At 42.2% G+C, this 57,671-nt stretch carries 43 protein-coding genes, 1 tRNA gene, 4 rRNA genes and 1 pseudogene (2 of these 49 running past the window's edge); 30 read left to right on the top strand and 19 right to left on the bottom strand.

The genetic code is table 11. The features are described from left to right. Positions 1-2,641, bottom strand: partial view of a poly-gamma-glutamate biosynthesis protein PgsC/CapC gene (locus GDK41_RS04340; RefSeq protein ID WP_152085260.1) — the 5' portion only. Its footprint begins 464 nt before the window's first position; the window shows 2,641 of its 3,105 coding nt (coding positions 1-2,641); it begins with the start codon at positions 2,639-2,641; its stop codon lies beyond the left edge, outside the window. Then, positions 2,641-4,608 carry a hypothetical protein gene (locus GDK41_RS04345; RefSeq protein WP_152085261.1) on the bottom strand — a complete coding sequence of 656 codons (1,968 nt, stop codon included), beginning with the start codon at positions 4,606-4,608 and terminating at the stop codon, positions 2,641-2,643. Before GDK41_RS04345 ends, GDK41_RS04340 begins: the two co-directional genes overlap by 1 nt. Positions 4,609-5,039: 431 nt before the next feature. Between GDK41_RS04345 and tyrR the strand changes: the two genes are divergently transcribed. Continuing rightward, complete coding sequence (gene tyrR / locus GDK41_RS04350; protein ID WP_152085262.1) at positions 5,040-6,596, top strand: transcriptional regulator TyrR; 1,557 nt, start codon at positions 5,040-5,042, stop codon at positions 6,594-6,596. Between the two features lie 26 nt (positions 6,597-6,622). Here the strand turns inward: tyrR and GDK41_RS04355 are convergent, their stop codons facing one another. Beyond that, entirely contained in the window at positions 6,623-7,102 is a 480-nt protein-coding gene (locus GDK41_RS04355) for a hypothetical protein (protein WP_442960205.1), read from the bottom strand. Between the two features lie 149 nt (positions 7,103-7,251). On the opposite strand from GDK41_RS04355, the gene GDK41_RS04360 reads away from it, so the two are divergent. Next, a complete protein-coding gene (locus tag GDK41_RS04360) occupies positions 7,252-7,782 on the top strand; it encodes a thioesterase family protein (protein WP_152085264.1) in 531 nt (176 codons plus the stop codon). A 58-nt stretch (positions 7,783-7,840) separates the two neighbouring features. On the opposite strand, the gene GDK41_RS04365 is transcribed toward GDK41_RS04360, so the two are convergent. Then, positions 7,841-8,491, bottom strand: coding sequence for an OmpW/AlkL family protein (locus GDK41_RS04365; protein ID WP_152085265.1), 651 nt, complete (start codon positions 8,489-8,491; stop codon positions 7,841-7,843). Between the two features lie 269 nt (positions 8,492-8,760). Between GDK41_RS04365 and dapE the strand changes: the two genes are divergently transcribed. Beyond that, a complete protein-coding gene (gene dapE / locus GDK41_RS04370; RefSeq protein ID WP_152085266.1) occupies positions 8,761-9,936 on the top strand; it encodes a succinyl-diaminopimelate desuccinylase in 1,176 nt (391 codons plus the stop codon). A 188-nt stretch (positions 9,937-10,124) separates the two neighbouring features. Then, positions 10,125-10,571 (top strand): Hsp20 family protein, encoded by a 447-nt coding sequence (locus GDK41_RS04375; RefSeq protein ID WP_152085267.1) that lies wholly within the window; start codon positions 10,125-10,127, stop codon positions 10,569-10,571. A 93-nt stretch (positions 10,572-10,664) separates the two neighbouring features. Here GDK41_RS04375 and GDK41_RS04380 read toward each other — a convergent pair whose 3' ends face one another. The 6 genes from GDK41_RS04380 to GDK41_RS04405 form a co-directional block, all read right to left on the bottom strand. After that, the gene (locus GDK41_RS04380; RefSeq protein WP_152085268.1) at positions 10,665-11,873 is read right to left on the bottom strand and encodes an NAD(P)/FAD-dependent oxidoreductase; all 1,209 of its coding nucleotides are present in this window, start codon (positions 11,871-11,873) and stop codon (positions 10,665-10,667) included. Then, complete coding sequence (locus GDK41_RS04385) at positions 11,860-13,260, bottom strand: FAD/NAD(P)-dependent oxidoreductase (RefSeq protein ID WP_152085269.1); 1,401 nt, start codon at positions 13,258-13,260, stop codon at positions 11,860-11,862. Before GDK41_RS04385 ends, GDK41_RS04380 begins: the two co-directional genes overlap by 14 nt. Next, on the bottom strand, positions 13,257-13,571 hold the full coding sequence (locus GDK41_RS04390; protein WP_152085270.1) for a (2Fe-2S)-binding protein: 315 nt from the start codon (positions 13,569-13,571) through the stop codon (positions 13,257-13,259). Before GDK41_RS04390 ends, GDK41_RS04385 begins: the two co-directional genes overlap by 4 nt. Before the next feature lie 182 nt (positions 13,572-13,753). After that, positions 13,754-14,287 carry a hypothetical protein gene (locus tag GDK41_RS04395; protein ID WP_152085271.1) on the bottom strand — a complete coding sequence of 178 codons (534 nt, stop codon included), beginning with the start codon at positions 14,285-14,287 and terminating at the stop codon, positions 13,754-13,756. Positions 14,288-14,290: 3 nt separating this feature from the next. Beyond that, entirely contained in the window at positions 14,291-15,466 is a 1,176-nt protein-coding gene (locus GDK41_RS04400) for a peptidylprolyl isomerase (protein WP_152085272.1), read from the bottom strand. Then, positions 15,466-16,476 (bottom strand): phospholipase, encoded by a 1,011-nt coding sequence (locus GDK41_RS04405; protein WP_152085273.1) that lies wholly within the window; start codon positions 16,474-16,476, stop codon positions 15,466-15,468. The genes GDK41_RS04400 and GDK41_RS04405 overlap by 1 nt, the downstream gene beginning before the upstream one ends. Before the next feature lie 196 nt (positions 16,477-16,672). Between GDK41_RS04405 and GDK41_RS04410 the strand changes: the two genes are divergently transcribed. Together GDK41_RS04410 and GDK41_RS04415 are read left to right on the top strand one after the other, a co-directional pair. Next, positions 16,673-17,500: a MipA/OmpV family protein gene (locus GDK41_RS04410; RefSeq protein ID WP_232056522.1), complete on the top strand. Its 828-nt coding sequence runs from the start codon at positions 16,673-16,675 to the stop codon at positions 17,498-17,500. Next, complete coding sequence (locus GDK41_RS04415; protein ID WP_152085274.1) at positions 17,490-17,894, top strand: DUF3019 domain-containing protein; 405 nt, start codon at positions 17,490-17,492, stop codon at positions 17,892-17,894. The genes GDK41_RS04410 and GDK41_RS04415 overlap by 11 nt, the downstream gene beginning before the upstream one ends. 256 nt (positions 17,895-18,150) lie before the next feature. On the opposite strand, the gene GDK41_RS04420 is transcribed toward GDK41_RS04415, so the two are convergent. After that, positions 18,151-18,633 (bottom strand): globin domain-containing protein, encoded by a 483-nt coding sequence (locus GDK41_RS04420; RefSeq protein ID WP_152085275.1) that lies wholly within the window; start codon positions 18,631-18,633, stop codon positions 18,151-18,153. A gap of 348 nt (positions 18,634-18,981) precedes the next feature. Here GDK41_RS04420 and GDK41_RS04425 point away from each other — a divergent pair. The 23 genes from GDK41_RS04425 (at position 18,982) to rrf (GDK41_RS04535) (ending at position 47,462) form a co-directional block, all read left to right on the top strand. Continuing rightward, a tRNA-Met gene (locus tag GDK41_RS04425) sits at positions 18,982-19,058 on the top strand. 262 nt (positions 19,059-19,320) lie between these two features. Further along, positions 19,321-19,776, top strand: a complete 456-nt coding sequence (rimP, locus tag GDK41_RS04430) for a ribosome maturation factor RimP (protein WP_152085276.1) — start codon at positions 19,321-19,323, stop codon at positions 19,774-19,776. 40 nt (positions 19,777-19,816) lie between these two features. Beyond that, positions 19,817-21,319 carry a transcription termination factor NusA gene (nusA, locus tag GDK41_RS04435; protein ID WP_152085277.1) on the top strand — a complete coding sequence of 501 codons (1,503 nt, stop codon included), beginning with the start codon at positions 19,817-19,819 and terminating at the stop codon, positions 21,317-21,319. 25 nt (positions 21,320-21,344) lie between these two features. Further along, positions 21,345-23,993 (top strand): translation initiation factor IF-2, encoded by a 2,649-nt coding sequence (infB, locus tag GDK41_RS04440; RefSeq protein ID WP_152085278.1) that lies wholly within the window; start codon positions 21,345-21,347, stop codon positions 23,991-23,993. A gap of 112 nt (positions 23,994-24,105) precedes the next feature. Continuing rightward, positions 24,106-24,528: a 30S ribosome-binding factor RbfA gene (rbfA, locus tag GDK41_RS04445; RefSeq protein ID WP_152085279.1), complete on the top strand. Its 423-nt coding sequence runs from the start codon at positions 24,106-24,108 to the stop codon at positions 24,526-24,528. After that, positions 24,528-25,463 (top strand): tRNA pseudouridine(55) synthase TruB, encoded by a 936-nt coding sequence (truB, locus tag GDK41_RS04450; protein WP_152085280.1) that lies wholly within the window; start codon positions 24,528-24,530, stop codon positions 25,461-25,463. The genes rbfA and truB overlap by 1 nt, the downstream gene beginning before the upstream one ends. A 109-nt stretch (positions 25,464-25,572) precedes the next feature. Beyond that, complete coding sequence (rpsO, locus tag GDK41_RS04455) at positions 25,573-25,842, top strand: 30S ribosomal protein S15 (RefSeq protein WP_010385052.1); 270 nt, start codon at positions 25,573-25,575, stop codon at positions 25,840-25,842. 222 nt (positions 25,843-26,064) lie between these two features. Next, positions 26,065-28,191, top strand: coding sequence for a polyribonucleotide nucleotidyltransferase (gene pnp / locus GDK41_RS04460; protein WP_152085281.1), 2,127 nt, complete (start codon positions 26,065-26,067; stop codon positions 28,189-28,191). Between the two features lie 104 nt (positions 28,192-28,295). Further along, entirely contained in the window at positions 28,296-29,174 is an 879-nt protein-coding gene (gene nlpI / locus GDK41_RS04465) for a lipoprotein NlpI (protein WP_152085282.1), read from the top strand. Positions 29,175-29,202: 28 nt separating this feature from the next. Then, a complete protein-coding gene (locus GDK41_RS04470; RefSeq protein ID WP_152085283.1) occupies positions 29,203-30,339 on the top strand; it encodes a hypothetical protein in 1,137 nt (378 codons plus the stop codon). A 207-nt stretch (positions 30,340-30,546) separates the two neighbouring features. Continuing rightward, positions 30,547-33,339, top strand: coding sequence for a monovalent cation/H+ antiporter subunit A (locus GDK41_RS04475; protein WP_152085284.1), 2,793 nt, complete (start codon positions 30,547-30,549; stop codon positions 33,337-33,339). Continuing rightward, complete coding sequence (locus GDK41_RS04480) at positions 33,339-33,689, top strand: Na+/H+ antiporter subunit C (protein WP_152085285.1); 351 nt, start codon at positions 33,339-33,341, stop codon at positions 33,687-33,689. The genes GDK41_RS04475 and GDK41_RS04480 overlap by 1 nt, the downstream gene beginning before the upstream one ends. Continuing rightward, positions 33,686-35,206, top strand: a complete 1,521-nt coding sequence (locus GDK41_RS04485; protein WP_152085286.1) for a monovalent cation/H+ antiporter subunit D — start codon at positions 33,686-33,688, stop codon at positions 35,204-35,206. Before GDK41_RS04480 ends, GDK41_RS04485 begins: the two co-directional genes overlap by 4 nt. Beyond that, positions 35,206-35,742 (top strand): Na+/H+ antiporter subunit E, encoded by a 537-nt coding sequence (locus GDK41_RS04490; RefSeq protein ID WP_152085287.1) that lies wholly within the window; start codon positions 35,206-35,208, stop codon positions 35,740-35,742. The genes GDK41_RS04485 and GDK41_RS04490 overlap by 1 nt, the downstream gene beginning before the upstream one ends. Continuing rightward, complete coding sequence (locus GDK41_RS04495; protein WP_152085288.1) at positions 35,736-36,005, top strand: K+/H+ antiporter subunit F; 270 nt, start codon at positions 35,736-35,738, stop codon at positions 36,003-36,005. Before GDK41_RS04490 ends, GDK41_RS04495 begins: the two co-directional genes overlap by 7 nt. Positions 36,006-36,013: 8 nt before the next feature. Further along, positions 36,014-36,346, top strand: a complete 333-nt coding sequence (locus GDK41_RS04500) for a Na+/H+ antiporter subunit G (RefSeq protein ID WP_152085289.1) — start codon at positions 36,014-36,016, stop codon at positions 36,344-36,346. Between the two features lie 264 nt (positions 36,347-36,610). Further along, the gene (locus GDK41_RS04505; RefSeq protein ID WP_152085290.1) at positions 36,611-38,713 is read left to right on the top strand and encodes a methyl-accepting chemotaxis protein; all 2,103 of its coding nucleotides are present in this window, start codon (positions 36,611-36,613) and stop codon (positions 38,711-38,713) included. A 119-nt stretch (positions 38,714-38,832) separates the two neighbouring features. Beyond that, positions 38,833-40,755 carry a DNA topoisomerase III gene (locus GDK41_RS04510; protein WP_152085291.1) on the top strand — a complete coding sequence of 641 codons (1,923 nt, stop codon included), beginning with the start codon at positions 38,833-38,835 and terminating at the stop codon, positions 40,753-40,755. Positions 40,756-40,820: 65 nt separating this feature from the next. After that, positions 40,821-41,678: a tetratricopeptide repeat protein gene (locus GDK41_RS04515; protein WP_152085292.1), complete on the top strand. Its 858-nt coding sequence runs from the start codon at positions 40,821-40,823 to the stop codon at positions 41,676-41,678. A gap of 631 nt (positions 41,679-42,309) precedes the next feature. After that, positions 42,310-43,842: ribosomal RNA gene (locus GDK41_RS04520) — 16S ribosomal RNA — on the top strand. 272 nt (positions 43,843-44,114) lie between these two features. Then, positions 44,115-46,999 (top strand): 23S ribosomal RNA (locus GDK41_RS04525). Positions 47,000-47,191: 192 nt separating this feature from the next. Next, positions 47,192-47,306 (top strand): 5S ribosomal RNA (gene rrf / locus GDK41_RS04530). A 41-nt stretch (positions 47,307-47,347) separates the two neighbouring features. Further along, a 5S ribosomal RNA gene (gene rrf, locus GDK41_RS04535) occupies positions 47,348-47,462 on the top strand. Together the 16S, 23S and 5S rRNA genes form the textbook arrangement of a ribosomal RNA operon. A gap of 184 nt (positions 47,463-47,646) precedes the next feature. On the opposite strand, the gene GDK41_RS04540 is transcribed toward rrf (GDK41_RS04535), so the two are convergent. Further along, positions 47,647-48,687, bottom strand: coding sequence for an IS481 family transposase (locus GDK41_RS04540; RefSeq protein WP_152085062.1), 1,041 nt, complete (start codon positions 48,685-48,687; stop codon positions 47,647-47,649). Between the two features lie 112 nt (positions 48,688-48,799). Beyond that, positions 48,800-49,824 (bottom strand): annotated as a pseudogene (locus GDK41_RS04545) (IS630 family transposase). 790 nt (positions 49,825-50,614) lie between these two features. Here GDK41_RS04545 and GDK41_RS04550 point away from each other — a divergent pair. Next, positions 50,615-51,181 (top strand): hypothetical protein, encoded by a 567-nt coding sequence (locus GDK41_RS04550; RefSeq protein ID WP_152085293.1) that lies wholly within the window; start codon positions 50,615-50,617, stop codon positions 51,179-51,181. 138 nt (positions 51,182-51,319) lie between these two features. On the opposite strand, the gene GDK41_RS04555 is transcribed toward GDK41_RS04550, so the two are convergent. The 6 genes from GDK41_RS04555 to GDK41_RS04580 all read right to left on the bottom strand — a co-directional run. Further along, positions 51,320-52,432, bottom strand: a complete 1,113-nt coding sequence (locus tag GDK41_RS04555) for an efflux RND transporter periplasmic adaptor subunit (RefSeq protein WP_232056523.1) — start codon at positions 52,430-52,432, stop codon at positions 51,320-51,322. 10 nt (positions 52,433-52,442) lie between these two features. After that, on the bottom strand, positions 52,443-55,565 hold the full coding sequence (locus GDK41_RS04560; protein WP_152085294.1) for an efflux RND transporter permease subunit: 3,123 nt from the start codon (positions 55,563-55,565) through the stop codon (positions 52,443-52,445). 256 nt (positions 55,566-55,821) lie between these two features. Then, on the bottom strand, positions 55,822-56,610 hold the full coding sequence (locus GDK41_RS04565; RefSeq protein WP_152085295.1) for an NPP1 family protein: 789 nt from the start codon (positions 56,608-56,610) through the stop codon (positions 55,822-55,824). Positions 56,611-56,681: 71 nt separating this feature from the next. Then, positions 56,682-56,858: a YbaM family protein gene (locus tag GDK41_RS04570; RefSeq protein ID WP_152085296.1), complete on the bottom strand. Its 177-nt coding sequence runs from the start codon at positions 56,856-56,858 to the stop codon at positions 56,682-56,684. Beyond that, positions 56,851-57,126: a late competence development ComFB family protein gene (locus GDK41_RS04575; protein WP_152085297.1), complete on the bottom strand. Its 276-nt coding sequence runs from the start codon at positions 57,124-57,126 to the stop codon at positions 56,851-56,853. Before GDK41_RS04575 ends, GDK41_RS04570 begins: the two co-directional genes overlap by 8 nt. A 31-nt stretch (positions 57,127-57,157) precedes the next feature. Next, a protein-coding gene (locus tag GDK41_RS04580) for a histone deacetylase family protein (protein ID WP_152085298.1) crosses the window boundary here: on the bottom strand, positions 57,158-57,671 show its 3' portion. The gene runs 389 nt beyond the window's last position; 514 of the gene's 903 nt are visible here — the last part of the coding sequence; the start codon falls outside the window, past its right edge — the gene reads right to left on this strand; it ends in the stop codon at positions 57,158-57,160.

The following is a 57,671-nucleotide window of genomic DNA, read 5'->3' on the forward strand; positions in this document are numbered from 1 at the left end:
CCAGCCCCCGTGTTTTTGACTGACCGGCCACTCTTTCATAACTTACCCCTAATTGAGAAAGCCCCCGATGCAGACTCATTAGCAACTCCTCGTGGTCGTCACTCGGAGTGGTGTTGGCAAATGAAAGTGCAGTTGGCCGAATTGCTGACGGCGCTCCATGGCTGCGTATTTGTAAATTTAGCACCGGTTTTGCGTAGTAATATCTAAGCAAGCTTTGATGCACAACATTAAATAACGAGGTCGTGTTAGTGGGCTTCATTACATTTGCTTCAGTAGACGCAAGTGGGTGAGCACCAGCTACAAGCAATATTTTGGCATTGGTAGACTTGTACAACGATCCCGCAAATTTTAGTGTTAAGCTTTCAAAAAGAGGTCTGGGTACTTGAATATTTAGTAACTGCGCATTTCCTATTCGAATGATATATAAACCTTGACCTTGTTGGTAATATTGTGTGCCTGCTCTGGGTGAAAGCATTAAAAAGTCATATAACCCATCACTAAAGTGGGTGATTTTATAGCCATGAAAATGGGCTATTTTATTAATATTTGCTAAGCGATTGAATATGTCTTGGTCTAAACTGCGATTTTTTAGTTCATCAGTAAGCCGATAAAGCGGTCTGAGTATCTCAAACTCCCAAAGCGCCGCTTCTTTATGAGATAAGGCAGAAAAGTGCTCACTCCCTTTAGCACTAATGTGAGGTGCAAATTCATCAATGGCCTTATTTAGCGTAAGCTTACGATGTTCGATAGGAAATTGCTGCTCTGAGTTTTGTGTTAGAGAAACTTTTGCAAGTAATTGAGTATAGCTATAATTATTGACGTAAATCTCTAACATACTAAATGTATAGTTCGGGTGGGGTAAATTTGCCTTGTCACTCAAACCAAAAGCAAACTTGTTACAGGCTAATAACGTGCTGAGTTCACTTTGATTAAGAGAGTGAGGAAGTTGATTATATGCCCAGGCTTGACAGTCATTTCTATCGTACCCTGTCGGCAACGTTTTTCTACTGCGTTTGTTTAGTTCTCTGATTTGCAGTACTTCCGTTAATGGCAGTGCTTCTATAAAAGCTTGATAATAGGGGCTCTGTGGAATATTAATGCCACTTTGCAATGAGTTTTTAGCGGTCCCCATTGCTAAAGCGTAACTGTTTAAATGTTCAAAAAGTAGCGTTGCGCTGTCGCTCGCTAATCGCTCATTGGTAGGATAGGGTACTGTAACAATGTGCTGTGCGTGCGGTTGTTTAGTGATGATAAACAACCCCCTAAGAGTGTCTTGTGAGCGGTCATGGATGTATAAGTACCGTGTATCTTGTTGTAATTCAAAACCCAGCTCATTAAATATATTTTGCGCAATTTTAAACTGCTCTTTAGGATTCTCAACAAGTTTAGTAACTGCAGATTTAAAGCGGTTTATATTTAAATTTTGTTGATATTGGCCAATGGTAAATTGTGTTTGACTCGCTGTATAAAGAGCGCCTTTATAATCACTGACCAACGCGGGTATTGATAAATGATCTGGTGAAATGGCCGGGAAATTTTGCGTTTGCTTATTGAATAAACCGGGTACAAACATAATAAGAAAGCCAATTAAGATTGCTAGTGCTCCGCCTAAAATAGAGGTTTGAAAAGTTGCCCGTATAATTAAACCTAGCGCACTTTTTTGATAAATTTTTAGCGCTAATAATGTAGATAGCATATAACCAAAGGCAAAGGTGTCGGTCACTTTAACGGTTGGGTAATAATTTATGAGGAGGTAATTCAGCGATAGCTTATAAATAAAGCCAATGTTGAAGAAAAAGAACAGCAGTCTTGCGCCTTCTAAATTGGCGTTCTTAAGCTTTGTAAAGCGTAATAATGCGCCACCGGCAATCAGTATCACCGCTGTTTCAATAAATGAAGTAAGTAATTTACTCGGTTGGAGTAATTGCAGGGCAAGTAACGCGGGTAGCAAAATGCCATTAAACTCCCACCCATAACGCAAATTAGCCCTTGATGCGATAAATGCTGTTAATACCAGAATAATATACGCTTTAGGCGCAGCAACAATTGAAGATGCAACTGCTTCGTACATAATAGCCAGGTTAGCAATACTAAAATTGGTAAATGGCATAAGGACAAAGCGCACTACAATGTATGTACAAAGTAGTTGTATCACCGTGGTTTTTACGCCGTATTTAAAGCCATGGTTCCACATCACATTGGCAGCTAATGCGATAATAACCAGTCCAAGGCTATGCAAGTCAGAGGCATAGTCGAAGCTGATATCCCACAACTTCAACTCATTCGCAATCATAGGCCAAAACAGGCTGTCCATTATAACCCGTATAAAAATACTCAGTAAAATGATAGCGAAGAAGCGATCTCTACCAAACATTTCAGCATAGCCAAACCTCTCTAGCAGTGTTTGTGCACAAAAGCGCATGAGCCAATAAACTACGATGGCTTCAATTAAAATGACAGCTGCTGAAGTTGGGCTGACAATGAGTAGCGGCACTAAGTAGCCGGGCACAACTAAGCCTGTTAATGGAAAACCAAAACGTAGGTTAAAAAAACAAACAATGGCGATACCAACCCAAACGGTAGTAATAACGGATTGGCCTAACCCGCTGCCATTTGGAAAAAGAGGAAGGACCCAGTCCATTAATGCGCATCCCATTTATCGTCAAGTAAATCTGTGTCGGTATGCTTATTAGAGAGTTGTTCAAATAGCAACTGAGGTATTTGTAGGTCGCTCAGCAGCCCTGTTATATCGATAAATTCAAACAAAATACCTGATATTGAAAAAGGGGTGTCAGATGCACTGTTTTCGGATGTTTTATCGATACTTGATACGCGCAAAACGTAGTGGTGTTCAGATAGGACAACAATCATTTTGAACTCACTTTTATTAAGGGTCAGATAGCGTAACTTTCCTCTCGCCTCAGTGACAGAGAGCTGGCTGACAGCTCTTAATAGTTCAAGTGAATTCATATCAAAAATCAGCAAATTTTGTTGCTGAGATAGTTTCTCAAAGGATTGATTAAGCTGCATGATTTGACCAAACAGGTTAAATACGACACTAGCGGTACTTTGTCTATTAACAATATGTTCAAGAGTCGATAGTTTTTGTTCCATTGCCGCCATTGATGAAGATATTTGCTTACTTAACGGTTCGGCTAAGTTAAAAGTTAAAGCACGGGCAAAAGTTTGTTTGCTGGCATTTTGTTGTGCGGTATACATTCTAAAGTGATACAGCAACTCCCCAATTTGGCTAGCAAAACGCGTAACATTGCGCTTAAATGCGATTTCGTTAAATTCTGAGTCTTGAATAATTGTTAGAGCCCAAAACCCGCGTATATCACCGGCGTACATTAAAGGTGTTATGTATTGTTGTTCATTGGCTGCCAGCGTTTTAAAAAAGGGCCTAGATACTTTAATGACGCCCAGCTCTTTTATTGCATCACTATATGGTGCTCGTTCGTAGTCACGTCGCAGTTCTTTGATATCATCTAATTGGCAATTAATTGCATGGATCTCTTGTAGCCGGTGATCGCCCTCCACACGAGCAAGGAATATACTTTTATCTAGGCTAAGTTGTTGGTTTACAAGCTCTAGAATCGCATCCCATGGTGATGAACTTTCGATAATCGATTTGGGTAAATAGCGGCCAAACATACGTTGCTTGACCTCATCGACGAGCCGAGCTAAATGCTTATCCTCTACCCACTTGCTATGAAAGAAAACCCAGATAAATGCGAGCCATGTATGGATCATTAACTGAGCTATGGGCATTAATAGTCGAAAGTACTGTACTGCTAAAAAACCAATTAATAGCCATAGACCACTGAGAAACAAAGCGAGCTTGAGATTAAAGCTTAGGCTGTATTTTTGATTGATAAACACCAGTATTATGAGTGTGGTTAGTTGAAGCATAATACTGAGATAGTTTGAAAGCTGGTTAACCATCAATTGTTTATCAAGGCTGTGTGCGAGATAAGCATAAAGGTAAACGGGATTAGATACATCGTTTAAATTTGGTGCATTAATATCATCTACATAGTTACTAGCTTGTTGACTTATCAGCACGATTTTATCTTTGATTTGGTTAGAAAATAAATCACCAGAAAGCACTCTACTACTTTTAAATTTCGGTAAGCTAGCAGCTGGCAGGCTGAAATTAATAAGTTGCTCATCAGTAATTTGGAGTTTGAATAGCGCATCTAGCCAATCATGACACTGTATGTTTGTTGGTGTGAATACAATACTCAGCCCTAGCCAATTAGAAATGGGGCTTTGGCAAGCTTGTTCGTTATATCCAACATAGTAAAAGCCATCATTTGTGGTAGCCTCAATGGAGGCATCGTGAGCAAAAGTGACAATCGCTTTGGGCTGTAATTGAGCGATACGCTTAATTAGCTTTTGGTGCTCAATGCTTAGCTGTTCGCTCTCAATCAGTACAATATTACTTTGCTGATTATTATTTTGTTGATTAAATGCAGTGTAAGTTATTGCATTAAGAGGCTGGAGCATACCAAAGTATTGTAACGCGAGAGCCATAGACGCTAAGAAAACCAGCAGCCAAAAGGCTGTGCTTTTCTGAATGGTTTTAAGTTGCTGAATGGCTGACACACACTACCTCATTTTTACTGTTATTGTGATAAAGGTAATTCCATCGTCAAAGTAGAGAGTCTATTTTGATTGTAATTTATTCTAACTTTACTCTAAGTGTAGAATAAAAAGTCAAAAAAATCATAGTGCTAAAAGGAAATTTAAATCATTATTTGTGAGTGCAATCAGATTAAGTATTAACTTGTAAGCAAGTGCTAACACCTATGTGGTAGCAATGAGTGATAGGCGGTGATTTGTTCTGGAGCTGCTCATGAAGTCAGGCAGGTTAGCCTGGTTAAAACTCAGTCTTATTTATTAATAATCTTTAAATGAACAGCTTTTTTACTGATTAAATCGGCTGATTTGTGCAAAATAGTTTACATTATTCTAGTCCAGTGGCTATTCTTAGAGTATGATCCCACTAAGTTGTGCTACCCCCTTTTGAGGAACAAATGCGTCTTGAAATTCATTGTGCAGACCGAATTGGTATTGCCCAAGAAATACTGAATATACTGGTTAGTTACCAAGTTGATTTAAAAGGCATTGAAGTTGACTCGGTCAATTGTCGAATGTATGTCAGCTTTCCGCCTATTGAATTTGAACAATTTCAAAAAATAATGCCCGAAATTAGGTTAATCGATGGTGTTGAAGACGTAAGGACAACGGCATTTTTGCCCTCAGAAAGAGAACATAACGAACTTTATACTCTATTGAGTGCCTTGCCTGATGGCGTGATATCGATCGATGCTAAAGGATGGGTTCGCCACTGCAATGATGCTGCGAGTAAAGATTTGAATCAACCAGAGTCAGAAATTATTGGTGCGAATATTAATAATTTACTAAAGGGTTTTAATTTTACTCGTTGGTTAGAGGGGAAAGAAGTTTTAGGCCAAACAACTCGCGTTGAAGTGGCTGGTGAAGACTACATCGCTGATATTCTGCCAATTTCTGTGCCACAAGGAAATGAACAAGATGTGCTTGCTGGAGCTGTAATCAATATTAAATCGCAAAGTCGACTAGGGCAACAGGTCAGTGCATTTCGTCGTTATGGTCAAGAAAGTTTTGCGACAATCCATAATCAAAGCACCGCGATGCGACGTGTGGTAAGAGAAGCTCGCAAAATGGCACAGCTAGAAGCGCCTATTTTGATCACCGGTGAAACAGGAACCGGCAAAGAGCTATTGGCTAGAGCATGTCATTATGCATCCAATCGTTCTTTAAAACCTTTTATTGCTTTGTCTTGTGCTTCTTTACCGGACGATGTTGCTGAATCTGAGTTATTCGGCTATGCGGGCTATGAGGAAAATTCAGCACCAAAACGAGGTGTGTTGGAGCAAGCAGATGGCGGTACTGTCTTTTTAGACGAAGTCGGTGAAATGTCTAAACAACTGCAAACTAAGCTGCTTCGATTTTTACAAGATGGCACATTCCGTAAAGTCGGTGATGAGAACGAAGTAAAAGTTAATGTGCGTATTGTTGCAGCGACCCAAAAAGATTTACCTGCAATGGTTCAAGAAGGCAGCTTTAGAGAAGATTTATACTATCGCATAAATGTATTAACCCTTGAAATCGCTCCCTTAAGAGATAGAAAAGCAGATATTGGTCCGTTGGCTGAGCACTTCATTCAAAAGTACGCGCAACAAAATGGACAGCCCGCACCTAAGTTATCACTGGAATGCTTGGAGTTTTTAGAGCAATACCCATGGCCGGGAAATGTTCGTCAGTTAGAAAACTCAATTTATAGAGCCGTTTCTTTACTAGACGACCAAGAGTTGCGTACAGAGCATATGCAACTCCCTACTTTTACCCATGATCTGGGCTATTTAGAGTCGGATTTTGAAGGGTCTTTAGAGCAAGCGGTGAAGCGCTTTGAGGCGACGCTTTTGAGAAAGCTATATCCCGCTTACCCAAGCTCTAGGCAACTTGCCAAACGTTTAGGGCTGAGCCATACCGCAGTGGCCAATAAGTTAAGAGAGTATGGTATCAACCGTAAAACGGTAAAGGTATAACGTGTAAATACTGCAAGATATGGGTATCAGTTTTTGATGCCCATATCTTTTGTTACACCGTCGAGTTTTATATTGTCGATACCATCTTCAGTAAATGATACTTCAATGCTTATATTTGGTCGCGCCAAAAAGTAATCAACTTTATTAAATGTCAGCAAGTAACCACCTATTACATTGTCGTTAAAGTCTTGCTTTCTGAGCCAGATTTTGTATTTGCCTAATTGCCACTCAAATCCTTCAATAAACCCTTTATTAAATTCTTGCACCCAAATTTTGCTCTCGTCTTTGCTTAGCGTGATGGCGATTGAATATGATTCTGGCAGCTCAGACATCTCGTAGCTTTTGTCTCCGATACGAAACTTTTGCGTACTTGCTTGCCAGCCAAAACCGAATTTGAACTCTTTTTCTACGCCAGTTGGGTAGCGTAAAGTGCCTTCTCCAGGCAAGTCAAAATCTGCAAAACTAGCGTTTGCAAACAGGAGACAAAAACAACCTAAAAAAGGCATTAAGTTATATGTGTTTTTCATTGCTATCAATTCGTTAGACTTTAATTTGAAGCCTAGTTGAGTGCGTATTAGATGGCAAGTATTTGTTGTTCATTTGATGTTCTATTGTTAGACTCAAAACTAATTGCAAACTGGTTGGACCAATTAAAATGAATTTGTACTTTCGACTACTATTGCTGTTTTGGAAAATCAAAAAGAATAAGCAATATCAATCACTTTTAGAATCTGTGACATGCGATTTTAAAGTATTGCCAAGTGACTGTGATGTTAATTTACACTTAACTAATTCGCGATACTTGGCTTTTATGGATTTGGCTAGGACATGGATGACAGAACGTATTGGGTTGTTTAAAGCCGTCATGAAAAGACGTTGGTTTCCAATTGTTAATGCTACAGCGATCACCTATATCCGCGATATAAAGCCTTTTGAATCATTTACTGTGTCTACTCGCTTGGTTGGGTGGGATCACAAGTATTTTTATATCGAGCAAAAATTTCATTCAGCTCGAGGTTTGCATGCAATCGCTTATGTACGAGGCGTATTTCGAAAAAAGGGCGGTATAGTAAGCGTAGAAGAGATGCTTGAGGTGGCAGGGTTTGATGGGCCTAACCCGACGTTACCTGCTGAGATACAGCATTGGAAAGCCATGTTGGAAGAAAAAAAGAATAGTAATTTATAAAAAAGGCCGCTCGGTTAGAGCGGCCTTTAAGGCTGAGTAAAGTAACTGTATTAAAAAATTAGAACTTATATTTAACACCGAACATTGCCACAATAGGGTCTAGTTCAACATCAGATGTAAGTGCCTTCGCACCGTTTGCATATACAGTAGCATCGGTGTTGATATCCATTTTTGAAATCATACCGTGAAGACCCCACTTGTCGCTCAAGTCGTAGTTAAAACCAACTTGCAACGCAACGCCAAACGAGCTGTCTAAATCTACTTTTACATCATTAGTGCCAAGCGTTGTGCGCAGGGCCTGAGTCGCTTCTTCGTCAAAAAATACCGTGTAATTTAAACCTGCACCAACAAATGGGCGAAACGCGGCATCAGCACCAAAAAAGTGGTATTGCGCTAGTAATGTTGGTGGTAAGTGTTTAACTTTAGCGATCTCCGCGCCTTGTAGGCCACCCGCGCCATTAACGGTATGTGAGAATGGCGTTGCAGCGATAAGTTCAAAAGTAATGTTTTCTGAATATTGGTAGTCAAACGTTAGGCCTAACTGAGTATCAGAGTCTGCAACTAATCCCAGTGCTTTATTTTGATCAATATGAGACGCTGTGTTACTCGGGTTTACGTTAATTGCACCAACGTTGACGCTAAACTGTGCTTGTGCAAAAGGTGCAGCTACGAGTAAAGCAGAAATTAAGGCTGTGCTAAGTGTTTTCATTGTCATCTCCTGAACCTATACGAGGTATATCTTTTTGTTGGGTTCATAATAAGAGCAACCAGAATTAAAAAGCTGTTCTAGATCAATATTTATCATTGGATGTTTCAGAAATTTTTGAAAGTTTGATTTAGATTAAGTTTTAATACTTAAAAAGGTCGCTTTTTCGTATGTAGGTGATAGCTGTCATAAACATGACGCATAGCCGCCATGAAATCGCAATATCTAATCGCTGTAATTAACAATCATGTTTAAGTACAGAGCTTATAATTATGGCGCAACACTTAGCGAGTATCGCAGACTTTCCTTTAACCACTGTAGAGAAGCTACAAAAACTTATTCAAGCACCTTCAATTACTCCTGAAGACGCTGGTACATTGAGCTGGCTTGCGACTCGATTGCATGAACTAGGCTTTGAGATTTTACTATTAGAAGAAACTCAAGGGGTTAGAAATTTAGTAGCAAGGCGCTGCTTTACACACGGACCTCATTTTGCTTTTGCTGGCCATGTCGATGTGGTTCCAGCGACAAGTAAAGGGTGGTTGGCATCGCCTTTTAGCGGCGATATTATCGATGGCTGTATTATTGGCCGTGGTGCTGCAGACATGAAAGGCGATATTGCAGCAATGCTCAGCGCAACCGAGCAGTTATGTGCTCTTGATATGGAGGCAAAGGGCACATTCTACTGGCTGCTTACCTCTGATGAGGAAGGTGAAGCAGAGTTCGGCTCAAAGCGAATTGCAGGCTTTTTGGATGAACAAGACATTAAGCTGGATGCCTGTTTAGTTGGCGAGCCTACGTCAGATAAAAATGTTGGTGATACGATTAAAAATGGCCGACGTGGCGCACTTTCTGGACGTTTGCAAGTCAATGGTAAAGCAGGTCACGTTGCTTATCCCGATAATACTATTAACGCTGCACATATAGCTGGAGAAATCGTCTCTGCGCTGACGCAGTTAGTATGGTGGAAAGATGAACCAGGCTCTAAAACACATTTACAAGTGACAGGGATCACGGTACCTAATATTGTAGATAATTTAGTGCCGAGTGAATGTGAAATCACCTTTAATGTGCGTTATAGCCACGCTTATCGTAGTGATGATGTATGCGAGCTAATTGGGTCGGTTTTAGAAAAGTGGCAATCTAACTTGCAGTGTGTTTGGGAAAGGCCTTGTGAGCCTTATTACACGGGTGCAAAAAAACAGAACTGTTTTTTATCTTTGACTGAGAAAGCTATCTATCAAGCAATTGGGCAATATCCGTCGTTGAGTACTTCTGGTGGAACATCAGATGGACGCTTCTTTGCTTCACCTCACACCCAAGTGATTGAATGTGGTGTTCGTAATCATACTATTCATCAGGTCAATGAGCATGTCTCTATTGCCGATCTGCATGTGATTGAAAAGATCTACTTTAATGTTTTAAAAGAGTTTTTTAAAAAAGATTGATTGGTCAGCTAAAAAATTTGTTATTTTTTACTTGAAAACAAATTTAGTGGCCATAGATATAAAAGTGAAGACGCCGTAATGGGTCTTCATTATAAATAACAAATTGATTTTAAAATAATTAAAATAGCTTATGACTGGTTCTAGAAGAAGAGTCTGTAGCTAATATCGCTTAAATTGAGGATATCATTATGCGCACAGTAGACCTATCTCCACTATATCGTTCATTTATTGGTTTTGATCACCTAGCATCTTTAATGGATGCAGCCGCAAGAACAGATAAACAACCTAGCTTTCCGCCTTATAATATCGAGCTGTTGGATCAAGATAAGTACCAAATTACCATGGCAGTCGCTGGTTTTAGTGAGCAAGAGCTCAGTATTGAGTCTGAAAACAATACATTAAAAGTATCAGGCATCAAAGCTGAAAAAAGCGCCCAGTCGCAGCGAAAGTTTATTCATCAGGGCATTGCAGAGCGCAGCTTTGAGCGCAAGTTTCAATTAGGTGATCACGTTAAAGTGATTGGTGCTGAATTAGAGCATGGCTTATTGGTGATTAATCTCGAACGAGAGATCCCAGAAGCGTTAAAGCCACGAAAAATTGCAATTGGAACTGGAAAAGTGCTTGAGAGTAAGTAAGTTAAAACAGATTTCCCTGACTGTTGTTAACGACTAATTTTGCAGCAATGCCGCTTAGTGAGCGGCATTGCTGCTTTTATACATACAGTAATTTTAAGAGTAAAAGCGCTCTACACTAAAGGGAGCAAGGTCGAGTGACGTTGGTTTACCCATTACAAGCTCTGTTATTAGTTTGCCGGTAATGGCCGATGTTAAAATGCCAGTGCGAAAATGGCCGCAGGCATTTAGGTAACCTTCAATACCTGGGGTTTTTCCCAATACTGGCAGTTCGTCAGGCGTACCAGGGCGAAGTCCTGCCCAACAGCGTTTTATATTACTTTGTTTGAGTATCGGTAGGCATTTAGTTGCGCCTTGAGATAGTTCGGTAATTTTATCTAGACTGTTAGTCGTATCAAAGCCTTTTTCTTCTGTGGATGAGCCAATTAGAATTTCTCCGTTGTCTTTTTGCGCAACATAGCAATCACTAGTGCTAATACAGCCTCTTAAGACTTTTGGTAAACGCTCTGATAAAACGATTTGGCCCTTAACCGGATAAACTGGCATTTCCTTGTCGGTAGCCTTTTGGAACAACTCATTTGCCCATGCGCCTGTTGCGTTGATAAGCGTGTTACAGTGGTAGGTATCATCGGCAGTTTGCACACCAACTACTCGATTACCATCGCGTAGTACTTCATCGATTTGTGTATTGAGTATAAGCTGTACTCCATTTTGTCGAGCACCTTCCAGATAGGCGTCAACCAAACGGTATGGGTTTACTTGGTGATCGCAAGTAAAATCAATGGCACCAATAGCATCTTCAGTAATATAAGGTTCTTCGGCTTTGAGCTCTTCTTCGCTTAGCCACCTTACCTGATCAGATAAATGTGGAATACCACTTAAAATTTGATCTGCATAGACTTTATCATCTTGGTTATACATCACAAATTTCAGTCCGGTGCGCTCAAATTTAAAATCAACACCATGTTTGTTTAGCAGTTCTTTATGTAGCTCTGGGTACATATTGTTGGAGGTTAAAGCAAATTCAAAAAAGCAATCTGGAAGTTGATGTGGTCGCATTACTGGCACATCTTTGCCTTTTGCTTCACTTTGCAATTTTGATAAGGTTTTGAAAAATATAACACCACAGCCAAGGCCCACAGACTCACCAATTGCCCAAAGTCCCCCTGCGGATGCTCGAGAGGCATTGCCGGGTTTTTTGATGTCAATAAGTGCGATGGTTAGGTCGGTATCGCGGCTAAGAAAATAGGCACAGGCGGCACCAATGGCGCCGCCGCCGGCGATGATTACATCATAGTGCTTCATGGGTATCCTCCAGCAGGGTAAATGGAATGGGGTCAAGCGGGAATCGAGGTTTGACAGTACCAATGTTATCTATAAAACCGGCGTGGTGAAGGCGGTCGATAGCGTAACTTGTACATGTTTTTCCTTGGCAGTCGCCCATGCCGATACGAGTTCTCATTTTTAAACTAGTGATGTCTTTTGCACCTTGTTCGATTGCCTGATCAATTTGACCGCGAGTAGCCTGCTCACAACGACAAACAACGGTATCCTCTTTAGGTAGCTCAAGAAGTCCAAATTGCCTTGCGCTGAAACGGTCAAAGCCACAGCGAAATCGTTTTATTCGCTCAAGCTTTCTATGAACTTTCCCTGCCAGTTGTTCAGCTTCTTTAGGTGATATTTTATTGCGTTTTTGAGCAATATGAATTGCTGCAATTTGCCCTTCAAAAATGGCCGCATCGGCACCTAGTAAGCCATTTGCATCGCCAACGATATACGTGTTTTCTAAGCTACTTTTTTGCCATTGATCTAACGTTGGCACGTAGCCGCAGACTTGGCTGTATTGATGTTTGGCACCTAGCAACATTGCAAGTTGGCTACGAGAAACAAACCCATAGCCTACGCCGATTGCGTCAACATCAATCGTTTTTGTGTGTTTTAAGTTTGCTTGCCAACACTCGTTGTATGGCGCAACAGCCATGCGTTGCAACGTTTCATTGCCTTGGGCCTGAACGATACCCCAGCCATAATAAAAAGGGATATCATGCTTTTTGAGGTAGGCCATCATACTCAGACCTGAGAGTGTTAACTTCGGCTTATTAAGTAAGGCAATAGCTTCTTTTGCCAACTTATTAAATTGACTCGCCTCGTAGACACCGGCAACGTCTACGCCCGCTTTATGTAGCTGGCAGGCAACAAGGGGCAGTAGTGGCCCTGTTCCAACTAAAGCCATGCGGGTGCCAGGTTTAACTAAGCCACTTTTTATTTGCAGTTGTACGCCGCCTAAAAGCATTACGCCGGGAAGTTGCCAACCAGGAAATGGCACACTACGTTCGTGACAGCCTGTTGCGAGTATTAATTCCTGATATTCAATGCTAGAGAGGGTATTCTCCTTGTTAAGTAGCAGTTTGTTTTGCCCTTCAGGACCTAGCACACGTGTTTGAGTGAGGAATTCAATATGGTGTTGTTGTGCACTATAGCGTGTTCTGAGCGCGTCCATTGCACGTTTTAAATTGTCGTCTAAATGAGGTAAGTCGTCGCTATCTCTTAGCGGACCACGATAAATCACGCCTCCTATTTTCGATGCTTCTTCAACAACCACGCTATTAATCCCAAGTTTACCTAGCTGAGCGGCGGCAGCAGTACCAGAGGGGCCAGCCCCGACAATTACAACCGGATGGGGTGTTGTCATTTTATTCCCTCCTCACAAAAGCGGTTGCTCAGTGTTTCAACAGTCATATTGGGCTGCACTAGGGTTTGACATGCTCGCTGTTTAAATTGATCATTAACTTTAACTTGGCAACAGTGGCAGACACCCATACCACAATAAGCGCCACAGTGGCGGTGATGATCATTGTTCATAATACGTTTATGGTCAGTAGCGAGTAACACCGATAGCAACGTTTCTCCAGCTGCTGCTCTTACTTGCTGATTATTGATGGTGATATTAAACGATGCGCCAAGAATAGGGGTTATATCCTTTGTTCGCTTTAAACTTTTCATACTTTCCTCGAATAATTTATTGCTTAATTTGATCCTTGGGTGAATAAAACACCCTCAAGGCAGGAGGTTATAGGGTAAGAAAAGCTAAAACAAACAATATACTTACAATTGGTTTACTTTGTTGGGTTTTATTGATCTAGATCGTTAAAATGACTTTTGAATGATACCTGACCCCGACATTGTTACTTTGTATTGGCCAGCTCTTGTTCTAGCTTTTCGCTCATCTGCATAATTCCATTTACTTTACTTTCAGCAAACTTAAGTTCTTCTTCACTGATCCCTTGCTCGCGGCCACGCTCTATCAGTGCCTGTAGGCGTTTAACTTTATCTTTTGCGGCAATAATGAACGCTTGTTTTAGTTCTCTTTCTTGTTGATCACCATAGGCTTGGTAGCTTTCGTAATCACTGAGATCTCCTTGATAAGACGTTGAGGTTGTGTGCTTACCGATGGGTGGAATGTATACATCATCGATTTGCTGGGGGCTCGCTGCTGGTATTGTTGTACTAGTGGAGTTAGGTTCAACTGCGCTTTGTTGTTTTTCAGGGGGGCTGTTAGTCGTTTTTAGAGCCTCGGGTGGCTGTGTAATCGCATGCTGATGATACGGCGTTTTCTCTTTTCCACTTGTGAGGCTTGATTTTGACTCACTGTGTAAAAGTTGTGTGCTCAAAAGTATCAACGTAGCACTGATTAAGAGTAAGATATATTTAATTTTCATAGTTTATATTTTGCTTTTCAACCAGTTAGTTTTTAATTCATGATAGGCTGCTTTCGCCATCGCGTCGGTTAGAGCAAGTCTTGCTTGGTATTTTACCGTTTCACTATCTTTATCGTAGTATTCATAAAAGCGTCGTGTTGTTTGTGCCACAAACCATAAGCCATTAGGTGAGCGAATGGGTTTTGACAATTGGTTAGTTGGCAAACTAAACACAACCTGTTGCGTCCAAGCGTTGTGCTTTTGACGTTGTACCAGCCCCTTTTCATTTGCAAATAGGTCAACTTGCTTAAAATGAAGCAGCGCCTGGTTAAAATCATGGTCAGACGCATATTTATGGAATTGCTCAGCCTTTACCTTGTCTTTGAACAATGCGCCACTTGCCTGAACTTTTTGTATGTATTTAAAGTTGTGCTTATTGTTCTCATAAAAACGGTGTATCGCTTGTTCTTCTATACGTATTTGTATGGCCTCTAAATAGTCACTACGCTCGCCGTGCAAGCTATGCGCAACGCCAAAATAGGTTAGCATCACTGGCCGCAGCAGCTCTGCTTTAGCTATTTCTTTTAGCTTTTTGCTAGATAGGTTTTGTGCAGTTAGCTTGTCTGTAAGTTTGTGTATGATTAGGTTAAACCGACGGTGCTGGCCAATAAGTGTCTTAAATAGCGCTATGTCACCTTGGTGTAGCTTATAGCGGTTTTGCATAGATTGCTCAGCCATTAATGTCGCCAGAGTGAGCGGTCCGCTAACGAGGTGACTTAAGTTGATAGTTTCCAACTTTTTTAGCTGCGCTTGTGTATAGGTATTGTTGCTAGGGTAGCTGGGTAAATGTGTTGTTAGCCATTTTGAAGAATAGGAACGCCATGCATTAGTATCTAGCTCTGGAATGCTTGGCAAAGTAAATTGGCTAGTAAGTAATGATAAAGTGTATCTTCTTGCATGATAATCACTACTAAAACCTACGGGCGATTGTTTGGTAAGAACTTTAGGGATACGTTGTTTGGCTTGGTCTAATAAAAAGGCATTTTCGAGTAAACGAGATTCGGTTTGTACCAGTGTAATAGCTGGGTTTTTCTTTTTAAGCAATTGCTGCACGAGTTTGACCTCTGCGCTATTAAACAGCGCCTGAGCAAAAGTAGGCAAGCAGATAAAGCTTGCCAAAAAGAGTAGTAAAACACGCATTAACGGGCCACCATTGCGTGATTTAGTAAGTGTACGACCATTGCGATGGCATGTGGGATCACAAGCTTTGCGGTATTTAAACGGTCGTAGTGATCTTTTGAATTAAGTACGATGCCTCCTTGAGCGTAAGATAATGCACCACCTTGGGTTAACAGCGGGCGAATATCTTGGCTGTTAGTTGCTATAGGAGCAAAGCTATTTAATGCTTCACGAACGAGTTGGGTATTGTTCAGGTTTTCTCTATCGTAATAATCTTTTACCCAAGACTCCCAGCTTGAGTGGTTTAAGTCTGAAGTCGTCCAAGTGTGGTGAGGTTGTAAAAGATCGGTGGTATGAAACACAAAGCCAAGAATTTGTGGGTTACCACTTTGAAGATATTTTTGATACCAATATTGGCCGAGATTATCGATAGGTTGAAATGGCATTTCTTCAAAGTCATCATACATATTATAAGTAGAGTGACTATCAATGCGGTAATTCGCTTCGGTGATCCCATAGCTGTTATATTTTGTGTCGTCGGCTTTAAACCAACCTGTTTCGCCGCCACGGCCATCATCAAGATAATCTCCTTTTAACCACGTGGACGCAATAGAGTCGACGGTGCCCCAAACGGTCAGTTTTTCCCAGTTGTAGCCACCAAAATCGTTACCATGCACATCAGCTCCTTGCGTGTGGTTTTGAAAGTGCCAGTAACTCGTATACTTTACTATGCTTTGTGCTGCCCCCCAAAGTGGCGCTTGAACACAATCACCTGTAATGGCACCGCAAAAAAAAGTGTCTTCAAAATCATCTACATCATAGGCCGCTTGGCCTAACAATTGTGCTAGGGCTGTCACACTCATGTTGTTAGTTTGGGCATACTGAACAAGTTTTTGGTACTCGGTAGAAGCGGGATTTTGAGCCATATAGTTAACAGCATCTATGACAATTCGCTTATGGGTTTCTTGACTAAACGCGTGTGTATTAAGCGATGCGACACAGAGCAACGAGCAGAGAATTATTTTTTTCATTTTTTATCCTATGGGTAAAGTAATCACTCTAGTTTGAGCTGCAGTATTTCACACCTAAAATGTTACTTTTTGATTTCACTTGAGTTAATTTTTAGATTTTTAACGTGGAAGCAATATGTGATTGTTGGTCGTGCTCTGGTCAGGTATGATTAGGTAATAAATTCGGCACAAATATAAATTAGAACAAGAATGCCTAATGATGATAAATAATATAAAAATACTGTTAACTGCTCTGTTGCTGTGTATACCGATACATGCGAATGCTCAATCTGAGCCTGACGATAGTGATGAGCTTTTTTGGCAGCTTAGTGTCGGTGCCTATTGGGTGGATTATTCTTTACCTGAATTGAAAGGGGCTGATTCTGACTTTAGTGGCGTTAACATTCTAGCTGATGCTCGTATTGAGTATAAAAACTTTTACTTGCGGGTTAAGTCTGGAGATTTTTTTGGTGGTGCTGATATTGGCTATCAAGTCTGGAATGATGGCGAGCAGGGCGTTGACCTTATCTATGGTCATTATCAAATAGGGTTTTCACAAACCGGCTATATGACGGATGATAATGTCGTACCGGAGCTAGAGGGAATTAAAACGCGTCACCAAGATCAATCATTTGGTTTAGCATATTACAGAACTTTCGATCAGTATGAAGCTGTATTTGAAGTCGTATATGACGCATTTGGTGGCAGTAATGGTTGGGTGATGCATGCTGAAGCAACACGAACGTTTGAACTGAGAAACTGGGATCTTTGGCTTAATTTTGGTGCTAATTATTATTCAGGCAACTTTATTGACTATTTTTATGGGATTGATGTCGACGAGCAATCATCATATTTGCCTGCATATGAAGTTAATGGTGCGTCTTCAGTTTTTGTTCAGACCCAAGCTAACTACCCGATTGCTGTCGACTGGGTATTTAGTACAGGAGCATCAGTGTTAATTGGCTCCTCTAACGTTACAAACAGTCCTTTAATAGGCTCACGCTATGCAACTGCTGTTTTTGCTGGAGTGAAATATGTATTTTAAAGCCATGTCAGCAAAGTATTTGCTAGGAGCAACTTTAGGATTAGCGGTGTCAGGTTTGTCTGCCGAGGAACAAGTATCGAGCCAAATCTTACAAGCAACGCCAAACAAGTGTGTCGCACTAAACCAAGGAAGAACTTGCTATGCCGATGTGAAGTTTAAAGTAAATACCCCCGCGGTTGGTGATTACTGTATACGCCAGAGTCAATCAAAAAAAATCTTACAATGTTGGGCTAATACACGTGCTTTTGTATTTACCCTTAATTTTGGCTCTGCAGAAAGCTTGAGTTATGAGTTAATATCTCAAGTTGATAGAGACGTACTCGCAGTGACGACAATTGAGGTAAATTGGGTGCACAAGGTTCAGGTGAAAAAACGCCGTTGGCGTCTTTTCTAGTGCGTAGGTGTATCTCTTATTAGCTATTGTCACAGCCTATTGTAGAACAAAAAAACTAATATAGAGATGAACGCCGCGACTAGGCTAGGCTTAGCTCCACAGTTAGATTAAGAAGGGTTGCTTACCCCCCAAATTTAAACAGCATATTGAATGGCAAACAATGCCGCTACGCGACGTTTAGCCATTCAATATATCAAATCTGGCGGTTATCAAATGAGTGCTAATTTTAAACAAAAACAGTGTAGCTATTGCTGAGTCATCTGATCGTCAACGTTAGTTGCTGTTTGTTAGCTCTAAACTGTTCAAGACATACGACGTTACTAGAGTGAAACAGTACATTTTTGATTATGTTTGCAAAAATATGTAAAGCCTTGCGCCACGCATTACGCATTGCAAGCGTGAACTGAGCACCTAGATGCAGCTGCAGTGTTGCTATCATTGCGTTACATATAATACTGATGTCGCTCTCGCTGGGTTTTAATAGTGTAAGATTGCGCGCATGTATACCAATAAACTGGGCAAGTTGCTCCTGTTGGGGCAATAGGTAAAGTGCTTCTTGTATAAATTTGCTTACCCTATGTTCTATGGTGATCAGTTGCTCATTGTTGTTTGGCAACTGTAATTGCATTTCATACCTATTGAACTGGCTTCTCAAACTCACACAAAAACAATGAAAGTTTGGCTGCAGCATAGAAAAAGATTGGGTCAATAACTGATATTGATATGGAGAAATACTCATAATCGCCTCACTGTCGATTAAGAGCGCATCCGTTTGCTCGAACTAAATTAAACCAAACAAAACTACATAATTTGTTATTGGCAGCCAGAGGCAGCCTGATAAATTCAGTATAGTGGGTATCAAAGAAGATGCGAGAAGTTCGATTAAAATTGTGAGAAAAAATTGAAAGGTGTAAGAAATATCTCACGTTAAATAAATGTAACTTTATCTGGGCTGAATGTAAATAAAGACTTTTTGTGAGTATTCTCATGCTTCGCGGTCATGGAATTATTTCAGTCTATGGTTGCTTATTAATGGAACTGTCCTTATAATACAGCCCATATTTTGCAGTGCTTGCACTGCCATTGGCGCGGGATGGAGCAGCCTGGTAGCTCGTCGGGCTCATAACCCGAAGGTCGTCGGTTCAAATCCGGCTCCCGCAACCAATCCTAGAGTAGTTTGCTACTCTTGAATGGTTTCGCGCATTCTTTGTAATGCGCGTTTTGCGTTTAAGCATCAGCTTATTTAGCTGCAGTCTTACGCAACCAAGCAAGGCCTTTGGCCACACAGTTTTGCTTTAGGTGTGACGCCCCGCTTGGTTCGGGGCGTTGTCGTATCTGCAGCTTAGGTTTCTGACCCAAAGCTTTGGTATGAAACATCTAAGTTATTGGGGCTATAGCCCTTTTTTTGTTTGTATGGAGGAATTTTGTGACAAAACTCGAGCAAGAATTGACAGCAATGTTAAACCCCGCGGTGGAAGCTCTAGGGTTTGAATTATTGGGTCTTGAGTTTGTGCAAGCAGGTCGTCACTCTACGTTACGCGTTTACATTGAGCATGAAAATGGTATCACTGTAGATAATTGTGCAGATGTTAGTCGACAAGTAAGTGCAATTTTAGATGTCGAAGACCCCATTACAAATGAATATGATTTAGAAGTGTCTTCTCCAGGTGTTGATAGACCGCTTTTTAAGCCAGCACATTATGAGAAGGCGCAAGGAGAAGAAGTACGTGTTCGTACTAAGCTTCCACAAGACGGTCGCCGTAACTTTAAGGGAGACCTAGTTGCTGTAAGTGGTGACATGATCACAGTGAGCGCAGATGGTGTTGAGCATTTAATTATGCTGAGTAACATTGAGCGTGCGAACATTATCGCAAAGTTTTAGATAGTAAGTGCGAAGGACAAGGGCAAGCGAGGCATTACCTATGGCAAAAGAGATATTATTGGTGGCAGAAGCCGTTTCCAATGAGAAGGCAGTCCCAAGAGAAAAGATTTTTGAAGCATTAGAGTTCGCACTAGCGACTGCAACAAAGAAAAAGCATACTGGCGAAATTGAAGTTCGCGTATCAATTGACCGCAAGACTGGTGAATATGATACTTTCCGCCGTTGGAAAGTTGTTGAGCCACAAGAAGATGGTTCACTGGAAAACCCGTATGCTGAAATTACCATTGAAGCGGCTCAAGTAGATGAGCCTGAGCTCCAATTAGGTGATTTTGTTGAGGAACAAATTGAGTCAATTAAATTTGACCGAATTACAACACAGATGGCGAAGCAAGTCATCGTCCAAAAAGTGCGTGAAGCTGAGCGTGCATTGGTTGTTGAAGCATATAAAGACCAACAAGGTGAGTTAGTAACTGGGGTTGTTAAAAAAGCAACTCGTGATGCGATAGTTATTGACCTTGGCAATAATGCAGAAGCTGTTATTTACCGCGAAGATATGTTGCCACGCGAAAGTTTCCGTCCAGGAGATCGTGTTCGTGGTTTATTATACGAAGTAAAACCTGAAGCGCGTGGAGCACAATTATTTGTTACTCGTTCTAAGCCTGAAATGTTGATGGAACTATTTCGTATCGAAGTGCCTGAGATTGGCGAAGAAATGATTGAGTTGCGCGGTGCGGCTCGTGATCCGGGCTCTCGAGCTAAAATTGCGGTTAAGTCAAATGATAAACGTATAGACCCTGTCGGTGCTTGTGTGGGCATGCGCGGTGCGCGTGTTCAAGCTGTATCTACCGAGTTGGGTGGCGAGCGTGTTGATATCGTTTTATACGATGATAATCCAGCTCAGTTCGTCATTAACGCAATGGCACCGGCTGAAGTTGCATCAATTGTAATGGATGAAGATTCACGTTCAATGGATATCGCTGTTGAAGCGGATAATCTAGCGCAAGCCATTGGCCGTAATGGTCAAAATATTCGTCTTGCTAGCCAGCTAACAGGCTGGGAGTTGAATGTTATGACGGTTGAAGACATGGAAGCAAAGAATGCTGAAGAGTCTGACAAGTTAGTTAACCTATTCACAGAAAATCTAGACATCGATGATGATTTTGCAACGTTGCTAATCAACGAAGGCTTCTCAACTTTAGAAGAAGTTGCTTATGTGCCAGTTGCAGAATTTTTAGAAATTGATGGGCTGGATGAAGACACGGTTGAAGAGCTACGTAACCGTGCGAAAGACGCATTAACGACTAAAGCACTTAAGACTGAAGAGAGTCTTGAAGGTGCCGAGCCTGCTGAAGATTTATTAGCTTTAGAAGGTCTAGAGCGTCATCTTGCATTTGTTATGGCTAGTAAGGGCGTTGTAACGCTTGAAGACTTAGCTGAGCAAGGCATTGACGAGCTAGTAGAAATTACAGAATTATCAGAGCAAGAAGCTGGGCAGTTGATTATGGCTGCGCGAAATATTTGTTGGTTTGGTGAAGACGCATAATATATTAACGGAGGTAACACACACTATGGCAGAAGTGAGCATTGAGAAACTAGCCGAGACTATTGATACAACTGTTGATAAATTACTGCAGCAGTTGAATGATGCAGGGATCACCAAAGGCAAAGATGATAGCGTAACTGAATCTGAGAAAGCACAGCTACTTGACCATCTAAGCAAGCAGCATGGTGGTAAAGGCGCTGAAGGTCCAGAGCGTATGACGTTACAGCGTAAGAGCAAAAGCACGTTGAGTGTAAAAGGCTCTACAGGTAAAGAGAAGTCAGTCTCTGTTGAAGTGCGCAAAAAGCGTACATATGTTAAAAAGAGCGCGATTGATCAGCAAAAAGAGCAAGAGCGTTTAGCGGCAGAAGAAGCTGCACGTAAAGAAGCTGAGTTAAAAGCGCAACAAGAAGCGCAGCAAAGAGCTAAAGAAGAAGCTGAGCGTAAGGCAAAAGAAGAAGCTGAACGTAAAGCCAAAGAAGAAGCTAAGCGTAAAGCTGAGGCTGAGCGCAAAGCGAACGGACAGCAGGACAAAAAAGTGGATAGTGCACAAGTTGAAAAAGACCGCCTAGAAGCTGAGCGTCTGCAAAAAGAAGCAGAAGAGGCAGCATTGAGAAAAGCTGAAGAAGAAGCGAAGCGCCAAGCTGAAGAGGCGCGTAAACTAGCTGAAGAAAATGAAGCTCGTTGGAAAAAAGAAGAAGAGGAACGTCGTCGTCGTGAAGAAACGGCTGACCACCATTTGACGACGTCAACTTACGCTCGTGAAGCGGAAGATGAGTCAGATGCGCGTGAAGAGAAAAGCGCTCGTCGCAAGAAAAAGAAAAAAGGCCCTGCGAAAGTAGAAGCTCCGGTTAGGGGTCGTAAAGGTAAACTTAAAGCACCAACGTCACTACAGCATGGCTTCCAAAAGCCAGTTACTGATGTAAAACAAGAAGTACGCATTAGTGAAACAATCACTGTTGCTGAGCTTGCGTCTCGTATGGCGGTTAAAGGTGCTGAAGTTGTTAAGACTATGATGAAAATGGGCGATATGGTTACTATTAACCAAGTTATTGACCAAGAAACAGCTCAGTTAGTGGCAGAAGAAATGGGCCACAAGGTTATTCTGGTAAAAGAAAACGAGCTTGAAGAGCAAGTATTAAGTGACCGCGCAGAAGTTGACTCTACGGAATCTCGCGCACCAGTAGTAACTGTAATGGGTCACGTTGACCATGGTAAAACATCGACACTTGACTATATTCGTAGTGCAAAAGTTGCTTCAGGCGAAGCGGGTGGGATTACTCAGCATATCGGTGCATATCATGTTGAAACTGAAGGTGGCATGATCACTTTCTTAGATACTCCGGGACACGCAGCGTTTACTTCAATGCGTGCGCGTGGTGCAAAAGCGACAGATATCGTAATTCTTGTTGTTGCAGCAGATGATGGCGTAATGCCACAAACTAAAGAAGCGGTACAACACGCTAAAGCGGCTGGCGTACCTCTTATTGTTGCTGTTAACAAAATGGATAAAGAAGGTGCGGATCCTGACCGTGTTAAAAACGAGTTGGCGCAGCTTGATGTGATTCCTGAAGAATGGGGCGGTGACGTCCAGTTTGTACATATTTCAGCAAAAGCGGGTACTGGTGTTGATGAGTTACTAGAAGCCGTACTGATGCAGGCAGAGTTACTAGAGTTAACCGCACCTACTAAAGGTATGGCTGCGGGTGTGGTGATTGAATCACGTCTTGATAAAGGTCGTGGCCCAGTGGCTACCGTACTTGTTCAGTCTGGTCAGTTAAGTCAAGGCGACATCGTTCTTTGTGGTTTAGAGTACGGTCGAGTTCGTGCGATGCGCGATGAAAACGGTAAAGACATTAAAACTGCGGGCCCATCAATTCCTGTTGAGATCTTAGGCCTATCAGGTGTACCAGCAGCAGGTGATGAAGCGACTGTTGTAAAAGATGAGCGTAAAGCACGTGAAGTTGCTTTATATCGTCAAGGCAAATACCGTGATGTTAAGCTTGCTCGTCAGCAAAAAGCGAAACTTGAGAACATGTTCAGCAACATGACTGAAGGTAATGTGTCTGAAGTAAACGTTGTACTTAAAGCTGACGTACAAGGCTCTATTGAAGCAATTGCAGATTCACTGACTAAGCTTTCAACAGATGAAGTTAAAGTGAAGATTGTAGGCTCAGGTGTTGGTGGTATTACAGAAACTGACGCAACTTTAGCTGCAGCATCTAATGCGATTATTGTTGGCTTTAACGTACGTGCAGATGCATCTGCTCGTAAAGTGATTGAAGCTGAAAACTTAGACCTACGTTATTACAGCGTTATCTATAGCTTGATTGAAGAAGTGAAACAGGCGATGTCTGGTATGCTTGCACCTGAATTCAAGCAAGAGATCATTGGCCTTGCCGAAGTGCGTGATGTATTTAAATCACCAAAAATCGGTGCGATTGCCGGCTGTATGGTTACGGAAGGTATTGTTAAACGTAGTGCGCCTATCCGCGTACTTCGTGACAACGTCGTTATCTACGAAGGTGAACTAGAATCACTACGTCGCTTTAAAGATGATGTACAAGAAGTACGTAATGGTATGGAATGTGGTATCGGCGTTAAGAACTACAATGATGTTAAAGTTGGCGACCAAATCGAGGTATTCGAAACGGTTGAAGTACAACGTACTTTATAATCCGACTTCATAAAGAGTGGTTAAAATGGGGGCATTAGCCCCCATTTTGTCTATTGTGTAGAAATAAAACTTGTTTATATTTTTCAATAAGTTAATTTTATAAGTGGTGAAAATGAGAGAATTTTCTCGCACAGACAGAGTGGCTCAGCAAATTCAAAAAGAAATTGCAGTCATTCTACAACGTGAAATTAAAGACCCCCGTTTGGGCTTTGTAACGGTGTCGGCTGTGGAAGTGTCTAGAGATCTGTCGTATGCAAAAATCTTTATTACGGTTTTAAATACCACAGATGAGGATAAGACTAAGCAAAGTGTTGCTATTTTAAATGATGCAACGGGCTATATCCGCTCCGTATTAGGCAAGCGTATTCGTGCCCGCATTATGCCTGAGTTGCGCTTTGTAGTAGATAACTCGTTGCTCGAAGGTATGCGTATTTCAAACTTGGTTGACTCCGTGATCCGAGAAGACAACCAAAAGCGTGGCCCTGAATCATCAGAGGATGCTTCAGAGGATCCATCTGGAGATGAGCAAAAGTAATGGCTAGACGTTCAAAAGGCCGTCCAGTCGATGGTATTGTGCTGCTGCACAAGCCACAAGGGATCTCGTCAAATAAGGCGTTGCAACAAGCAAAAGGTATATATTTTGCACAAAAAGCTGGGCATACCGGCGCGCTTGACCCACTGGCCACTGGTATGTTGCCAATTTGTTTTGGGGAAGCGACCAAGTTTACCCAGTTTTTGTTAGACACGGATAAAACTTACGTTGTCCGTGCCAAACTAGGCGAGCGCACAACGACTTCTGACTCAGACGGTGAAGTAGTTGAAACCAGAGAAGTCTCTATCGACAGGGATACATTACAACACGCGGTCAACAGCTTTTTAGGTGAATCTGATCAGTATCCTTCGATGTATTCGGCGTTAAAATATCAAGGTCAGCCTTTATATAAGTATGCGCGTGAAGGCATTGAAGTACCGCGCAAATGCCGGAAAATTAACGTTTATAGCCTAACGCTTGACGAATATGATGCGCAAAATGAAGAAATTCAAATGACGGCACATGTGTCAAAAGGCACCTATATCCGTACAATCGTTGATGATCTTGGCGAGAAGCTTGGTTGTGGTGCGCACGTTATTATGTTGCACCGCTCAAAGGTTGGCCATTACCCAAGTGAAAAAATGGTGACAATAGAGCAGCTTGAAGAAAAGCTTCAGCAAGCAAAGTCAGAAGGTGTTGAGCCATCAACATATTTGGATGAGCTGCTGTTGCCAATGGATACCGCTTTAGTGGATTTACCTATTGTGGAGATATCACAAGAGCAAGGCAAGGCATTCAGTCATGGTCAGGTTGTGGTATGTGGTGAAGTACCAGACGGTATTATCAAGGTGGTGGCTGATGGTCAGTTTATTGGCATTGGTGAGCGTAACGCTGATGGCCATTTAAAGGCTAAACGGGCTTTATCGAGTAATCAATAAGTTTTAGTGGCGTTGAATAGGACTTGCTGGTACAATTCGCGCCTCTTACTCGCTTTGGCTGAATTAGTGATCGGCTAAAGCACAATTTAAATTCTATTTTGGAGTTATTATGTCACTAAGCAATCAAGAAAAAGCAGAAATCGTAGCAAAATTCGCACGTGCTGAAGGCGACACTGGTTCACCAGAAGTTCAAGTTGCACTTTTAACTGCTGACATCAACAAGTTACAAGGTCACTTTGCTAACCACAAGCATGACTTCCACTCACGTCGTGGTCTTCTTCGCAAAGTTAGCCAACGTCGTAACTTACTTGATTACCTTAAAGGTAAGAGCGTTGAGCGTTACTCAGCACTAATCAAAGAGCTTGGCCTACGTCGCTAATCATTTGATTACTTGTTGGCTTTTTAGTCAACATCAAAAAAGGGGCTTAATCGCCCCTTTTTTTGTGGCTTATGTCCAAGTATACTAAGTTACTTCGACATAGGGTCGAAATTGCGCCGACATCATTTGCCAATTGTAGTGCTTAAGTGGATTGATGAGTCTACTTAAGACTGTAATTGGTAGTTGTTGGCGTTTATATTTGTTTTATTGAAGGAAATATTTGTGCAAGCAATTATTAAAGAATTTCAACTAGGTCAACATACAGTGACTCTAGAAACAGGTGCTATCGCACGTCAAGCAGACGGCGCAGTACTAGCAAGCATTGGCGATACTTCAGTTTTAGTAACTGTTGTAGGTAAGCGTGATGCTCAACCAGGTCAAGATTTCTTCCCATTAACGGTTAACTACCAAGAGCGTATGTACGCTGCAGGTCGTATTCCGGGTGGTTTCTTAAAGCGTGAAGGTCGTCCAAACGACGGTGAAACACTGATTGCGCGTCTTATTGACCGTCCTATTCGTCCTTTATTCCCAGATGGTTTCGTAAACGAAGTACAAGTTATCGCCACCGTGGTTTCAGTTAACCCTGAAATTCAGCCAGACATGGTTGCTATGATTGGTACTTCTGCGGCGTTAGCTATTTCAGGTATTCCATTTAATGGTCCAATTGGCGCAGCACGCGTAGGTTATATCGATGGTCAGTACGTACTTAACCCAACGCTAAAAGAGCTTGAAGAAAGTAAGCTTGACCTAGTTGTAGCGGGTACAGAAAACGCGGTATTAATGGTTGAGTCAGAAGCAGACATTCTATCTGAAGAAGAAATGCTAGGTGCGGTTGTATACGGTCACGAGCAATCTCAAGCTATTATCAAAGCGATAACTGAGTTTAAGGCTGAGGCCGGTAAACCAACTTGGGACTGGGCAGCGCCTGAGAAGAATGTTTCATTAGCAGACAAAATTGCTGAATTGGCATCTGAAAAAGTAGGTGAAGCTTACCGTATTACTGATAAAGTAGCGCGTAAGGAAGCTCTAACGGTTGCTAAAGAAGCGGTTGTTGCGGCTTTAACGGCTGAGCTTGCTGAAGGCGAAGAGTTAGATACGCAAGAAGTTTCAAAACTGTTTGGTTCATTAGAGAAGAAAATTGTTCGCGGCCGTATTATTGCGGGTGAGAAGCGTATCGATGGTCGTGAACCTGATATGGTTCGTGCGCTAGACGTAATGACAGGTGTGTTACCTCGTACTCACGGCTCAGCTATTTTCACACGTGGTGAGACTCAGGCGTTAGTAACAGCGACGCTAGGTACTGAGCGTGACTCACAGCTGATTGATGACTTAACTGGTACCCATAAAAACCACTTCATGTTGAACTACAACTTCCCTCCGTTCTGCGTAGGTGAAACTGGTTTCATCGGTTCTCCAAAGCGTCGTGAGATCGGTCACGGCAACTTAGCTAAGCGTGGTGTTCAAGCGGTATTACCAACCCTTGAAGAATTCCCATACTCAGTACGTGTCGTGTCTGAAATCACAGAATCAAATGGTTCATCTTCAATGGCATCAGTATGTGGTTCATCACTTGCGCTAATGAACGCTGGTGTACCAATCAAGGCATCTGTTGCTGGTATCGCGATGGGTCTTGTTAAAGAAGATGAAAACTTCGTTGTCCTATCAGATATTTTAGGTGATGAAGATCACTTAGGCGACATGGACTTTAAAGTTGCTGGTACGAGTGCGGGTGTTACAGCCCTTCAGATGGACATTAAGATCGAAGGTATCAACAAAGAGATCATGCAAATCGCACTTAAACAAGCTAAAGCAGCGCGTTTGCACATTCTATCTGTAATGGATGAAGCGATTTCAGCACCTTCTGAAGAGTTATCTGAGTTTGCACCTCGTATTTACACGATGAGCATTCCACCGAAGAAAATCGCAGAAGTTATCGGTAAAGGTGGCGCAACTATTCGTCAGCTAACTGAAGAAACTGGCACGACGATTGAAATTGAAGACGACGGTACTATCAAGATTGCTGCAACTGACGGCATGAGTGCTAAAGATGCTATCTCACGCATCGAGGCATTAACTGCTGAGCTTGAAGTTGGCACTATTTACAACGGTAAAGTTGTACGTATCGTTGACTTTGGTGCATTCGTAAACGTGTTACCAGGCAAAGATGGTCTTGTTCACATTTCTCAGATCAGTGCAGAGCGCGTTAACAACGTGACAGACCACTTATCTGTAGGACAAGAAGTAAAAGTAAAAGTACTTGAAGTTGACCGTCAAGGACGTGTACGTTTGAGTATTAAAGAAGCACAAGAGCAACCTGCAGACAAAGCGCCTGAAGCGCCAGCAGAGTAACCTTGTGTAAATAACTAAGTTAGTAACGAAAAGGGGCTGTATGGCCCCTTTTTTTGTGTTTTAATGGCCGTAACTGTGCAAGTTATGCAACTACTAGGAAGGATATGAAGTTAACATCCCTATTTATTTTACCGCTTGTGCTCTTAGGATTGACTGGCTGCCAAACGAGTCCTAGCAACAGTACTCAGCACGTTGTGAATGTGCCATTAAGTGTGCCTTTGGCCGCTAATTTTAGAAATGAAATTGCAATAGCGCGTTATTCTGAACTATTAAATGCCAGTGATTTACAAACAGAGCAAAAAGCGCAGTTATATTATAACCGAGGTATGTTATACGATAGCTTAGGCTTGAGCACACTAGCTCGCATTGATTTCAATCGTGCCGTGAAGATGAAACCTGATCTTGCTGAGGTGTATAACTTTTTGGGGATCCATCACACACTTTCCCAAGAATACGGACAAGCTTATGAGATGTTCGATACTGTATTGGAGCTGGATGAACAGCATGAATATGCTTATTTAAACCGAGGTATAGCGCTTTATTATGGTGAGCGCCCCCGTTTAGCAACTCAGGATTTAACTGCCTTTTTAGCGCGTTCACCTCAAGATGCTTATCGTGTGATGTGGCTATATCTAGCTCAAGTTCAGGTGAACCCAGAACAAGCGTTTGTGCAGCTAAAAGAAAACAGCAGTGCTTTGGATAAAGAGGAGTGGGCCAGTCAGCTAGTGCAACTCTATCTAGGGGAAATGAGCGAAGCGCAGTTCTTAGCGCAACTGGGGGAGGGAATTTCCAACCAGCAAGAGTATGCACAAAGGTTATGTGAAGCATACTTTTACCTTGCAAAGCGCTATCAGGCACGAGGTGAGACACAAGTTGCTATCGATTTTTTCAAGCTGGTGTTAGCAACCAATGTATATGAATTTGTTGAGCACAAATATGCGCGCTTAGAACTGGACTTACTCGCGACTGATGAGCCTGGTTAAAAACCTAGTAATACTAAGTTTATTGCTGATGGTGGTAAAAAGTCACCATCAACCTTATGCTCATGCTTCACTCGAGCAAAATGCGCTACTACTCCAAACTCCACAAGTTTATTATCAACTAGAGTCTCAGATCGAGTTATCAGCGCTTCCGGTTCATGTTATAAAAGCCCTTTTGGCATTAGATGTAAATGAGGTTAAGTTCGAATGGGCTATCCGGCTCGCGCAGCAATCGCGCTTTAAAGCGAGCAGATTGTACTGGTTGAAATACTATAATAAAGCGACAGCGCAGCAGCGTGAGCGTTTGAAAAAAGTATTTGTTGAACAGGAGGCTTTTAGCGAGCTCGAAAGGCTAAAAAACCAGTTTACATTAAAAGAGCCGTTGTATACGTTATTAGCCAGTGAACATGGCGCTCTCCCCTCTATGCTATCTCATCGTTCTCTAGCAACGTGGAACTTACCTATTTTATCTTCTCCTCAGTCTTTTTCTGAGCAATGTAAAAATAGCATTTTGTTGGTAAGTGATCATTATCGAGGAATGAAAAAACTAAATGCATTAAAAGCGCAGTATCTTAAAAAGCCAGAGCCCCAAGCCTATAGCTATTGTTTCACCGAGGTTTTTTATATTGGTAATATTATGATGTGTAAAGGTGAGCAGAACCAGTTTGCAAAGTGCAATGCTGAGTATTTTATAGCGCAATATGAAGGCTTTTTGGACAATATTGATTACCTTATTATGATGACTAAAAGTGGCCTTGCTAATGTAAGTAACGGCATGATGACGTTGACCTCGAGCAGTGATTATCAGGTATTTTTGCATGAACTAATGCATTTTAGTGGCTTTGAAGATGAGTATGCAGTTGCACCGAGCAAAGCTCGTTGGTTATGCAGTATTGCAGGTCAACATGCACCTAACCTAGTTGTTTCAAAACATTCACCAGAACAGGGGTGGTACAAAAGTAATACTTGTAAAAATGGGGCTTTACAAGCCTTCAAGCCAAGTAAAAACTGGAGCATTATGCAGTTTCAAGAGCGCCCCTTATCGCATAAATATCGACAACTTTGGCAAAATGCTATTAACTCAAAGCGTTACCAGTTACCAACATTTTCAAGTTGGAAAACTAGTTTAAAGAAAGCTGCGTTGAACGAGCGTGCAAGCGAGATATGAATTTAATCTGAATTGTTTGTTAAAGTTGTCTAAAATGACATCAGCTAGTCTGTATAACTATAGACAACTCAAACACTAATGCAGTATAACTGGGAAAGTTTTGTGTGCTCAAAGCATGTAATTTAGAATCACTAAAACATTGTTAGAGTACGCTCATGCTCAGTGTATGTCGTGCGCTTACGACGCTGAAACAAAAAGGTTTAATCTATGACTTTGCTTTGGATACCCTTGCTATCCTTTATCGGCAGTATTTTTTCTTCACTATTGGGTAAGTTATCACGCAATAAATCAACTGCGTTGACCTTAATTGCCCCATTTGCTGCGCTGATTTTGGCCATACATTTATCTCCGGCAGTGTTTGCAGGGGATACATTAAGAGAGAGTACTACCTGGATCCCGCTTTTGGGAATTGAAATAGCCTTTCGTTTAGATGGGCTCGCGTTGCTGTTTGTGTTTATGATACTGGGTATTGGCATACTCGTTATCTTTTATGCTCGCTATTATTTAAGCGAGAAAGATTCAATGCCTAAACTTTACTCCTACTTGATGCTATTTATGACGGCAATGCTCGGTATTGTTATGTCGAATAATGTCTTGCAACTATGGGTGTTTTGGGAACTGACCAGTATTAGTTCATTTCTACTTATTAGCTATTGGGGCCATAAATCTGAGGCGCGAAAAGGTGCTCGTATGGCTTTAGCCGTCACAGGTGGTGGTGGTTTAGCGCTATTAGCCGGTTTATTAATGCTAGGTAATGTGGTTGGCAGTTATGACCTAGACGTAATCCTACAGAGCAAAGCTTTGATCCAGGCACACGCTCTGTACGAAGTAATTTTAGTGTTGATTTTGTTGGGAGCGTTTACAAAGTCAGCTCAATTTCCATTTCATTTTTGGCTCCCTCACGCGATGGCGGCCCCCACTCCTGTAAGTGCTTATTTACACTCAGCCACAATGGTAAAGGCGGGGATATTCTTACTTGCACGTTTTTATCCCGCGTTAGCTGGCACCGATTTGTGGTTCGTGATGGTTGGTTTAACCGGCTTAACAACATTGTTGTTTGCAGCTTATGTTGCGTTGTTTAAACATGATCTTAAAGGGCTTCTAGCTTATTCAACCATTAGTCATCTAGGCTTAATCACGTTATTGCTTGGGCTTGATACTGAGCTTGCCACTGTGGCCGCTATTTTTCATATTATCAATCACGCTACATTTAAAGCATCGCTATTCATGGCGACGGGTATAATTGATCATGAAACTGGCACCAGAGATATGCGAAAGCTAAACGGTATGTGGCGTTTTATGCCTTATACCGCAACTCTTGCAATGGTTGCTGCTGCGGCAATGGCAGGAGTACCATTACTAAATGGGTTCTTATCAAAAGAAATGTTTTTTGCTGAAACATTATATCAGCAGTTATTAGGTTCTATGTCTTGGTTGATCCCGGTACTGGCGACAGTTGCGGGGGCATTTTCAGTGGCCTACTCAGCTCGCTTTATTCATGATGTGTTTTTCAATGGCGATCCGATTGGATTACCAAGAGAGCCGCATGAGCCACCAAGATACATGCGAGTTCCAATCGAAATCCTGGTAGCAATTTGTTTGTTAGTAGGGATGTTTCCAGATTTAATCATAGACGGGATACTGAATGTGGCATCTGCGGCAGTACTGGGGTCGTCGCCACCTGATTTTAAAATATCGATATGGCATGGCTTTAATTTACCACTGCTTATGAGCGGCATTGCAGTGTGTGGCGGCCTATTTATTTACACGCAACGTCGTTATTTGTTCCAGTTCCAGGCTTCATTGCCGCCATTTAATGCTAAAAAAGTATTTGATAACAGTGTTTATGGCATTGTGAAGTGGAGTCAGCGCAAAGTTACGGCGATAGAGAATGGCTCCTTGCAACGCTATCTCATGCTAATGTTTGTTGTTGTATTGATCAGTGCCGGTTGGCCACTGTTTGAAATGGCGCAATTAGTAGGAGGTAAAAAACCAACAGAGATCGACATTCATAATGGAATCGGCGCTGTGTTATTGATGATTGGCGCGATCGGCACAGTTATCTGGCACCATGTGCGTATGGTCTCACTATTGATGGTTTCGGTTGTTGGACTTATGGTATCCGTTGCCTTTACGCGTTTCTCAGCACCTGACTTAGCGCTAACTCAGCTTACAGTTGAAGTGGTCACCATCATTTTACTCATGCTGGCGTTATTTTTCTTACCGCAAAGAACGCCAAAAGAGTCGAGTTCTATTCGAGTTCTTCGTGATATTGGTATTTCCTCTGCTATTGGTGTAGTTGTGGGTAGTATCTGCTACGCAATGATAACGAGACCATTAGACTCAATTTCAGAGTTCTTTGTTGCTAATGCAAAGGTTGGGGGAGGCGGCACCAATGTGGTTAACGTTATTTTGGTTGATTTTCGTGGTTTTGATACGCTAGGAGAAATCACTGTATTGGGTATTGCTGCCTTAGGCATTTATAAGTTACTCATTAATTTACCATTATTTATGCCTGCAAGTGACAGTGAAGGTCGGCCTTGGGCCAAAGAGCGTTATCCATTACTGCTCGCTAGTATTTCTCAAAGTTTGCTACCACTTGCGTTACTGGTATCGTTTTATATTTTCTTACGCGGACATAACCTGCCCGGTGGTGGTTTTATCGCGGGCCTCATTACCGCAATCGCCTTTATCTTGCAGTATATTGCGCATGGCTCTCACTGGATAGCCGAGCGCTTAACAATTAATTATCGCAAAATCATTGCTTCAGGCATTGCTATAGCGCTACTCACAGGCGTCGGAAGCTGGGTATTTGAACGGCCATTTTTAACGTCATGGTTTGACTATTTTGACATCCCACTGGTGGGTAAGATAGAACTGGCAAGTGCATTGGTATTTGATTTAGGTGTTTATATTACCGTTGTAGGAGCCACCTTAATGATATTAGCGAGTTTGGGTAAAGTAACCGCAGATGCGCCAAAAGAAGAGGTAAACTTTTAATGGAATTACTATATGCATCTTGTGTTGGGCTATTAGTGACTTGTGGCGTGTTTTTAATTTTACGCGCGCGCACCTTTCCCGTGGTGCTTGGTTTAACCATGTTATCTTATGCGGTTAACCTATTTTTATTCTCCTCAGGGCGTTTAGCGTTAAACAAAGCTGCCGTACTTGGCTATTCAAGTGAATACGCAGATCCATTGCCTCAGGCATTAGTACTTACTGCGATAGTGATTGGGTTTGCGATGACTGCATTTGTAGTGATATTAGCTATACGCGGTCGAGCTGACTTAGGTAACGACCATGTGAATGGGCAAGAAACAATAAGAAACGACAAAAAGGGTAAAGCATGATCCAGCATTTGACTTCTTTACCAATTCTTCTGCCAATGTTAGCAGGGGTTATTTTACTCATGCCTCCATGTGGTAAGAGCTTGCCGATCAGAAGAGTTGCGTCTGTAATTTTTTCATCCATTACCTTAATCGCATCGCTTGCCTTATTGGCAAACGTTAAGTCCAATGGAACGCAAGTTTATGCTATAGGCGACTGGTCAGCGCCATTTGGTATTGTAATGGTCGCTGATCCACTATCAGTATTACTCGTGAGTCTTACTGCATTTTTGGGATTAGCTTGTGCACTTTACGCCTGTGCGGGTGATGATGCTAAAGGGGCATTTTTTCACCCATTGTTGCACTTTTTGATTTTAGGTGTAAATGGTGCCTTTTTAACAGGGGATATGTTTAACCTCTTTGTATTTTTTGAAGTGCTATTGATAGCGTCATACTCATTATTAATGCACGGTGGTGATAAGCATAATACGCGTGCAGCTTTGCAATACGTTATTATGAACTTAGTAGGGTCGGCAATTTTCTTGATTGCATTAGGCACTCTGTATGGCGTGCTAGGAACACTTAACATGGCTGATATGGCAAATAAAGTGACGACCTTGCAAGGTGATGACATATATTTAGCAAAGATAGGTGGATTATTATTACTGGTTGTGTTTGCTCTAAAAGGGGCACTGTTACCACTACATTTATGGTTACCTAATACATATGCGACCGCGATGCCTGTTGTTGCCGCATTATTTGCCATCATGACTAAGGTGGGCGTTTATTCAATGATGCGCGTCTATACTTTAGTGTTTGGAGAACATGCTGGTGAGTTAAGTTTAATGGCTCAAGGTTGGCTCTGGTGGCTTGCCATAGCAACAATTATAGCTGGCTCAATTGGGGTGTTAGCAAGTCAAGATTTACGTAAGCTTACTGCTAACTTAGTGATTGTATCGGTAGGTACACTGGTCGCTCTTGTGGCCGTGCAATCAATTCAAGCAAGTGCCGCGGCGATATATTATCTCGTTCATTCGACCTTGGTAAGTGCTGCGTTATTTTTATTAGCTGATCTTATTGCACGGCAAAGGGGAAAAGTGAGTGATAGGATCACAGCTGGGCGGCCTGTTGCTCAACCGCTTTTATTAGGCGGGGGCTTTTTAGTTGCTGCTGTTACAGTTATCGGCATGCCGCCATTGTCTGGCTTTGTTGCTAAAATATGGCTACTGCGGGCAACTTTTGAAACTGAGCACGCTCTGGTGTTTTGGCCTGTATACCTACTCGCAAGCTTAGCTGTTCTGTTGTCTGTTTCAAAAACGGGTAGTACGCTGTTTTGGCACCACACAACCGCCAAAACCGCTGATGTATCAGAGCAAAATTTAGCACACCCAGCACAGTACTGCGCTTTAATCATGTTGTTACTTGCGTCGCCTGTGATGGTTGTGTTTGCCGGGCCTCTCAGTGAATATGCTTTAATGACCGCAACTGAGTTGCACAATTTCGCAAACAACCTCAGTGTAATTCTAGAAGGAGGACAGTAATGCGGTTAGATGCTCGTTTTGCTTGGCTACCTACGCCATTTAGAAGCCTTTTGCTATTTTGTGTTTGGCTGTTGCTCAATAATAGTTTGTCTGCGGGACATATTCTGCTTGGACTTATATTGGCGATTGTGATCCCGTTAGCTACTCAACCATTTCGCACGAAACAACCACTCATATTAAAACCTGGTCTCGCTGTGCGGCATTTATTTTTGGTTTTATACGACATTATTACCGCGAACGTTCAAGTGGCTTTATTAATATTAGGCCCTACTAAAAGGCTAAACCCTGGTTTTATAAAAGTACCTTTAGACTTGTCGCATAGTATGCCCATCACTATCTTAGCCAGTACAGTTTCTTTGACGCCCGGAACTGTAAGTGCTGAGGTTTATCCGTGGAGAGAATCTTTACCTGATGGAGACAAGCCAGAAAAACGTTACTTACTGATACACGTACTCAACCTAGAAGATGAAGCTCAGCTAATTAAAACCATAAAACAACGATATGAAGCACCGCTTAAGGAGATTTTTGAATGTTAGAGACAGTAATTCTCATTGTATTTGCAATGATTGGTCTGTCATTGATGCTCAACCTATGGCGTTTAGTCGTGGGTCCATCGGTGCCTGATCGTATTTTGGCTCTTGATACCATGTACATTAATAGTATCGCCTTGATCATTCTATATGGAATGAGTATGGGAACAGGGTTATATTTCGAAGCAGCGCTGCTGATCGCAATGTTAGGTTTTGTAAGTACAGTTGCGGTATGTAAATACTTACTACGTGGCGATATCATTGAGTAGGAGGCTGTATGTCTGAATGGGTAATTTCAATATTATTATTAATTGGTGGTTTTTTTGTACTCGTAGGGTCTATTGGCTTGGTAAAAATGCCAGATTTTTTTATGCGTTTACATGGGCCCACTAAGGCAACTACTCTGGGTATGGCCAGCTTGTTGACTGCGGCTATGATTTACTTTAGTCAATTACAAGATGGGATCAGTGCTAAAGAGATACTTATTTCAATTTTCCTGCTTTTGACCGCGCCAATCAGTGGTTACATGCTCATCAAGTCTGCTATTCATCACAAACTAAAAAGTATTGAGCGTACTTCTGGAAAAGATAACATTGAAGATGATGTTTAACATTGCAAAGTAGAATAAAAAGGCACAACAACAAGTCGTGCCTTTTTTGCTTTTATCGAAAGCACACGGTTGAACATTCGCTATCTTTATGTTGTGCTGTCTAATATATACAATCAGCGTGTTGTTTAATAAGCAGATGCTATTCAAGCTAGGTAAGGGTGATCTTGCATTATCTGAGGCAAATGTTTTGCTATGACAAACTTGCCCTGTTCTACCTAGAGCATTTAGATCAAGCTGTTTGTTTTCATTTTTACAAGGAAACTCATGAATCATACATCTATAAAAAGCAAGCTACTTGTGTTTGTCGGTGTTTTAGTTACCACGTTGGTCATGCTGCTTACACTATATATGTGGCTAAATTTAGGTGCCCAAAATGAAAAGCAAAATAGACAAGTGCAACGTGCAATATATGATGAGGCGCAACGAAGTTTAACTGCTCAAGGTAACTTTTATGCTCAGCGTATCGCAGGCTTTGTTAATGAAGCATACCGAGTGCCTTATACATTTGCGGGGGTTTTAAACGATAGCGCACAATCTCAGCCTCTGCCGCGTGAAGTTGTGCAAAAAGCAGTTGCTGGTGCTTTGAAGCAAAACCAATTTGTTTCTTCTATGTATGCCCAGTTTGAGGCAAATGGATATGATAACCTAGATAACCAGTACAGTACTGGAGCAAGTCATTCAGTCGCCAAAGATGGAACTTTAGAGATTTACTTTACCCGAGATTCTGCTGGTGTTACCCAACAAACAGTAGCTTCAGCTGCAGATAAGTATTTGGACTCTAGAAACGAGTTTGGGCTGAGAGAAGCTGAATGGTATTTATGCGCACGTGATAAAAATTCGCCCTGCATCATGGAGCCATACTTATATGATGGGACGTTAATGACTTCATTAACAGTACCAGTGCAAGCGAGTGGACGGTTTGTGGGTTTGGTTGGTGTAGATGTTAACCTGCCGATTTTCCAGCAGCAAGTAGAAGAGCTATCAGGCTCTCTTTATCAAGGTGCGGCTAAGGTAACACTGCTTAGTGAATTGGGTCTCGTTGTTGGTGCTAGCCACTATGATAAGTTAGCAAGACCACTCAAAGAGTCAATGCCACAGGCGCGTGCTCAAAAACTAATGGGACTGCACAATTCTGAAGATCCTATTGAAATTGGCGATGATATAGCAGTAGCCGTTCCAATTAAGATTAAGTTGGCAAATACTACTTGGTCATTGTTAATAGAAGTGCCAAAGGAAGTGGTACTTGAGCGTGCAACGTCTTTGGCTACTGAGCTTGAAGAATCAGCTGACTCGCTGAGTCAAACTATGTTAGTGGTTGGTGTTATCATTGCGGCTATCGGTATTTTAGTCGCAATGATATTAATCAATACAATTATTAAACCGTTGACACATATTCAGCAGCGAATAGAAAACCTAGCAAGTAGTGAGGGCGATTTAACTCATGAGCTAGAGGTTAGTCGTCACGGTGAGTTGATAGCGTTGGCGAATGGGTTTAACTCATTTACCTACAAGCTTCGTAATATGATTGATGATCTTAAAAAACTTGCGGAGCAATCTTATCAACAGTCATTTGAAACGACCGAGTTGGCCATAAATATTAAAAACAAAGTGGCAAACCAACATAATGAGATTGATAGCGTTGTGGCAGCCATCAATGAGCTAAGTGCAACTGCATCCGAAGTTGCCCGCTCCTCAGAACAAGCTGCGCAAAGCGTTAACGAAGCTGCTAATCAAGTACAAATGAGTGAGTCTAGTATTGTAAAAACCACAGAGACGGTACAGGCAATGGCGTCTCAAGTGTCAGATGCAAAGCACGCAATCACAAAAGTAGTAGAGCGAAGCGCAGATATCTCACAGATATTAGACGTGATCAGAGCAATCGCTGAGCAGACTAATTTACTGGCACTTAATGCTGCCATTGAAGCTGCAAGAGCCGGAGAGCAAGGTCGTGGTTTCGCAGTGGTTGCTGATGAGGTAAGAGCGTTGGCTTCTAAGACACATGACTCAACTAATGACATTAGTAAGTTGATAGATAACTTAACGCATGAAGTTCATCAATCAGAGAACATTATAGAGAGTTCAGTTGCTCAAGGTGAACAAGCTGTCTCTTATTGTAAGGAGTCTGCAGATGCGATGGGAAGCATGGTAGCGATGTTGTCGAATATCTCAAATGAAGTAACTCAAATAGCAACAGCGGCAGAGGAGCAAAGTGTTGTAACTGAAGAAATTAATACTAACACAACAGGGATTGCTGATGCTGCAGTGGAGCTTTCGCAATTAGCAGATCAAGTAGAACAGGCTGCGAGTAAGATGACCCAAATTGTTGAGCAAAAGCATACGCAATTAAATCTTCTCAAAACCAGATAAATCAGACACTGCGTGCCTATGAGAGACGCAGTGCCGTTGTGCTTATACATACTGGCATTATTGAACGGTATAATTTATGATAACTGTTTATTCATACAGTTATTGGGCTCGATTTATCCATGAAACTTTATATCGCTGAAAAACCTTCTTTGGGTAGGGCAATTGCAGATGCTTTACCCAAGCCACACAAAAAGCAAGACGGCTTTATCGAGGTAGGTGATGGCAGTATTGTTTCTTGGTGTATAGGACATTTACTGGAGCAAGCCGAACCAGAAGATTATGATCCGAAATATAAAAAATGGCAGTTTCAAGACCTACCAATTGTGCCTGATACTTGGCAATTCAAAGCAAAGACTAAAACTAAAAAGCAACTTGGTGTACTCAAAAAGTTAATTAAACGTGCAAGCACGATTGTTCACGCTGGCGACCCCGACAGAGAAGGGCAGTTGCTCGTCGATGAAGTACTCCAGCATGTTGGTTTAACAAACGCACAAAAACAGAACGTCCAGAGATTATTAATAAGTGACCTTAACGTGAACGCGGTAAAGCGTGCCATGACAGGAATACAGTCTAATCAGTCATTTGTACCTTTGAGTGTGTCAGCTCTTGCTAGAGCGAGAGCTGATTGGTTGTATGGTATGAATCTCACCCGGGCATATACGTTAGCAGGACAAAAAACAGGCTATCAAGGTGTGTTATCGGTGGGAAGAGTGCAAACGCCAGTATTAGGGCTTGTGGTTAAAAGAGACAAAGAAATAGCAGGGTTTATCTCAAAGCCTTTTTACGAAGTCTCGGCGCATCTAATCACTGACAAGAATGAGCCTCTAATGGCTAAGTGGCAACCTAGTGACGCTTGCAGCCCATATATGGATGATGAAAAGCGGGTGTTAGTTAAAGGGCTGGCTGAAAATGTAGCTTCAAGAATAACAGGGCAGCCAGCTGAAGTTGTTAAATTAACTAAAAAACCAAAAAAACAGTTTGCGCCTCTACCTTATAATTTGTCTGCGCTGCAAATAGATGCGAATAAACGTTTTGGTATGTCGGCAAAGCAGGTGCTAGACGTATGCCAAAGTCTTTACGAAAAACATAAGTTGATCACTTATCCACGCTCTGATAATCGTTATTTGCCAAGCGCGCATTATCACGAAAAAGAACAAGTACTATCGGCTGTGGAAAATAATCAGGGATGTGAAAAAAACCAACTGAATAATGCTGATTTGTCGATTAAGTCTAAATGTTGGAACGATAATAAAGTTGCTGCACATCATGCGATAATCCCGACGAGTAAAAAATTAAAATCGGCTCAACTTGGACACAACGAGCAACAGGTTTATCAACTCATTTGTACAATGTATCTTGCCCAGTTTTACCCAGCATATACTTATAATGAAACGGTGGCTGAAATTTTGATTTCTGGCGGGCTGTTTATTGCTAAAGCTAAACAAGTAACCAATGAAGGGTTTAAAACATTGTTTGGAAGGAAAAGGCTAAGTGATGAGCAAGAGTCCGTTTTTTTGCCCCCCTTAGCTGAAGGTCAGCCATTACTTTGCCAGGATGCACAAGTACAAGAAAAGCATACACAGCCACCTCAATACTACACCGATGCGTCATTGCTGGCAGCGATGACAGGTATCAGCAGATATGTAAAAGACGTACAAATAAAAAAAATTCTAAAAGAGACTGACGGATTAGGAACAGAAGCAACCCGCGCAGGGATCATTGAATTGCTTTTTAAGCGTGGCTTTTTAAAGCGTGAAGGTAAACTAATAAAAAGCAGTGATATTGGGCAAGCGATGATTAATATGCTACCCGAAGCCTTGACCTTACCTGATAGAACCGCATTATGGGAATCGCATTTAGCCAAAATAGCGAATAAAGAGTGTAACTATCAAAACTTTATGGAGCCACTTATTGTTCAAATTGGAGAAGTTATCTCAACAGCGAACATAACACAAGGTATCAGTTTCAAAGGGCTCTCAAAGCCACGAAACAAACCTCGTTTCAAAAAACGTAGGAAAAATATCACGAAGACACAAAATTGAACTTGTAATTAGTGTCTTTGCCTCAATATAAAACTAAAACCAGCAAACAGATATTTAAGCAGAGTATGAGTAACCAAATTCAATTAACGAGCGAAAACATACAGCAAGTGCTCGCAGAGCAGAACCAAGATAAACTAATTTTGCTTACTTTTTTTAGTGCGCAAAATCCTGACTGCATGGCGCAAGCAGATATACTGAAAAGTTTAGCTTCTAGCTATGAGTCGCATATTTTGGTAGCAACTGTAGATTGTGATATGCAGCAAGCTCTAGCGTCGCAACTCGCTCAGCAAATAGGTTTGCAAGCATTGCCAACCCTAGTCTTACTCAAAAATGGTGCGCCGGTTGATATGTTGCCAGGCGCTCAAAGTGAAGATGATATAAAAAAGGCGTTAGCTGAGCACTTACCAAAGCCAGAAATATTGCTTCTAGATCAAGCTAAACAAGCGCTTGCAGATGAAGATTTGAACACAGCGTTTGCTTTTGCAAAGCAAGCATATGATATCGATGCTAATAACACGCGAGTCAAGCTCGTATTGGCCAATATATGTATTCAGATCCAAAAGTTGGATGATGCACAAGCCCTCTTAGACTCAGTAACAGAGACAGAGCAAGATGCATATTTCCAAAATCTACATGCAAAGTTAGAACAAGCAAAGCAGGCTCAAGAGTCTCCAGAAATAAAAATGCTTAGTGCAGCGTTAGAATCAGAACCAGAAAATGATGATATAAAACTGAAGTTGGCAAATGTGCTTGCAGAGGCAGGCAAGAAAGAAGAAGCGCTAGCGCTTTTGTTGAGTATTCTGAAAAGAGATATGAACTTCATGTCTGCTAAGCAGGACTTTTTAGAAATAATATCGTCACTGCCAAGTGGTGATACTTTAGCTGTTTCTTACAGACGGAAACTATACAGTCTTCTGTACTAATCAAAATATGTAAAAGTACACTCAAATGATAGCAGTGTACTTTTTTCAAAAATAATTTGCATCTTGGTATATTTCAACAATACTTAATTCCCCGCTGGATAAAAGTCATACAAAAGAAACTTTGTAGATACTATTAAACGTTCATTTTTAGGTGCTTTTGTGTGTTTCTTATCCGAAGTGTGTTTTTTTTTCAAGTTTTAGTAAAAAAACGCTTGCGGAAATATTTTGGCTGCCTATAATGCGCACCCACTGACACGGAGCGCTGAGCAACTTAAGCAAAGCAACAACGGGTTAGAGTCGAGTAAAACTTAATTTTAAAACTTAAAATTAAGTGTTGACAAAAAAATGGGAATGCTTAGAATGCACACCCCTCGAGACGCTAAAGTGTTTCGAAACGTTCTTTAAAAATATGAAGCAATCATCTGTGTGGGCACTCGTACAGATTGAGTTCTAACAGCAGAACTACCTCGGTAGGGACGCAAACAAATTTAGAGTCTCAATTGAACTGAGTGACCAACGGAAACAAGTTTACTTGTTTCAACACAGTCAATTCGATTTCTTAGGAAATCAAAATCAGAATTCAATGAGCACGAAACTTAGTTCCATTGCGAACGCGTTTCAAAAAAACTTTTAATTGAAGAGTTTGATCATGGCTCAGATTGAACGCTGGCGGCAGGCCTAACACATGCAAGTCGAGCGGTAACATTTCTAGCTTGCTAGAAGATGACGAGCGGCGGACGGGTGAGTAATGCTTGGGAACATGCCTTGAGGTGGGGGACAACCGTTGGAAACGACGGCTAATACCGCATGATGTCTACGGACCAAAGGGGGCTTCGGCTCTCGCCTTTAGATTGGCCCAAGTGGGATTAGCTAGTTGGTGAGGTAATGGCTCACCAAGGCGACGATCCCTAGCTGGTTTGAGAGGATGATCAGCCACACTGGAACTGAGACACGGTCCAGACTCCTACGGGAGGCAGCAGTGGGGAATATTGCACAATGGGCGCAAGCCTGATGCAGCCATGCCGCGTGTGTGAAGAAGGCCTTCGGGTTGTAAAGCACTTTCAGTCAGGAGGAAAGGTTAGTAGTTAATACCTGCTAGCTGTGACGTTACTGACAGAAGAAGCACCGGCTAACTCCGTGCCAGCAGCCGCGGTAATACGGAGGGTGCGAGCGTTAATCGGAATTACTGGGCGTAAAGCGTACGCAGGCGGTTTGTTAAGCGAGATGTGAAAGCCCCGGGCTTAACCTGGGAACTGCATTTCGAACTGGCAAACTAGAGTGTGATAGAGGGTGGTAGAATTTCAGGTGTAGCGGTGAAATGCGTAGAGATCTGAAGGAATACCGATGGCGAAGGCAGCCACCTGGGTCAACACTGACGCTCATGTACGAAAGCGTGGGGAGCAAACAGGATTAGATACCCTGGTAGTCCACGCCGTAAACGATGTCTACTAGAAGCTGGGGTCCTCGGACAACTTTTTCAAAGCTAACGCATTAAGTAGACCGCCTGGGGAGTACGGCCGCAAGGTTAAAACTCAAATGAATTGACGGGGGCCCGCACAAGCGGTGGAGCATGTGGTTTAATTCGATGCAACGCGAAGAACCTTACCTACACTTGACATACAGAGAACTTTCCAGAGATGGATTGGTGCCTTCGGGAACTCTGATACAGGTGCTGCATGGCTGTCGTCAGCTCGTGTTGTGAGATGTTGGGTTAAGTCCCGCAACGAGCGCAACCCCTATCCTTAGTTGCCAGCGATTCGGTCGGGAACTCTAAGGAGACTGCCGGTGATAAACCGGAGGAAGGTGGGGACGACGTCAAGTCATCATGGCCCTTACGTGTAGGGCTACACACGTGCTACAATGGCGTATACAGAGTGCTGCGAACTTGCGAGAGTAAGCGAATCACTTAAAGTACGTCGTAGTCCGGATTGGAGTCTGCAACTCGACTCCATGAAGTCGGAATCGCTAGTAATCGCGGATCAGAATGCCGCGGTGAATACGTTCCCGGGCCTTGTACACACCGCCCGTCACACCATGGGAGTGGGTTGCTCCAGAAGTGGATAGTCTAACCTTCGGGAGGACGTTCACCACGGAGTGATTCATGACTGGGGTGAAGTCGTAACAAGGTAGCCCTAGGGGAACCTGGGGCTGGATCACCTCCTTATACGATTTAGAACTTATTTGTTCGAAGTGTCCACACAGATGATTGTTAGTTGGTAAGGTAACTTACTGATTAATATTGCTCTTTAAAAATTTGGAAAAGCTGATAATTAAATTCTTATAGATATTCGTATCTATAAAGAGTTTTCAAAAGTAAAACAATGCCAATTAATCATTCATTTGATTAGTTAGCATCTACTTTAGTATTCAATATTAACTTCTGGCGAAGTTGAAATCAGTCTTTGATTATCAACCTAAAACTATTTTGGGTTGTATGGTTAAGTGACTAAGCGTACACGGTGGATGCCTTGGCAGTTGGAGGCGATGAAGGACGTACTAACTTGCGATAAGCCTAGTTGAGCCAGTAAGAGGCGCTTGAGACTAGGATTTCCGAATGGGGAAACCCGGCCCTTTGGGTCATCATGCAGTGAATACATAGCTGTATGAAGCGAACGCGGAGAACTGAAACATCTAAGTACCCGTAGGAAAAGAAATCAACCGAGATTCCGAAAGTAGCGGCGAGCGAAATCGGACCAGCCCTTAAGCTTTAGTGTAGTTAGTGGAACATTCTGGAAAGTTTGACGACACAGGGTGATAGTCCCGTACACAAAAACTTATCTAAAGTGAAATCGAGTAGGTCGGAGCACGTGAAACTTTGACTGAATATGGGGGGACCATCCTCCAAGGCTAAATACTCCCAACTGACCGATAGTGAACCAGTACCGTGAGGGAAAGGCGAAAAGAACCCCTGTGAGGGGAGTGAAATAGAACCTGAAACCGTGTACGTACAAGCAGTAGGAGCCCACTTGTTGGGTGACTGCGTACCTTTTGTATAATGGGTCAGCGACTTATATTTTGTAGCGAGGTTAACCGTATAGGGTAGCCGTAGCGAAAGCGAGTCTTAACTGGGCGCTTAGTTGCAAGGTATAGACCCGAAACCCGGTGATCTAGCCATGGGCAGGTTGAAGGTTGAGTAACATCAACTGGAGGACCGAACCCACTAACGTTGAAAAGTTAGGGGATGACCTGTGGCTAGGAGTGAAAGGCTAATCAAACCGGGAGATAGCTGGTTCTCCCCGAAATCTATTTAGGTAGAGCCTCGGACGAATACTTACGGGGGTAGAGCACTGTTAAGGCTAGGGGGTCATCCCGACTTACCAACCCTTTGCAAACTCCGAATACCGTAAAGTAATATCCGGGAGACACACGGCGGGTGCTAACGTCCGTCGTGAAGAGGGAAACAACCCAGACCGCCAGCTAAGGTCCCAAAGTGTATGTTAAGTGGGAAACGATGTGGGAAGGCTAAAACAGCTAGGAGGTTGGCTTAGAAGCAGCCACCCTTTAAAGAAAGCGTAATAGCTCACTAGTCGAGTCGGCCTGCGCGGAAGATGTAACGGGGCTAAACATACCACCGAAGCTGCGGCTGCGAACTTTGTTCGCGGGGTAGGGGAGCGTTCTGTAAGCGGTTGAAGGTGTACCGGGAGGTATGCTGGACGTATCAGAAGTGCGAATGCTGACATGAGTAACGATAATGCGGGTGAAAAACCCGCACGCCGGAAGACCAAGGGTTCCTATCCCATGTTAATCAGGGTAGGGTAAGTCGACCCCTAAGGCGAGGCTGAAGAGCGTAGTCGATGGGAAACGGGTTAATATTCCCGTACTTGGAATAATTGCGATGGGGGGACGGAGCAGGCTAAGTAAGCATGGCGTTGGTTGTCCATGTGAAAGTGTGTAGGCTGGCGACTTAGGAAAATCCGGGTTGCTAAGGCTGAGACACGAGACGAGCCACTACGGTGGTGAAGTTACTGATGCCCTACTTCCAGGAAAAGCCTCTAAGCTTCAGATTATTTCGAATCGTACCCCAAACCGACACAGGTGGTCAGGTAGAGAATACTAAGGCGCTTGAGAGAACTCGGGTGAAGGAACTAGGCAAAATCGTACCGTAACTTCGGGAGAAGGTACGCTGACATTAGGTGAAGAGCTTCGCGCTTGGAGCTGAAGTCAGCCGCAGTGACCAGGTGGCTGGGACTGTTTATTAAAAACACAGCACTGTGCAAAATCGTAAGATGACGTATACGGTGTGACACCTGCCCGGTGCCGGAAGGTTAATTGATGGGGTTAGACTTAGGTCGAAGCTCTTGATCGAAGCCCCGGTAAACGGCGGCCGTAACTATAACGGTCCTAAGGTAGCGAAATTCCTTGTCGGGTAAGTTCCGACCTGCACGAATGGTGTAACCATGGCCACGCTGTCTCCACCCGAGACTCAGTGAAATTGAAATCGCAGTGAAGATGCTGTGTACCCGCGGCTAGACGGAAAGACCCCGTGAACCTTTACTACAGCTTGGCACTGAACATTGACCCTACATGTGTAGGATAGGTGGGAGGCTTTGAAGCACAGACGCTAGTTTGTGTGGAGCCGACCTTGAAATACCACCCTTGTAGTGTTGATGTTCTAACTTAGGTCCCTTATCGGGATTGAGGACAGTGCCTGGTGGGTAGTTTGACTGGGGCGGTCTCCTCCCAAAGAGTAACGGAGGAGCACGAAGGTTGGCTAAGTACGGTCGGACATCGTACGGTTAGTGTAATGGTAGAAGCCAGCTTAACTGCGAGACAGACACGTCGAGCAGGTACGAAAGTAGGTCATAGTGATCCGGTGGTTCTGAATGGAAGGGCCATCGCTCAACGGATAAAAGGTACTCCGGGGATAACAGGCTGATACCGCCCAAGAGTTCATATCGACGGCGGTGTTTGGCACCTCGATGTCGGCTCATCACATCCTGGGGCTGAAGTCGGTCCCAAGGGTATGGCTGTTCGCCATTTAAAGTGGTACGCGAGCTGGGTTTAGAACGTCGTGAGACAGTTCGGTCCCTATCTGCCGTGGGCGTTTGAGAATTGAGAGGGGCTGCTCCTAGTACGAGAGGACCGGAGTGGACGAACCGCTGGTGTTCGGGTTGTGATGCCAATTGCATTGCCCGGTAGCTACGTTCGGAATCGATAACCGCTGAAAGCATCTAAGCGGGAAGCGAGCCTCGAGATGAGTTCTCACTTTAACTTTAAGTTAACTGAAGGGCCGTTGAAGACTACAACGTTGATAGGCTGGGTGTGGAAGCATGGTGACATGTTAAGCTAACCAGTACTAATTACCCGTGAGGCTTAACCATACAACGCCAAAGTGGTTTTACACGTTAGAAGTTAGTATTACTAAAGTAGTGTTTTACGAATTATCATAATTTTCCGAATTTTAGAATTAAACAAGGTGAGCGACTAAGCGGTATCGCGAAATCAATTCACCTTGCGCAAATGGAATGCTCGTGCGATGCACGATGTCATTAAACATTTGCACTAAGAATTTGCTTGGTGAACATAGCGTTTTGGAACCACCTGACCCCATGCCGAACTCAGAAGTGAAACGAAACAGCGTCGATGATAGTGTGGCAGCTGCCATGTGAAAGTAGAACATCGCCAAGCACCTAATTTTATAATATAAGAATAAAAAATAGCAGAATTTGCTTGATGACCATAGCGTTTTGGAACCACCTGACCCCATGCCGAACTCAGAAGTGAAACGAAACAGCGTCGATGATAGTGTGGCAGCTGCCATGTGAAAGTAGAACATCGTCAAGCACCAAACATAATGTAGCCCGACTTATAAAAGTCGGGCTTTTTTATGTGTAAAAGACTATGGTATGCCTGATGGCGCGTGCGAAAACTGCGAAAGTATGATTTTTTACACCAATTGTATTAATTAATTTGTACTAGCTCAGACTTGATCTGACAGTTACCCGTTTTTCAATCGGTGACTGTCAGTTTAGATTTGAGCTAAATTCTTCTCAGCCCAAATCGATTTTCCATCAAGCAATGTTTCAAATGGCGTTCTGCCACAACACATTTTTCCCTGATGAGTTCGCTCATTATTGTAATAAGCCATCCATTCGTCCAGATCTTTTTGAAGTTCCTCTAGCGAACCGTAAAGCTTTTTACGGAACGTAACCTGATAGAACTCGTTAAGTATCGTCTTGTGGAATCGCTCGCAGATACCATTGGTTTGAGGCGACATTGCCTTAGTTTTCGTATGGTCGATATCATTAATTGCCAGATAGAGCTGATAATCATGGTGCTCTACCTTACCGCAATATTCGGTGCCTCGGTCAGTCAAAATGCGTAACATTGGCAACTCGTGTTGCTCGAAGTAAGGCAGAACCTTGTCATTGAGTATGTCAGCCGCAGTAATTGGTGTTTTGGTCGTATACAGCTTTGCGAAGGCTACTTTGCTGTAGGTATCGACAAACGTCTGTTGGTAGATACGCCCAACACCCTTGAGATTGCCAACATAGAAGGTATCTTGTGAGCCTAGGTAACCCGGATGTGCTGTTTCAATTTCACCGCAAGCTTCGTCATCGCTTTTCTTTTTCTCAAGCGCAGCGATTTGGCTATCGGTGAGGATAATACCTTCGTCAGCAACTTTACCTTCTAGAGCTTTTAAGCGTTTCTTGAAGTTCTCTAAATCGTGGCGTAACCAGATTGAGCGAACGCCACTGCCTGAAACAAAGACGCCTTGTTTACGCAACTCATTGCTAGTTCTGTGCTGGCCATGAGCTGGGTAATCGATAGCGTATTGAACCACTGCGTTCTCAGTAACTTCATCTACACGGTTTTTAATGTTTGGCGATCTACGACTTTTATCAATTAACGCATCCAAGCCACCGTCCTCTACTAGCTCTTGGTATCGATAAAATGTATCTCTTGAAACGCCCATGACTTTACAGGCTTTTGAAACGTTACCTAGTTCTTCTGCAAGATTAAGTAATCCAGTTTTGTGTTTTATAATTGGGTTGTTAGTATGCAACATGAGAGTTACCACCTTTTAGGTTGTTTTGATTAAAAGATTCGACACCTTTATCAAAACGGGTAACTCTCAATTTTTCAAATCGAAATGTCAGATCAAGTCGAGACTAATTCAATTAATTGACCAATTCAATCCACTCTCTGGAACACACCGACTTTACCCGCTCAATATTCGAGATAAACGTATTCCATGCCACGGATATCTGCTCCACAATATCGTCATAGCCTTTAAAAACCTTGTTTGAAAGGCTATGTTGCCTCAGCCATACTTGCTCTATCGGATTTAGCTCCGGCGAATACGGCGGCAGCTTGATAAGGGTGACATTGTTAAAGGATGAGGCCGTATCCTGTGTATGCCAGCGAACACCATCAATAATAACCACCCCATGTCGTCCCGCCTCCGTTGCATCGCTGATCTGTTTCAAGAGTTGTCTCATGGCAGCTTTGTTCACAAACGGACTAATGAATGCCTCCGTTTTTCCATTCCCGGGCACACCGCACCGAACAAATAGCCATACTCAAACTGTTGTTGCTTAACTACCCTCGGCCTGCTGCCTTTAGTAGCCCATATTCTGGTTGTCTGGTTTTGTTGCCCAAATCGTGCTTCATCCTGAAACCAGACATCAACTCGTTCAAGTGGTAGGTGACTTGGGGTGTGAAGGATCGTTTCCCGCTGAAAGTTTTTTAAAAGCGTCTTGCGCCTCAGGAGATTGCTTTGGGTGTTGCGAGCGACTGGTTATCCAGCTAAACCCCAGTGAATGCATGATGCGATAGACATTTCTCAATTCGTAATCGACCTGCAAGGTATCGCGAATATAGCAGCGTACATCCTCTGCGATTAGGCGACCTCCGTCAGGTTTCACTGCGTTATCTAGGATGAACTTCTGAGTTGTTTTTGTTGGTTTGCACAAAGCTGATGGGTTCTGCCTGGTCTGGGCTTATCTTGCAAACCGTCAAGGCCATATGCAAGGTAGTTGGAGACCCAAGCATTAACACTGTCTCTAGCAGCACCGAGGTTCATTGCAATCTGGGTGCGGGTTTGACCTCGTTTGAAATGGAACAAAGCTAAATATCGGGTTCTTAATTGCCCACGGGAGTCTTCCTCTATTGTATGCTGCAACCCTGTGAGGTTTACATAGATAGGAGGTATGTTTGCCAATTTATCGTTGTTTCCAAGCTACCGAGCCGCACATTCAGAACATATTGCCACTGCTTTATATTAACCCAAATACAGTTTTTAGCAAAAACCCAATACGGTTGAGCATAAACTTCTTTAGTGGTTGGCTAGTAGCCATTTTCACTAACTCTCATAACTGTTTGGTTCATTTCCAGTTGATGCCTATTTTCCCAATAGAGAAACAACTCTAATCAGGTGATGCTAATCTATTTCGCCATTACATATTTTTCATTAGCTAACTTGTAAAAATTTTAACAAGCTAAGCGTGTCTGATACATAATAAATTCCGAAGCTTTACGCGGCCACCCATAGCTCTAGGTGCTTGTAGCGTCAAGGTTTATTAAAAAATGTATTTCAATAGTTGCAATTAATAGGGGGTTTCGCTTAGTCTAAATATGAATTATTTCATATTTTAAGCTATTCAAATAAGTAAAAAAAATGTTTATTGTCTCACAGTTATTTTACATTTTTTAAGTTAGAGACTAGCTTTATTTATGTAGCGCTTGGGGTTGTATGAATGCTTTGGTTTTGCATTTAGAGAGTAGCGTTATGTTCTTGGTTGTTAAAAATTGATAAATGGAGTAAGTTAATGTGTAACAAAATGAAAAATAAAAGAGAGCTTCCTCAAGACGTGCTAGAACACGTAGTAGGGGGCAGTGGGGGAGGTGGTGCAAATGGCATTGAGCCACCGAGAAAGAATAATAATCCAACTCCATATTAGGAAAGGTACAAGGTTGTTTTAAAAGGATATTTGATGAATGAAGTTTTAATCCATATTGGATGGATATTAATCTTAATGAAAGTTTTAGCGATCTTGCTATTTGTTTGGCTCGCGAATGACCCTCTTAGGTCGCTTATTTTTGGGCGGCCTAAGAATATACCTAAAATTGAGTTTGAGCACTCATTTTTTATTTATATCTGTGTCGCTTTATTTTTTAATGTGTCAGGCACTTTTATTGGTGATTTAATTCTTGGTTTGGGCATGGGGGTGCAAGCAACGCGACAAGTTTTTTATATTTATTTCAGTATCCATGAAGCTTTGTTCATGGTAACCGTTCTGCACTGGCACAATTTAAAACGATGTGAGTTTGCTCGTATCACCACGTACGGATTTTATATTTCAGCAACGATAATGATGCTTTTTTTATTTAGGTACGTAGACAGAGTAATTTTTGATACTGATATTCTTAGAGGTATCTATAGCCAAGTCGTCGCTTTATCGAATTTATTTATAACTCTAATATTCATCTCTTACCCTGCTCATCGCCTGCATCAGCTCGTTGTTGAAAAATTTTTGAATAATAAAAGGATAAATGAGTAAATTTGCTCTGAAGAGTGATAAGTGTTTAGTTTGCGTTTATTAGTTCGGTATGGCTAAAAGGCTTAACTCCAGCATGAAAAATGAGCGAGGCCCACTGTTGTGAACCTGCTCATTGGGCTAGTAATCAGTATCAAATCATTAAGATGCGTTTATTCTTTTTTGCATTTGCACATCGACCTCTTGTCCCGTAGACAGCCGCTCTGCACCTCTAACAGCAATTGTGTCTCCCACTGATATCGCGCCTTCGTTCAATGGTTTTATTGCCACAAGTTTGCCTTGGCCTTTGCCAACCGAAACAGGAATTTGCTCAGCTTTATTATCTTTATTTATTCGTACAATATGTACCCCTTGCTTTCGTAATATAAGGGCATCGCGATCTACAAGTAATTCCGCTCTATTGCTTGTTAAGGGAACTATCACATCAACTAGTTGTCCAGCAGCCCAGCTATGATTACTTTGCTTGGGTAGCGTAGCTCTGACTTCAAATGATTGTGAACGTGGATCTGTTGTAGGGATCACGGCAGTTACCGTAGTATTGGCTGTGAGCTTATTTCCTATACTCCCTGCTGAAATTGGTAGATTCATACCATTAGTTATGTACTTTAGGTACTTAACTGGAATAAACAGCCTTGCTTCAAGGTTGTTTATATCAATAAGGCTCAATAGCTCATCAGATCTATTCACATCTTTGCCTGAACGGCTATAACGCTCACTTACAACACCTGCAAAAGGTGCTTTTAATATAGAGCGATTGAGCTTGTCAGCAATGACTTTGAGCTCAATCTGTGCAAGTGCAATGTCTGACTTAGCTAGATCATGTTGCTGTTGAACTTTATCCACTTGACTTGCCGCTGCACTACTTGTTTTTGCCAACTGTTTGAGTCGCTCTAGTTCTTGTTTTTGGAATCGTAAATTAATTTTTGCTCTGTTTAGCATTTCTTGTTGCCTAGCTTGCTCAAGCTCAAGCGGCAGTGTATCCATTCTAGCTAATACTTCACCTTTGGATACAACTTTACCAGGTTCAGCCACATAGGTAAGTAACCCGCCAACAGCAGCTGTTAGTTTTACATCTTGCTTTCCGTAAAGTGTACCATGCACAGAAAGTTCACTATTAAGAGGGGCATTTGTTAATGTCTCGACAGTAACTGGCACTTTAGAATAAGCCAAGGGGGCAAAAGTAATGTTTAGCGCAAGTAACAAAGTACTTATTCTAACTGGGTGCGAATTAAACATTTTTCTGAATAACAACATAATAATTCTCTTACTGGTTGGCGACTAAATTTAACGCAGGTTTGTTTGCGTCTGAAGATGGTGTTGCTTTTGGTGGGCGCTGTTTACCGAGTTGTAAAAGGCTTGGCATTAACACGAGAGTAAAGATTGCGCTGATGGCCATACCTCCAACAATAACAGTAGCAAGCCCACGATATATTTCAGAGCCCACTCCGGGCATAAGCATAAGAGGCAACATACCAAATAAACTGGTCAGCGTACTAAGGTATACAGGTCGAGCGCGCATGAGGACAGCTTGTTTTACGGCCAAAGCTCGTGTCATACCTTGTTGTTCACAGTATCTCGTTTGGTCGACAAGTAAAATCGCATTGTTCACTACTAAGCCGAGTAAAATGATAAACCCTATCATTGTTAGCAAGTCTAGCGACTGAAACGTAAAGAGGTTTAATATATATAGCGCCAGCACTCCGCCAGCAATAGCGAGCGGCATTACTAGTAGCACCAAGAAGCTGTCTTTTGCCGATTTAAATAATGCAGTCATCAGCAAGAATAGTATAAACAGAGCAAGCGCAAAATTAATCGTCATCTCCTCAATTGCTGAGTTCATTTTTTGGGCATTCCCTCCTAAAATAACGCTAGAGCTAGAAGGAATACCTTGGCGAATTTTAGGCATGACATGTTCAGCGAGCAACGTTTGCGCTTGTTGAAGACTCATATTGGCTGGGGGAGTAACTACAACAGATACGGTACGCTTGCCATTTACGCGACGTAATTGAGTAGGCCCGACAGTGCGTTCAATGTCAGCAAGTTCTCCTAGGGTTTGAATACCAGAGTTGGGAGTAACCAACGGCAATGCATTTAGCTCTTCAGGTGTTTGCCATGCGTTTGCTCTTAGAATGACATTCATACGTTCGTTACCATTGAAATATTCATTGATGAACAGCCCTCCAGTAAATGCTTGTACGGCTTGAGCAACATCATTGCGTGTTAACCCTGCTTGTGTAATGCGTCTATCATTTGGATTTAACCTAAGTTCTGGCTCAGCCATATCTAAGCTTGGTTGTGGTTGTGCAGTAGCTTCTGGTAAGACTTTTTTCACTTCATCTAAAGCTATTTTGGCTCCAGCTATTAAATCATCCATATTTGGACCAGTAAGGTCGATGTTAATCGCCCTGCCATCACCTCCGTTTGATACTTGGATCATCGAGCCTCTGAATAGAAATACTTGTGTATCAGGTAAGTCTTGAAATATTTCCTCTCTGGCTACTTTCATTAGCTCTTCAACTCGTTGTGGATCGTCAGAGTAAATAAAACCACCCGCATTTGCGCCAAATACGTAAAAGTTGAAATCTTTTATCTTTGGTGTTTTCTCCCCATTGTAGTAGGGCATTAAACGCTCTTTAACGCGCAGAGCAATTTCTTCTTCCATATAGCTTATGTTGGCTCCCGGGGGAGAGTTTAAGCTATAGAAGAAACCGTCAGTTGGTGCTCTGGGCATAAAATCTGTTTGTGGCAGTAGTGTGAGTGTTACAAGTAGTGAACTGCCTAATAAAGAGGAAACCCATATTACTTGTTTTGTGCGGCTGTTCGTTAATGACATGACTAACTTGGTTAGCTTTGTCCAATAAGCTTTATACGGGTCTTCAGAGTTTTTTGGCTCAGGAAGATATGTGTTTGCAATCGGTATAATAGTCAGAGCACAGATTAAAGAAGCTATGACCGCAATAGATAGCGTAAGTGCCAGATCTGAGAACAACTGTCCTTCAATACCAGCCATGAACATAATGGGTAAGAAAATTGCGACACTTGTTGCTGTTGAAGCGAATAACGCGCCTGCTACCTGAGTTGCACCTTTTAATGCTGCTTTGCTACTTGCAAGGCCTTCGCTCTTAAGCCGAGCTATATTTTCTTGTACAATAATCGCTGCATCGAGCACTAATCCAACGGCAAATGCAAGCCCCGCCAACGAAACAACATTAAGGCTACGCTCGAAAATATTTAAAGCTAAAAAGGCCACCATTAGCGATACAGGGATTGTTGCCGCGATAACTAAAGTCGCACGCATTCCCCTAAAAAACAGCCATAAAATACCACAAGCCATCAGTACACCGAGTCCTAGGTTACTTTTTACCAGCTGCAACGCATTACGGATGTGAACTGATGCATCATAACTTAGCTCAATTGCTAAGCCTGCTTCTTTTAAGATGCCGTTATTGAGTTCATGTATTGCTTGATTTAAGCCGTCAAGTACCGCAACAGTATTTGAATCATTACTACGCGAGATAGTGATGTAGTATGCTGGTTTGCCGTTACGTAATGTCATAGAGCGTCTATCAGTAACGGTATCAGTAACGGTAGCAATATCTCCTAAATAAATCGGGCGTGATCCTGAATAGCCGACACGCATTTGAGTAAGGCTGTCAACATCATACTTTCCTGTAAATCTAACTGTGTACTGACGCCGCCCTACGTCTGCTAAGCCGCCTGAAACATCAGTAGAGTTTGAAATGGTGCGTCTTATTTGTCCTAAGCTAATGCCAAGAGCTGCTGCCTTGTGTGGATCGAAGGTAACACGAAGCTCCCTTTGACGTTGACTATTAAGGTTTACACGCGACACACCTGGAATTTTTGCCAATCTTGGCTCAATAAAATCTTCGATTTGCTTTTGGTAGTTCGCCATATCGAATTTTTCACTGTCGACATTCAGGGGCACAACCAATAAGCTTGCTGCTGTTGGTCCTCCAGAGCCCGGTCCTCCTCCGCCTCCAGCCGTTACAATGGGGTCAGTTGCATCTAAGGGCAATGGAGGAGCTTGATTTAAGCTGGTTAAGACATCAAGCATTGCTTGTTGCATATCAGCGTCAACAGCAAAAGTTAAAGAAATAAAACCGTTACCTTGGTTGATATTGGTATTTACTTCCAAGGCTCCTGGGGTGTTCTTGACTGCATTTTCAAGTGGCTCAATGATCATTGATTCAATTTCTTCGGGGGCAGCTTGCCGCCAACCTGAAAATATAGTGATCTGTGGTTGTTCAATATCTGGTGTTAACTGTATCGGAAGTTTAAAAATGCTGATAACCCCAAACAGCATAATTAACGTTAAGATCACTAATACACTCGCGGGATTTTTTAGCGAACTGCGTGTTAGGTTCATGACTGTATCCAATTTTAGTCTATATCGCTCTAGTATTAAGCAAATTGAAACAATCTGCTAGCGTAGAAATATTCGCAAGTTCGGTAGTTAGCGACAAATGGCCGCAAATTTGAGATAAATCGCCGAATGGCAACAATTTGTAACGAATTAGGATAATTTGCAATATTCTTTGAAGCACAATTTACATTTTTAAAGCCCTACTAAAGGGCTTTTACAGCGGTGCAGTGCAGCTTTTAGGGCTGCACAAATAGTTTAGTTATGGCTGAGTGTCTACTTCATCAAAAGTAGGGTAGTTGGATGGTTTGAAGCGATTGATATTATACAAAAAGCGATTATCTTTTACTGGCAAGGTCGCTGAGCCATAGTCAAATTGATTTAATCGCTCTCTTAAAACTTGGTTGCTCAGACCATCTCCTTGCATTTCAAACCAACTAATGATCTTAGGTGTTACAAATCGATTGTAACTATTTTCGGCGATCTCTTGCGTTTTGGCGAAACGCAGGGCGTGGGTTAATAATCCATCCTTGTGATATACAATCTTTAAATGTCCATTTTCAAACGGTAGTTCTGATGCTTCCTTTGTATATAAGTCTCCATGCGCGCTATAACTTCCATGGGTAACTATGCCATCATGTGTCCATATTGCAGCATATTCCCAGTCATGACGGTGCCCTCCACCTAAATAAGGGAAAATCTGATCTTTTTTAAAGTATAAAGCATAAAAATGGGCGCAATATCGACCTTGTAGAGTCTCTTTGCACGCATACCGGTGTATTGTATTTGAAGTATCTAAAAAATAGTTATCACGACAGTTACCGCCCAATGAACCTGATGTTTTAAGTCCAGAGTTTTGTTCACCGGTTCTGCTAATTCCTGCACTTGGTAAGCATCCGTCGTTATCAAAGTCAAAAACAGGTTCAGTACCATTGATCACATAATTTGCAGGTAACGCTTGATCAAGAGCTGTAAAGTCGCTCGATAGTGCTGCACGGCTACTAAATATAGAGAGAGTACAGGCAATAATTAAGAAAGGGCTTTTTGTCATAATAATTTACTCAATTGCTTAAATTTAAAAAGTGAGTAAATATTCTATGTGAATAAAATGATTCAAAAAAGTTAATTTTTAATGTTTTGATCTTGCTTTTTAGATGTTACTTTTTGCTCAAAGTCGCTTTTTACAATCTCTAAAGCTGCGAGTACGTCTTCAGCTGATACATTATTTTGCTCTAAGAGTAGGATGAGATCTACAGCTAGTTTTACATGTTGCGGGGCTTTCTCAAGAGAATTACTCATTTCGGGTTGAGCCTTTTTTGGCTACTTGTGCTACAGCGACTTCTATGGCAGTTTCAACTCGCTGCTCCATAAGCTCCCTCTCATGTCCTGGTAGGTAAAATACCATATCTACATCGTTGCGAATATAACGCGCTGGTAATTGATTAAGTACCGTGCAGCAGAAATCAGCCATCACTTCTTCGTCGTACTTTTTATCTAAGTTGTGCTCGATAATTTTCTCTAATACGATTCTTTCATAGTAGTTGTGTACATCATCATGTAATTTCATTTTGCGCACCAAAAAACTGTATTCGTTTGCTCTATACAATAATAGCTGGCTTATTTAGCAGAGCAATAAAAAACTGTTCATGAACATCAACAAGTTGAGATACATCGCGTTGGTACCCGCCACCCATTGCAGCCATGAGGGGCAATGCCTTGCTTTGGCAGTAGTCAATAACCATCTTATCTCGCAATTGCACTCCTTCAAGACTCACATTGAACATGCCAAGTTCATCTTTGGCATAGATGTCTGCCCCAGCGTTATAAAGAAGCAGATCGGGTTGGTGCACTCGACAGACAAACTTAAGTGCTTGCTCTACCGTTTCGAGATAGGCTTGATCTTGTACGTTATTTGGCAAAGCAAAGTCATAGTCAGAGCACGCTTTAGTGCGAGGGTAGTTACGTTCGCAATGAATCGAACATGTAATGATGTCAGAACGCTGCTCAAGTATTGTTGCAGTGCCATCGCCTTGATGCACGTCACAGTCAAAAATCACCACCTTTTCTACTTTTTCCTGCTGGATAAGCTCGCATGCTGCGATCGCTAGGTCA

The organism is Pseudoalteromonas sp. A25 (assembly GCF_009176705.1).
GTDB lineage: Bacteria > Pseudomonadota > Gammaproteobacteria > Enterobacterales > Alteromonadaceae > Pseudoalteromonas.

Bases quoted from the DNA above. Each gene is read 5' to 3' on its own strand.
- tyrR (WP_152085262.1), top strand. From the start codon at position 5,040: ATGCGTCTTGAAATTCATTGTGCAGACCGAATTGGTATTGCCCAAGAA.
- GDK41_RS04355 (WP_442960205.1), bottom strand. From the start codon at position 7,102: ATGCCTTTTTTAGGTTGTTTTTGTCTCCTGTTTGCAAACGCTAGTTTT.
- GDK41_RS04360 (WP_152085264.1), top strand. From the start codon at position 7,252: ATGAATTTGTACTTTCGACTACTATTGCTGTTTTGGAAAATCAAAAAG.
- GDK41_RS04365 (WP_152085265.1), bottom strand. From the start codon at position 8,491: ATGAAAACACTTAGCACAGCCTTAATTTCTGCTTTACTCGTAGCTGCA.
- dapE (WP_152085266.1), top strand. From the start codon at position 8,761: ATGGCGCAACACTTAGCGAGTATCGCAGACTTTCCTTTAACCACTGTA.
- GDK41_RS04375 (WP_152085267.1), top strand. From the start codon at position 10,125: ATGCGCACAGTAGACCTATCTCCACTATATCGTTCATTTATTGGTTTT.
- GDK41_RS04380 (WP_152085268.1), bottom strand. From the start codon at position 11,873: ATGAAGCACTATGATGTAATCATCGCCGGCGGCGGCGCCATTGGTGCC.
- GDK41_RS04385 (WP_152085269.1), bottom strand. From the start codon at position 13,260: ATGACAACACCCCATCCGGTTGTAATTGTCGGGGCTGGCCCCTCTGGT.
- GDK41_RS04390 (WP_152085270.1), bottom strand. From the start codon at position 13,571: ATGAAAAGTTTAAAGCGAACAAAGGATATAACCCCTATTCTTGGCGCA.
- GDK41_RS04395 (WP_152085271.1), bottom strand. From the start codon at position 14,287: ATGAAAATTAAATATATCTTACTCTTAATCAGTGCTACGTTGATACTT.
- GDK41_RS04400 (WP_152085272.1), bottom strand. From the start codon at position 15,466: ATGCGTGTTTTACTACTCTTTTTGGCAAGCTTTATCTGCTTGCCTACT.
- GDK41_RS04405 (WP_152085273.1), bottom strand. From the start codon at position 16,476: ATGAAAAAAATAATTCTCTGCTCGTTGCTCTGTGTCGCATCGCTTAAT.
- GDK41_RS04410 (WP_232056522.1), top strand. From the start codon at position 16,673: ATGATGATAAATAATATAAAAATACTGTTAACTGCTCTGTTGCTGTGT.
- GDK41_RS04415 (WP_152085274.1), top strand. From the start codon at position 17,490: ATGTATTTTAAAGCCATGTCAGCAAAGTATTTGCTAGGAGCAACTTTA.
- GDK41_RS04420 (WP_152085275.1), bottom strand. From the start codon at position 18,633: ATGAGTATTTCTCCATATCAATATCAGTTATTGACCCAATCTTTTTCT.
- nusA (WP_152085277.1), top strand. From the start codon at position 19,817: ATGGCAAAAGAGATATTATTGGTGGCAGAAGCCGTTTCCAATGAGAAG.
- infB (WP_152085278.1), top strand. From the start codon at position 21,345: ATGGCAGAAGTGAGCATTGAGAAACTAGCCGAGACTATTGATACAACT.
- rbfA (WP_152085279.1), top strand. From the start codon at position 24,106: ATGAGAGAATTTTCTCGCACAGACAGAGTGGCTCAGCAAATTCAAAAA.
- truB (WP_152085280.1), top strand. From the start codon at position 24,528: ATGGCTAGACGTTCAAAAGGCCGTCCAGTCGATGGTATTGTGCTGCTG.
- rpsO (WP_010385052.1), top strand. From the start codon at position 25,573: ATGTCACTAAGCAATCAAGAAAAAGCAGAAATCGTAGCAAAATTCGCA.
- nlpI (WP_152085282.1), top strand. From the start codon at position 28,296: ATGAAGTTAACATCCCTATTTATTTTACCGCTTGTGCTCTTAGGATTG.
- GDK41_RS04470 (WP_152085283.1), top strand. From the start codon at position 29,203: ATGGTGGTAAAAAGTCACCATCAACCTTATGCTCATGCTTCACTCGAG.
- GDK41_RS04475 (WP_152085284.1), top strand. From the start codon at position 30,547: ATGACTTTGCTTTGGATACCCTTGCTATCCTTTATCGGCAGTATTTTT.
- GDK41_RS04480 (WP_152085285.1), top strand. From the start codon at position 33,339: ATGGAATTACTATATGCATCTTGTGTTGGGCTATTAGTGACTTGTGGC.
- GDK41_RS04485 (WP_152085286.1), top strand. From the start codon at position 33,686: ATGATCCAGCATTTGACTTCTTTACCAATTCTTCTGCCAATGTTAGCA.
- GDK41_RS04490 (WP_152085287.1), top strand. From the start codon at position 35,206: ATGCGGTTAGATGCTCGTTTTGCTTGGCTACCTACGCCATTTAGAAGC.
- GDK41_RS04495 (WP_152085288.1), top strand. From the start codon at position 35,736: ATGTTAGAGACAGTAATTCTCATTGTATTTGCAATGATTGGTCTGTCA.
- GDK41_RS04500 (WP_152085289.1), top strand. From the start codon at position 36,014: ATGTCTGAATGGGTAATTTCAATATTATTATTAATTGGTGGTTTTTTT.
- GDK41_RS04505 (WP_152085290.1), top strand. From the start codon at position 36,611: ATGAATCATACATCTATAAAAAGCAAGCTACTTGTGTTTGTCGGTGTT.
- GDK41_RS04510 (WP_152085291.1), top strand. From the start codon at position 38,833: ATGAAACTTTATATCGCTGAAAAACCTTCTTTGGGTAGGGCAATTGCA.
- GDK41_RS04515 (WP_152085292.1), top strand. From the start codon at position 40,821: ATGAGTAACCAAATTCAATTAACGAGCGAAAACATACAGCAAGTGCTC.
- GDK41_RS04540 (WP_152085062.1), bottom strand. From the start codon at position 48,687: ATGTTGCATACTAACAACCCAATTATAAAACACAAAACTGGATTACTT.
- GDK41_RS04550 (WP_152085293.1), top strand. From the start codon at position 50,615: ATGAATGAAGTTTTAATCCATATTGGATGGATATTAATCTTAATGAAA.
- GDK41_RS04555 (WP_232056523.1), bottom strand. From the start codon at position 52,432: ATGTTGTTATTCAGAAAAATGTTTAATTCGCACCCAGTTAGAATAAGT.
- GDK41_RS04560 (WP_152085294.1), bottom strand. From the start codon at position 55,565: ATGAACCTAACACGCAGTTCGCTAAAAAATCCCGCGAGTGTATTAGTG.
- GDK41_RS04565 (WP_152085295.1), bottom strand. From the start codon at position 56,610: ATGACAAAAAGCCCTTTCTTAATTATTGCCTGTACTCTCTCTATATTT.
- GDK41_RS04570 (WP_152085296.1), bottom strand. From the start codon at position 56,858: ATGAGTAATTCTCTTGAGAAAGCCCCGCAACATGTAAAACTAGCTGTA.
- GDK41_RS04575 (WP_152085297.1), bottom strand. From the start codon at position 57,126: ATGAAATTACATGATGATGTACACAACTACTATGAAAGAATCGTATTA.